The sequence below is a fragment of the Rhizobium sp. N122 genome (assembly GCF_002211295.1).
Taxonomy (GTDB): domain Bacteria; phylum Pseudomonadota; class Alphaproteobacteria; order Rhizobiales; family Rhizobiaceae; genus Rhizobium.
This window is the reverse complement of record NZ_LOKU01000005.1, coordinates 55943-111586: the sequence shown is the minus strand read 5'-3', so window position 1 is coordinate 111586 and position 55644 is coordinate 55943. Positions and strand designations below refer to the sequence as shown.

The 55644-nt window shown below is 61.3% G+C and carries 57 protein-coding genes (1 of these 57 running past the window's edge); 25 read left to right on the top strand and 32 right to left on the bottom strand.

Features of this window, described 5'->3' with window-relative positions:
* Nucleotides 1–454: 454 nt before the first annotated feature.
* Nucleotides 455–1522 (top strand): porin, encoded by a 1068-nt coding sequence (locus ATY75_RS05405; RefSeq protein ID WP_088936731.1) that lies wholly within the window; start codon nt 455–457, stop codon nt 1520–1522.
* A gap of 201 nt (nt 1523–1723) precedes the next feature.
* Here the strand turns inward: ATY75_RS05405 and ATY75_RS05400 are convergent, their stop codons facing one another.
* Nucleotides 1724–2620 carry an alpha/beta hydrolase gene (locus ATY75_RS05400; protein ID WP_088936730.1) on the bottom strand — a complete coding sequence of 299 codons (897 nt, stop codon included), beginning with the start codon at nt 2618–2620 and terminating at the stop codon, nt 1724–1726.
* Between the two features lie 64 nt (nt 2621–2684).
* Complete coding sequence (locus ATY75_RS05395; protein WP_088936729.1) at nt 2685–4760, bottom strand: lytic transglycosylase domain-containing protein; 2076 nt, start codon at nt 4758–4760, stop codon at nt 2685–2687.
* 212 nt (nt 4761–4972) lie between these two features.
* Here ATY75_RS05395 and dapA point away from each other — a divergent pair, with 212 nt between their 5' ends.
* Together dapA and smpB are read left to right on the top strand one after the other, a co-directional pair.
* Nucleotides 4973–5857 (top strand): 4-hydroxy-tetrahydrodipicolinate synthase, encoded by an 885-nt coding sequence (gene dapA / locus ATY75_RS05390; protein ID WP_088936728.1) that lies wholly within the window; start codon nt 4973–4975, stop codon nt 5855–5857.
* Nucleotides 5858–5953: 96 nt separating this feature from the next.
* On the top strand, nt 5954–6433 hold the full coding sequence (smpB, locus tag ATY75_RS05385; protein ID WP_012557117.1) for an SsrA-binding protein SmpB: 480 nt from the start codon (nt 5954–5956) through the stop codon (nt 6431–6433).
* A 34-nt stretch (nt 6434–6467) separates the two neighbouring features.
* Here the strand turns inward: smpB and ATY75_RS05380 are convergent, their stop codons facing one another.
* Nucleotides 6468–7052, bottom strand: coding sequence for an NYN domain-containing protein (locus ATY75_RS05380; protein WP_049733874.1), 585 nt, complete (start codon nt 7050–7052; stop codon nt 6468–6470).
* 296 nt (nt 7053–7348) lie between these two features.
* Here ATY75_RS05380 and rpoZ point away from each other — a divergent pair, with 296 nt between their 5' ends.
* From rpoZ to ATY75_RS05310, 12 genes are all read left to right on the top strand, one after another.
* The gene (gene rpoZ / locus ATY75_RS05375; RefSeq protein ID WP_003574261.1) at nt 7349–7753 is read left to right on the top strand and encodes a DNA-directed RNA polymerase subunit omega; all 405 of its coding nucleotides are present in this window, start codon (nt 7349–7351) and stop codon (nt 7751–7753) included.
* A 186-nt stretch (nt 7754–7939) separates the two neighbouring features.
* Nucleotides 7940–10174, top strand: a complete 2235-nt coding sequence (locus tag ATY75_RS05370; protein ID WP_064837871.1) for a bifunctional (p)ppGpp synthetase/guanosine-3',5'-bis(diphosphate) 3'-pyrophosphohydrolase — start codon at nt 7940–7942, stop codon at nt 10172–10174.
* A 194-nt stretch (nt 10175–10368) separates the two neighbouring features.
* Nucleotides 10369–10518 carry a DUF3563 family protein gene (locus tag ATY75_RS05365; protein ID WP_064837873.1) on the top strand — a complete coding sequence of 50 codons (150 nt, stop codon included), beginning with the start codon at nt 10369–10371 and terminating at the stop codon, nt 10516–10518.
* 156 nt (nt 10519–10674) lie between these two features.
* Complete coding sequence (locus ATY75_RS05360; RefSeq protein WP_088936727.1) at nt 10675–11265, top strand: DUF2062 domain-containing protein; 591 nt, start codon at nt 10675–10677, stop codon at nt 11263–11265.
* Nucleotides 11266–11303: 38 nt separating this feature from the next.
* Entirely contained in the window at nt 11304–11708 is a 405-nt protein-coding gene (acpS, locus tag ATY75_RS05355; RefSeq protein WP_064837877.1) for a holo-ACP synthase, read from the top strand.
* 134 nt (nt 11709–11842) lie between these two features.
* Nucleotides 11843–12586 carry a signal peptidase I gene (gene lepB, locus ATY75_RS05350; RefSeq protein WP_049733878.1) on the top strand — a complete coding sequence of 248 codons (744 nt, stop codon included), beginning with the start codon at nt 11843–11845 and terminating at the stop codon, nt 12584–12586.
* On the top strand, nt 12583–13302 hold the full coding sequence (rnc, locus tag ATY75_RS05345; protein WP_064837880.1) for a ribonuclease III: 720 nt from the start codon (nt 12583–12585) through the stop codon (nt 13300–13302). Before lepB ends, rnc begins: the two co-directional genes overlap by 4 nt.
* A 7-nt stretch (nt 13303–13309) precedes the next feature.
* Complete coding sequence (era, locus tag ATY75_RS05340; protein WP_049733880.1) at nt 13310–14251, top strand: GTPase Era; 942 nt, start codon at nt 13310–13312, stop codon at nt 14249–14251.
* Nucleotides 14252–14403: 152 nt separating this feature from the next.
* Nucleotides 14404–15156 (top strand): Crp/Fnr family transcriptional regulator, encoded by a 753-nt coding sequence (locus tag ATY75_RS05335; RefSeq protein WP_088936726.1) that lies wholly within the window; start codon nt 14404–14406, stop codon nt 15154–15156.
* A gap of 99 nt (nt 15157–15255) precedes the next feature.
* Nucleotides 15256–15741 (top strand): response regulator, encoded by a 486-nt coding sequence (locus ATY75_RS05330; RefSeq protein ID WP_088936725.1) that lies wholly within the window; start codon nt 15256–15258, stop codon nt 15739–15741.
* A 437-nt stretch (nt 15742–16178) separates the two neighbouring features.
* Nucleotides 16179–16949 carry a DNA repair protein RecO gene (gene recO / locus ATY75_RS05315; RefSeq protein ID WP_064837886.1) on the top strand — a complete coding sequence of 257 codons (771 nt, stop codon included), beginning with the start codon at nt 16179–16181 and terminating at the stop codon, nt 16947–16949.
* Between the two features lie 100 nt (nt 16950–17049).
* Complete coding sequence (locus ATY75_RS05310) at nt 17050–18045, top strand: aldo/keto reductase (RefSeq protein ID WP_088936724.1); 996 nt, start codon at nt 17050–17052, stop codon at nt 18043–18045.
* A 225-nt stretch (nt 18046–18270) separates the two neighbouring features.
* On the opposite strand, the gene ATY75_RS05305 is transcribed toward ATY75_RS05310, so the two are convergent.
* From ATY75_RS05305 to ATY75_RS05295, 3 genes are all read right to left on the bottom strand, one after another.
* Nucleotides 18271–19128 (bottom strand): MOSC domain-containing protein, encoded by an 858-nt coding sequence (locus ATY75_RS05305; protein ID WP_088936723.1) that lies wholly within the window; start codon nt 19126–19128, stop codon nt 18271–18273.
* A 58-nt stretch (nt 19129–19186) separates the two neighbouring features.
* Nucleotides 19187–19831: an HD domain-containing protein gene (locus ATY75_RS05300; protein ID WP_064837892.1), complete on the bottom strand. Its 645-nt coding sequence runs from the start codon at nt 19829–19831 to the stop codon at nt 19187–19189.
* Nucleotides 19832–19984: 153 nt separating this feature from the next.
* Nucleotides 19985–21880 carry an EAL domain-containing protein gene (locus tag ATY75_RS05295; RefSeq protein WP_088936722.1) on the bottom strand — a complete coding sequence of 632 codons (1896 nt, stop codon included), beginning with the start codon at nt 21878–21880 and terminating at the stop codon, nt 19985–19987.
* 428 nt (nt 21881–22308) lie between these two features.
* Here ATY75_RS05295 and ATY75_RS05290 point away from each other — a divergent pair, with 428 nt between their 5' ends.
* The gene (locus ATY75_RS05290) at nt 22309–22650 is read left to right on the top strand and encodes a hypothetical protein (protein ID WP_088936721.1); all 342 of its coding nucleotides are present in this window, start codon (nt 22309–22311) and stop codon (nt 22648–22650) included.
* A 194-nt stretch (nt 22651–22844) separates the two neighbouring features.
* Nucleotides 22845–23360, top strand: coding sequence for a superoxide dismutase family protein (locus ATY75_RS05285; protein WP_088936720.1), 516 nt, complete (start codon nt 22845–22847; stop codon nt 23358–23360).
* A 29-nt stretch (nt 23361–23389) separates the two neighbouring features.
* Here ATY75_RS05285 and ATY75_RS05280 read toward each other — a convergent pair whose 3' ends face one another.
* The 8 genes from ATY75_RS05280 to ATY75_RS05245 all read right to left on the bottom strand — a co-directional run bounded on the left by ATY75_RS05280 (nt 23390) and on the right by ATY75_RS05245 (nt 28559).
* Entirely contained in the window at nt 23390–24268 is an 879-nt protein-coding gene (locus ATY75_RS05280; RefSeq protein ID WP_088936719.1) for a mechanosensitive ion channel domain-containing protein, read from the bottom strand.
* Between the two features lie 59 nt (nt 24269–24327).
* On the bottom strand, nt 24328–24858 hold the full coding sequence (locus ATY75_RS05275; protein WP_088936718.1) for a tyrosine phosphatase family protein: 531 nt from the start codon (nt 24856–24858) through the stop codon (nt 24328–24330).
* Nucleotides 24855–25463, bottom strand: coding sequence for an HD family hydrolase (locus tag ATY75_RS05270; RefSeq protein ID WP_064837901.1), 609 nt, complete (start codon nt 25461–25463; stop codon nt 24855–24857). Before ATY75_RS05270 ends, ATY75_RS05275 begins: the two co-directional genes overlap by 4 nt.
* Complete coding sequence (locus tag ATY75_RS05265; protein ID WP_088936717.1) at nt 25460–26314, bottom strand: folate-binding protein YgfZ; 855 nt, start codon at nt 26312–26314, stop codon at nt 25460–25462. The genes ATY75_RS05270 and ATY75_RS05265 overlap by 4 nt, the downstream gene beginning before the upstream one ends.
* A gap of 105 nt (nt 26315–26419) precedes the next feature.
* The gene (locus tag ATY75_RS05260; protein WP_064837905.1) at nt 26420–27175 is read right to left on the bottom strand and encodes a hypothetical protein; all 756 of its coding nucleotides are present in this window, start codon (nt 27173–27175) and stop codon (nt 26420–26422) included.
* A gap of 18 nt (nt 27176–27193) precedes the next feature.
* A complete protein-coding gene (locus ATY75_RS05255; RefSeq protein WP_003578293.1) occupies nt 27194–27451 on the bottom strand; it encodes a hypothetical protein in 258 nt (85 codons plus the stop codon).
* Nucleotides 27452–27554: 103 nt separating this feature from the next.
* Nucleotides 27555–28001, bottom strand: a complete 447-nt coding sequence (locus ATY75_RS05250) for a TIGR02301 family protein (protein WP_190241317.1) — start codon at nt 27999–28001, stop codon at nt 27555–27557.
* Nucleotides 28002–28124: 123 nt separating this feature from the next.
* Nucleotides 28125–28559 (bottom strand): NUDIX domain-containing protein, encoded by a 435-nt coding sequence (locus tag ATY75_RS05245; RefSeq protein ID WP_088936716.1) that lies wholly within the window; start codon nt 28557–28559, stop codon nt 28125–28127.
* Nucleotides 28560–28833: 274 nt separating this feature from the next.
* Here ATY75_RS05245 and ATY75_RS05240 point away from each other — a divergent pair, with 274 nt between their 5' ends.
* A complete protein-coding gene (locus tag ATY75_RS05240) occupies nt 28834–29598 on the top strand; it encodes an SOS response-associated peptidase (RefSeq protein ID WP_088936715.1) in 765 nt (254 codons plus the stop codon).
* 37 nt (nt 29599–29635) lie between these two features.
* Here ATY75_RS05240 and ATY75_RS34495 read toward each other — a convergent pair whose 3' ends face one another.
* From ATY75_RS34495 to ATY75_RS05215, 5 genes are all read right to left on the bottom strand, one after another.
* Entirely contained in the window at nt 29636–29782 is a 147-nt protein-coding gene (locus ATY75_RS34495; protein WP_172601156.1) for a hypothetical protein, read from the bottom strand.
* A 276-nt stretch (nt 29783–30058) separates the two neighbouring features.
* Complete coding sequence (pssA, locus tag ATY75_RS05235; protein ID WP_064837914.1) at nt 30059–30904, bottom strand: CDP-diacylglycerol--serine O-phosphatidyltransferase; 846 nt, start codon at nt 30902–30904, stop codon at nt 30059–30061.
* An 85-nt stretch (nt 30905–30989) separates the two neighbouring features.
* A complete protein-coding gene (locus ATY75_RS05230) occupies nt 30990–31793 on the bottom strand; it encodes a phosphatidylserine decarboxylase (RefSeq protein WP_280950579.1) in 804 nt (267 codons plus the stop codon).
* A gap of 28 nt (nt 31794–31821) precedes the next feature.
* Nucleotides 31822–33699 (bottom strand): ABC transporter ATP-binding protein/permease, encoded by a 1878-nt coding sequence (locus tag ATY75_RS05225; RefSeq protein WP_064837916.1) that lies wholly within the window; start codon nt 33697–33699, stop codon nt 31822–31824.
* Between the two features lie 198 nt (nt 33700–33897).
* Nucleotides 33898–35913, bottom strand: a complete 2016-nt coding sequence (locus ATY75_RS05215; RefSeq protein ID WP_088936712.1) for an Ig-like domain-containing protein — start codon at nt 35911–35913, stop codon at nt 33898–33900.
* A gap of 154 nt (nt 35914–36067) precedes the next feature.
* Between ATY75_RS05215 and ATY75_RS05210 the strand changes: the two genes are divergently transcribed.
* On the top strand, nt 36068–36691 hold the full coding sequence (locus ATY75_RS05210; protein ID WP_088936783.1) for a TIGR00730 family Rossman fold protein: 624 nt from the start codon (nt 36068–36070) through the stop codon (nt 36689–36691).
* Nucleotides 36692–36736: 45 nt separating this feature from the next.
* On the opposite strand, the gene ATY75_RS05205 is transcribed toward ATY75_RS05210, so the two are convergent.
* A complete protein-coding gene (locus tag ATY75_RS05205) occupies nt 36737–37672 on the bottom strand; it encodes a LysR family transcriptional regulator (protein ID WP_088936711.1) in 936 nt (311 codons plus the stop codon).
* 87 nt (nt 37673–37759) lie between these two features.
* Between ATY75_RS05205 and ATY75_RS05200 the strand changes: the two genes are divergently transcribed.
* From ATY75_RS05200 to ATY75_RS05190, 3 genes are all read left to right on the top strand, one after another.
* On the top strand, nt 37760–38653 hold the full coding sequence (locus ATY75_RS05200; protein ID WP_088936710.1) for an MBL fold metallo-hydrolase: 894 nt from the start codon (nt 37760–37762) through the stop codon (nt 38651–38653).
* Entirely contained in the window at nt 38646–39653 is a 1008-nt protein-coding gene (locus tag ATY75_RS05195; protein WP_088936709.1) for an alpha/beta hydrolase, read from the top strand. Before ATY75_RS05200 ends, ATY75_RS05195 begins: the two co-directional genes overlap by 8 nt.
* Nucleotides 39654–39761: 108 nt before the next feature.
* Nucleotides 39762–40694 carry a hypothetical protein gene (locus tag ATY75_RS05190; protein WP_088936708.1) on the top strand — a complete coding sequence of 311 codons (933 nt, stop codon included), beginning with the start codon at nt 39762–39764 and terminating at the stop codon, nt 40692–40694.
* A gap of 69 nt (nt 40695–40763) precedes the next feature.
* Here the strand turns inward: ATY75_RS05190 and rarD are convergent, their stop codons facing one another.
* The gene (gene rarD, locus ATY75_RS05185) at nt 40764–41678 is read right to left on the bottom strand and encodes an EamA family transporter RarD (RefSeq protein ID WP_088936707.1); all 915 of its coding nucleotides are present in this window, start codon (nt 41676–41678) and stop codon (nt 40764–40766) included.
* 310 nt (nt 41679–41988) lie between these two features.
* Here rarD and ATY75_RS05180 point away from each other — a divergent pair, with 310 nt between their 5' ends.
* Nucleotides 41989–42468 carry a GNAT family N-acetyltransferase gene (locus ATY75_RS05180; protein ID WP_049733904.1) on the top strand — a complete coding sequence of 160 codons (480 nt, stop codon included), beginning with the start codon at nt 41989–41991 and terminating at the stop codon, nt 42466–42468.
* A 19-nt stretch (nt 42469–42487) separates the two neighbouring features.
* Here the strand turns inward: ATY75_RS05180 and cimA are convergent, their stop codons facing one another.
* The 6 genes from cimA to cysS all read right to left on the bottom strand — a co-directional run bounded on the left by cimA (nt 42488) and on the right by cysS (nt 48271).
* Complete coding sequence (gene cimA / locus ATY75_RS05175) at nt 42488–44101, bottom strand: citramalate synthase (protein WP_088936706.1); 1614 nt, start codon at nt 44099–44101, stop codon at nt 42488–42490.
* A gap of 176 nt (nt 44102–44277) precedes the next feature.
* The gene (pip, locus tag ATY75_RS05170) at nt 44278–45240 is read right to left on the bottom strand and encodes a prolyl aminopeptidase (protein WP_088936705.1); all 963 of its coding nucleotides are present in this window, start codon (nt 45238–45240) and stop codon (nt 44278–44280) included.
* Entirely contained in the window at nt 45237–45713 is a 477-nt protein-coding gene (locus ATY75_RS05165; RefSeq protein WP_088936704.1) for a GFA family protein, read from the bottom strand. The genes pip and ATY75_RS05165 overlap by 4 nt, the downstream gene beginning before the upstream one ends.
* A complete protein-coding gene (locus ATY75_RS05160) occupies nt 45710–46198 on the bottom strand; it encodes a GFA family protein (protein ID WP_088936703.1) in 489 nt (162 codons plus the stop codon). Before ATY75_RS05160 ends, ATY75_RS05165 begins: the two co-directional genes overlap by 4 nt.
* Entirely contained in the window at nt 46195–46671 is a 477-nt protein-coding gene (locus ATY75_RS05155) for a GFA family protein (protein ID WP_088936702.1), read from the bottom strand. Before ATY75_RS05155 ends, ATY75_RS05160 begins: the two co-directional genes overlap by 4 nt.
* Nucleotides 46672–46879: 208 nt before the next feature.
* On the bottom strand, nt 46880–48271 hold the full coding sequence (cysS, locus tag ATY75_RS05145; protein WP_088936700.1) for a cysteine--tRNA ligase: 1392 nt from the start codon (nt 48269–48271) through the stop codon (nt 46880–46882).
* Between the two features lie 306 nt (nt 48272–48577).
* Here cysS and ATY75_RS05140 point away from each other — a divergent pair, with 306 nt between their 5' ends.
* Nucleotides 48578–49306, top strand: coding sequence for a GH25 family lysozyme (locus ATY75_RS05140; protein ID WP_088936699.1), 729 nt, complete (start codon nt 48578–48580; stop codon nt 49304–49306).
* Nucleotides 49307–49314: 8 nt separating this feature from the next.
* On the opposite strand, the gene ATY75_RS05135 is transcribed toward ATY75_RS05140, so the two are convergent.
* The 4 genes from ATY75_RS05135 to radA form a co-directional block, all read right to left on the bottom strand.
* A complete protein-coding gene (locus ATY75_RS05135) occupies nt 49315–50055 on the bottom strand; it encodes an SDR family NAD(P)-dependent oxidoreductase (protein ID WP_088936698.1) in 741 nt (246 codons plus the stop codon).
* A gap of 79 nt (nt 50056–50134) precedes the next feature.
* Nucleotides 50135–51625: an amidophosphoribosyltransferase gene (purF, locus tag ATY75_RS05130; protein ID WP_088936697.1), complete on the bottom strand. Its 1491-nt coding sequence runs from the start codon at nt 51623–51625 to the stop codon at nt 50135–50137.
* A gap of 150 nt (nt 51626–51775) precedes the next feature.
* Nucleotides 51776–52396, bottom strand: a complete 621-nt coding sequence (locus ATY75_RS05125) for a CvpA family protein (protein WP_064837934.1) — start codon at nt 52394–52396, stop codon at nt 51776–51778.
* Between the two features lie 90 nt (nt 52397–52486).
* Nucleotides 52487–53887 (bottom strand): DNA repair protein RadA, encoded by a 1401-nt coding sequence (gene radA, locus ATY75_RS05120; RefSeq protein WP_049733915.1) that lies wholly within the window; start codon nt 53885–53887, stop codon nt 52487–52489.
* A gap of 163 nt (nt 53888–54050) precedes the next feature.
* Here radA and ATY75_RS05115 point away from each other — a divergent pair, with 163 nt between their 5' ends.
* Nucleotides 54051–54686 carry a LysE family translocator gene (locus ATY75_RS05115; RefSeq protein WP_088936696.1) on the top strand — a complete coding sequence of 212 codons (636 nt, stop codon included), beginning with the start codon at nt 54051–54053 and terminating at the stop codon, nt 54684–54686.
* An 8-nt stretch (nt 54687–54694) separates the two neighbouring features.
* Here the strand turns inward: ATY75_RS05115 and alr are convergent, their stop codons facing one another.
* A protein-coding gene (gene alr, locus ATY75_RS05110) for an alanine racemase (protein ID WP_088936695.1) crosses the window boundary here: on the bottom strand, nt 54695–55644 show its 3' portion. The gene runs 217 nt beyond the window's last position; only the last 950 of its 1167 coding nucleotides appear in the window; the start codon falls outside the window, past its right edge; its stop codon occupies nt 54695–54697.

The window sequence follows — 55644 nt, the reverse complement described above, 5'->3', positions numbered from 1 at the left end:
GAATCGCCAGCGGGGAATCATCGCCCGCTCGCATCCCCGACACGCAACGAAACCGAATCCGTGCATGTCTGGTTACGCTTGCCGCAGTGGCGATATCTCGTCCGGCATCAGGATTTCGTCAAAAAAGCGTTCCAAATATGTTGCGCAGCTCATGTCCAGATCACTGCTGGTCCGACCTAAGCTGCCGCAAAACCAAGGTTTTCTTAACAAAGCATAAAGGAAATCAGGGCCGGCTGCCCGACTTGTGTCCTTTGAGCAACAGGAAGTCGGGAAGGCTCCCTGAAACCCCCCATCCGAGTAAGTTGGTGATTGCGTGACGGCTTCCGTCTTGTATTTTCAGCGTCGGAAGCAAGGGCGACTGATCGTCCACTTCTTGCAACACGGGAATGGGGCAGGGAACGCTGCTCAGCGAAAGATCCCAAACCCGAACGAAACTTTGAATTGGAGGTCATTTATGAACATCAAGAGCCTTCTTCTCGGCTCCGCTGCTGCTCTCGCAGTAGTTTCCGGTGCTCAGGCTGCTGACGCTATCGTTGCTGCCGAGCCGGAACCGGTTGAATACGTTCGCGTCTGCGACGCCTACGGCACCGGCTACTTCTACATCCCGGGCACCGAAACCTGCCTCAAGATCAACGGCTACATCCGTTTCCAGGTTAACGTCGGCGAAGACGTCGGCGGCGATTCGGACTGGGATGCCGTTACCCGCGGTCAGGTTCAGTTCACGGCCAAGAGCGACACCGAGTATGGTCCGCTGACCGGCGTCATCGTCATGCAGTTCAATGCTGACAATGCTACCGACCAGACCTCCAAGCTCGACTCCGCTTACCTCGACATCGCCGGCTTCCGCGCTGGTCTGTTCTACAGCTGGTGGGACGATGGCCTCTCCGGCGAAACCGACGACATCGGTTCGGTCGTAACGCTGCATAACTCCATCCGTTATCAGTACGAAACCGACTCCTTCTACGCTGGCCTCAGCGTCGACGAACTGGAAGACGGCGTTTACCAGGGTACCTTTACTCCCGGCGCCGTTCCCGGCACCACCGTCTTCACTGCGGATGATGGTCCGAACAATGTCGGCGTAGCCTTCGGCATCGGCGGCAAGGCTGGCGCCTTCAGCTACCAGGTCACCGGTGGCTGGGACGTCGACAACGAAGATGGCGCAATCCGCGCAATGGGTACGGTTGACATCGGCCCCGGCACGCTCGGCCTCGCTGGCGTATACTCCTCCGGCCCGAACTCCTACTACTCTTCGGCTGAGTGGGCTGTTGCTGCTGAATACGCTATCAAGGCAACCGACAAGCTGAAGATCACCCCGGCCGTTCAGTACTACGGCAACTACTTCGGCGGTGGCAAGAACGTTCCGGAAGACTTCGACGGTCTCGGCGACGCCTGGAAGGTCGGTCTGACGGTTGATTACCAGATCGTCGACAACTTCTACGCCAAGGCTTCGGTTCAGTACCTCGATCCGGATGATGGCGACGACTCCACGACGGGCTACTTCCGTCTGCAGCGTTCGTTCTAATCTGATCTGACTTCGGTCAATCAGGAAAGCCCGGCTCTTGAGCCGGGCTTTTTGCATTGAGGGATCGCAGCGTCTGCCAGCTCGCCGGCTTCCATGAGGTCGATGCATGTCGCCCGGAGGTGCGTCGCGGTTCCGGGGCAACGACATGTGTTACCGCAACGCGCGAGCGCATCGCGTGTATCAATTTTAAAGCGGCGGCTCCTATCGGCAGGAGGTGAGAAAAGCTCGAATCGCTGCAGGGATATCGCCGTGATGCAAAAGGGGGGCGTGCCCCTGTCCTTCGGCGGTATGCAGGATCAGATTCGGATGCCGGCAGGCCATTTCATCGGCCGTCTCCTTTGAGAGCAGAGACGTATTTTCGCCACGGATCAGCATCAGCGGAAATCGGCACAGGTTTTCGAACTGCGCCCAGAGATCGGGCAACGGCTGGCTGAGATCGACTGATTTCACCGCCTCAGCGATCGCCGGATCGAAATCGGCGACCGGTCTTCCGCCGACGTCGCGATAAAGGGCCAGCGCCATCTCGCGCCAATCTTCCCCTCCAAGCGCGGTAAACGACGCGCCGTGATTTTCCTTCACGATATCGACCGCCTCGCTCCAATCCGCCGGCCTTCTGCCGCTGTTGAGATAATCGCGGATCAGCGCCAGCCCCTTGGCCTCGATGACAGGCCCGATATCGTTGAGGATGACGGCCTCAAGAAGATCCGGCCGTGTCGCCGCGATCAGATGCAGCATCAGCCCGCCCCGGGACGTGCCGATGAAGATCGCCCGCTCGACGCCCAGCGCCGCGCAGGCGGTGACGACGTCGCCGGCCTCGATGGCGAGATTGTAGTTCGCCTTGTTCTCATCCCATGCCGAGGCTCCCCGCCCGCGCGAATCGAGCGCGATGACATGGCGCGGTGCTGTCATGTCCTTGCAAAGAAGCAGCGCAAGCGGATGGAAGTCCCGCGTATTGCGGGTCAGGCCGGGCAGGCAGATGATCGGAAGCCGTCCTGCGGTCGCCGTCTCGCCCGGCCGGTAGTCCCGGGCATAAAGTTTCAGCCCGTCGGAAGACGTGTAAAATCGCTCCTGGAACCCGCTTGTATCCGTCTCCGCCATCGCATCCCTCGAGGGTTGTTGATCCCGAAGATGTAGCCTGGTTTTTAAACCGCGCCAAACGGCTTCAGGAGGCGCTGCGTCCGCCGATCAGGTCGCGCTCGATATCGGTGGGCTGGCCGAGGCGGGCCTTGTAAACCTCGTAGTTCTCCATCACTCGCTGCACGTAGTTGCGCGTTTCGGGGAAGGGGATGCGCTCGATCCAGTCGACGATGTCGTCGATCGATCTGCCGCGCGGATCGCCGTAGCGGCCGATCCATTCAGGCACCCGCTTCGGCCCGGCATTATAGGCGATGAAGGTGAGGATATAGGAGCCGCCGAAGGCCTCGATCTGTTCGCCGAGATAGTGCGCACCAAGTGTCGCATTATAGCCGGCATCGGCGGTCAGCTTGTCCTTCGAATAGGCGATGTTGTGGCGCTTGGCCACCGCCTGGGCGGTCCCCGGCAGAAGCTGCAGCAAGCCGCGTGCGTTCGCCGCTGAAACGGCTGCCGGGTTGAATGCGCTTTCCTGCCGGGCGATGGCATAGGCAAGCGCCTTGCCGGATCCAGAAATATTGGCATTCGCCGGGATGACGCCGACCGGAAAGGCGAGTGCTGCGACATCGATGCCGCGTCCATAGGCGATCTTGCCGATCTGCAGCGACAGATGATGATCGCCGGATTGCTCGGCCTGTGCCGCAAGCACAGCCAGTTCACCGGGGCTCTGCAGCTGATCGGCGAGCGCGAGATAGAGAGTATCGGCCCGCCATCCATGGCCGGCGGCCTCCAGCCGGGCGATTGCTTGCACGGCTTCGCGGGCCTGGAAGCGTTGCCGGTCGGCCGCGCTCGGCGCGGGATAGGTAACGTTCAGCGTCTTTCGCCCCAGCCGTTCCGCTGCGAGCTGGCCATAGAAGGTGCCGGGAAAAGTCGCAGCCTTCGCATAGAATTCGCTGGATTTGCCAGGGCCGCCGGCCTCAGCCGCTCGTCCGAGCCAATACCAGGCGCGTGACACCGAGATCGGTCCGTTCGATGTCTGCAGAATCTTGCGGAAGTGTTTTTCCGCCGCAGTCGGGTCCTGCAGGCCGCGCAGCGCATACCATCCGGCATGGAATTCAGCCTCGACGATATCGGTCGGGCTCGTTGCGGCGTAGTTGGCGACGATGCGATAGGCAGGCTTGAATTGTCCCTGGTCGACGAGACCACGGCTGACGATGCGCTGCTCGTTCCACCACTCGCCGGAATTGACGAGCTCGCTGCGCTCGGGCGGCATCTGCTCCAGCAGTGCTGCCGCCTCGGCATATTTGTCCTGCTTGCGCAAATATTCGATCCGCGCAAACAGCAGGCCGGCATCGCTGCGCCATCTGGTATCGACGGCGTCGAGCAGGGCGCCGGCATTGCCGGCTTTGGCGTCGACGGCAGCCCAGGCCTTGTAGAGCGACTGCGCCTGGCCCATGTCGCCGAAGCGCTTGGCCTGCGCCACCCGGCCGCGATACATCAGATAGTCCATCCGCGCCTTGTGGTCGGCCGGCGTCAACAGCGCTGAGAATTCGATGAGGATCTTGTCCTCGGTCGCCTTGTCGAGAGCCTCTCCGCGCCAGACTTTGCGGATATATTTCGCCGCCTGCGCCTGCTTGCCGGTTGCAACCAACGCCCGGCCGAGGATGACGGCGCCCTGCATTGTCTCAGGCGCGGTATCGCCGAAGGCGGCAAGCACGGCTGAGGGAGCGGGGTTTTCGTCATAGAGCGCGCGTTCGGAATAGGCGCGCAGCCGCGAAAGGCCCGGCCAGCTCTTAAGCTCCTGCGCAGCGCTGGCGATTTCGTAGGAAGGAACGCCCTTCAAGCCGGAAACGGCGATCGCCCAGGTGAGGATATGGCGATCGAGCGTACCGTCGGGCATATTGTCGCGGATCGACAGCGCCAGCCGTGGGTCCTTGTCGGAAAGCGCATCGAGGCCGGCTTTCAGGTCGCTGTTAACAGGTGCGATTGCCGGATTGCGCGGAATGGCGCCTGTTGTGATCGATTCGGGTATGGCGGTCTCGGGAATGAAGCCGAGCGGCTTGACGCCGGGCACCGACGTGCTCTCACCGGGAAGCGGCGACGCTACACTGCTCCACGCGGCGGCAACGAAGCCGAAGGCGGACAGAATCAGGACAGCTTTCTTCATCCGGGATCTCGCAACGAAAACACGCCCTGCCATTTGGCTAGAGGCATCTTAACGAAACCTTACCGTACCAGGTAAAATTCATTCACATCTGCTATCGGAATTTGCCCTAAACCGAACTCTACGCGCTTGTCGCGATGATTTCGGCGCTCTATGGTGCGCAAAATATTCATGGAATGCGGCCGAAGCAAGGATTTGGTCGTGAGGAGCTTTGCATGTTCAATGGGTCCATCCCCGCCCTCGTCACTCCTTTCACGGATGCCGGACTGATCGACGAAGACAGCTTCGCCGCCCATGTCGATTGGCAGATCAAGGAAGGCAGCAGCGGCCTTGTTCCTGTCGGCACGACGGGCGAATCCCCGACGCTGTCGCATGCAGAGCACAAGCGGGTCGTGGAATTGTGCATCGAGGTGGCTGCAAAACGGGTTCCCGTCATGGCCGGCGCCGGTTCGAACAATACGGGTGAGGCGATCGAGCTTGCCCAGCATGCCGAAAAGGTCGGCGCCGACGCTGTTCTGGTCGTCACGCCTTATTACAACAAGCCGACGCAAAAGGGTTTGATCGCGCATTTTTCGGCGATTGCCGAGGCCGTCGATCTGCCGATCTATATCTACAATATCCCCGGCCGCTCGGTGGTCGACATGACGCCGGAAACGATGGGCGCGCTTGCCAAGGCGCATGGCAATATCGTCGGCGTCAAGGATGCGACGGGCAAGATCGAGCGCGTCTCTGAACAGCGCATCACCTGCGGCAAGGATTTCCGGCAATTGTCCGGCGAGGACGCGACGGCGCTCGGCTTCAACGCCCATGGCGGCGTCGGCTGTATTTCGGTCACGGCCAATGTCGCCCCGCGCCTTTGCGCCGATTTCCAGGCAGCGACGCTGAAAGGCGACTATGCCAGCGCGCTGGAATATCAGGACCGGCTGATGCCGCTGCACAAGGCGATCTTCCTGGAGCCGGGTCTTTGCGGCGCCAAATACGGTCTCTCCCGGCTTGGCCGCATGAGCCGCAACGTCCGCTCGCCGCTGCTGTCGACGCTGGAGCAGGCAACGGAAGCGGCAATCGACGCGGCGCTGCGCCATGCCGGGCTGCTGAACTGAGGAGACCGGACGTCTTCACAAGGCCGGGTCGTTCCCTTACATAGAGGGCAAGCAATGAGGGCGCGGTTTTTCGCGCGCCTCGAAGGGAATATTGTCATGGCCCCCAAAGGCAGCCAGCGTGTGGTGAACAAGGTCGTGGCCGAAAACCGCAAGGCCCGCTTCAACTACGAAATCATCGATACCTACGAGGCCGGTCTCGTGCTGATGGGCACGGAGGTCAAATCGCTGCGTGAGGGCAAGGCCAATATCGCCGAATCCTATGCGTCGGATGAGGGCGGCGAGATCTGGCTGATCAACTCCTACCTGCCGGAATATCTGCAGGCGAACCGCTTCAATCACGAACCGCGCCGGCGCCGCAAGCTGCTTTTGTCGGGCCGTGAAATCCATCGCCTGCGCTCTGCCGTCAACCGCGAAGGCATGACGCTGATCCCGCTGAAGATCTATTTCAACGACCGCGGTCGGGCGAAGATGGAGCTGGCGCTCGCCAAGGGCAAGAAACTGCATGACAAGCGCGAGTCCGAGAAGGAGCGCGATTGGAACCGGCAGAAGAGCCGCCTGCTGAAGGATAACGGCTGACCACGCCGCTTGGGCGATGATTGCCGTCCCCGGATCATTCTTGGAAATCGCTGGCCGGGGCGACGACTTCGACTTGGCGCGGCGCCCGCTCTGCGGGATCGCGACCGATTTCGGCTTTCAAAGACAAGAGATCGATGAAGTGGTCGGCCTGGCGTCGCAGGTCGTCGGCGATCATCGGCGGCTGCGTCGCCATCGTCGAGATTACCGAGACCTTGCGGCCTCTGCGCTGTAGTGCCTCGACCAGGTTGGTGAAGTCGCCGTCGCCCGAGAAGATGACGAGATGATCGACCGTTTCGGATTGTTCCATGGCGTCGATCGCAAGCTCGATGTCCATGTTGCCCTTGATCTTTCGGCGTCCCATGGAATCTGTGAATTCCTTGGCGGGCTTGGTGACGACCTTGTAGCCATTATAGTCAAGCCAGTCGATCAGCGGCCGGATCGAGGAATATTCCTGATCCTCGATCAGCGCGGTGTAATAGTACGCGCGCAGCAGATATCCGCGTTTCTGGAATGCTTTCAAGAGCTTGCGGTAATCTATGTCGAAACCGAGGCTCTTGGACGCAGCGTAGAGGTTGGCGCCGTCAATGAAGAGTGCAATTTTTTCGCGTGGGTCAAACATCGCTTACCAATCCAATGAGAGCAATCGAAATCCGCAGGACCAAAATTCAATAAAATCAATAATTTGTGTGTTGATTTTGCTCTGATCCATACTTTAACAATTATTCATATATGAAAGATTTAGGGCACGATTCGGCATATTCCAAGCAACCATAGGTGGAATTGCGACATTCTCCATGGAAATTTAGTTCGGCCCCTTATAAAGACGAGGGGAGCCGGAACGAAAAACTTGTATTTGCCCGGTTTTAATTGTATCGGGCGTGCTAATCCCGAAATGACGACCGTAAAGGACAGGCAATGGCCCGTGTCACAGTTGAAGATTGCATCGACAAGGTGGAGAACCGCTTTGAGCTGGTTCTGCTCGCCAGCCATCGCGCCCGGCTGATTTCCCAGGGCGCCTCGATCACCATCGATCGCGACAACGACAAGAACCCGGTCGTCGCCCTGCGCGAAATCGCCGACGAGACGCTTTCGCCCGACGACCTCAAGGAAGATCTGATCCATTCGCTGCAGAAGCATGTCGAAGTCGACGAGCCCGAGCCCGATCCGGCCAGCATGATTGCCGCCGGCGGTGTCGCCGCAGCCGACAGCGAAGAGCAGGATGATCTGCCTGAGACGATCACTTTCGACCAGATGTCGGAAGAAGAGCTGCTTGCCGGTATCGAAGGCCTGGTGCCGCCGGAAAAGAGCGACGACTACTAAGCGCGCAGGCCGATCCTGGTCGTGTGTGATCCCGGTCGCATGCGAACAGGAAAAGTTTCATGCGATGCGAAAGAGCGATGATTACCAATCGTCAATCTTGCGCCTTTATTGCTTAGGCATATTATTGCCCATGTGTGCGCCAATCGTTGATTGGCGCGCTTTTATTTTTACCGGAGTGGCTTTGGAATGATGCGGCAGTACGAGCTCGTGGAGCGGGTTCAGCAATACAAGCCCGATGCCAATGAAGCACTGCTGAACAAAGCCTATGTCTACGCCATGCAGAAGCATGGCCAGCAAAAGCGGGCGAGCGGCGATCCCTATATTTCGCATCCGCTGGAAGTCGCCGCCATCCTCACCGACATGCACCTCGATGAATCGACGATCGCGGTGGCACTTCTGCACGATACGATCGAGGATACGACGGCGACGCGCGCCGAGATCGACGAACTTTTCGGCGAGGATATCGGCCGTCTGGTCGAGGGTCTGACCAAGATCAAGAAACTCGATCTCGTCACCAAGAAGGCCAAGCAGGCGGAAAACCTGCGCAAGCTGCTGCTGGCCATCTCCGACGATGTGCGCGTGCTGCTCGTCAAGCTTGCCGACCGCCTGCACAATATGCGCACCCTCGACCATATGTCGGCCGACAAGCGGGCCCGCATCTCCGAGGAGACGATGGAAATCTATGCGCCGCTCGCCGGCCGCATGGGCATGCAGGATATGCGCGAGGAGCTCGAAGAGCTCTCCTTCATGCATATGAACCCGGAAGCCTACGACACCGTCACCAAAAGGCTGGAAGAGCTTTCCAAGCGCAATGAGGGCATCGTCAAGAAGATCGAGGCCGAGCTGCGCGACCTGCTGGTCGCAAGCGGCCTGACCAGCGCCTATGTCAAGGGCCGGCAGAAGAAACCCTATTCGGTCTTCCGCAAGATGCAGTCGAAGTCGCTGTCCTTCGAGCAGCTTTCCGATGTCTACGGCTTCCGGTTGATCGTCGAGGACATCCCGTCCTGTTATCGGGCGCTCGGCATCGTCCACACCCGCTGGCGCGTCGTGCCCGGCCGCTTCAAGGATTACATCTCGACGCCGAAGCAGAACGATTACCGCTCGCTGCACACCACCATCGTCGGTCCGTCAAGCCAGCGCATCGAACTGCAGATCCGCACCAAGCGCATGCACGAAATCGCCGAATTCGGCATTGCCGCTCATACCCTTTACAAGGACGGCGCCACCAACGCCGACGGCGACATCCTCTCGCGCGAATCCAATGCCTATTCCTGGCTGCGCCATACGATTGAGGCGCTGGCCGAAGGCGACAGCCCGGAAGAGTTCCTCGAGCACACCAAGCTCGAGCTGTTCCAGGACCAGGTCTTCTGTTTCACGCCGAAGGGCAAGCTGATTGCCCTGCCGCGCGGCGCCACCCCGATCGATTTCGCCTATGCGGTGCACACCAATATCGGCGATACCACGGTGGGCGCCAAGATCAACGGCCGCATCATGCCGCTGGTGACACGGCTTGCCAATGGCGACGAGGTCGAGATCATCCGGTCCGGCGTGCAGGTTCCGCCCGCCGCCTGGGAGGAGATCGTCGTCACCGGCAAGGCGCGCGCCGCCATCCGCCGCGCCACCCGCATGGCGATCCGCAAGCAATATGCAGGCCTCGGCCATCGCATCCTTGAGCGCACCTTCGACAGGGCCGGCAAGATTTTCTCCCGCGAAGCGATGAAGCCGGCGCTGCACCGCCTCGGCCAGAAGGAGGTCGAGGATGCGATCGCCGCCGTCGGCCGCGGCGAGATGTCTTCGCTCGACGTCCTGCGCGCCGTCTATCCCGATCATCAGGATGAGCGCGTCACCGTGAGGCCCTCCGGCGACGACGGCTGGTTCAACGTCCGCAGTGCCGCCGGCATGATCTTCAAGATCCCCGGCAAGACCAAGGCCGGGGTCGATGGCGGTCCTTCGGAAATCGACACCGACGCCGATATCGGGCCGATCCGCGGCCTCTCCGGCAATGTCGACGTCAAGTTCGCCTCTACCGGCGCCGTGCCGGGCGATCGCATCGTCGGCATCATGGACCAGGGCAAGGGCATCACCATCTATCCGATCCAGTCGCCGAGCCTGCAGCGCTTCGACGATCAGCCCGACCGTTGGATCGACGTCCGCTGGGATCTCGACGAAGCCAACAAGTCGCGCTTCATGGCGCGCATCATGGTGAACGGGTTGAATGAGCCCGGCACGCTCGCCAAGGTCGCCCAGACGGTCGCCGGCCTCGATGTCAATATCCGTTTGCTGAACACGGTGCGGGTCGCGGCGGATTTCACCGAAATGATGCTCGAGGTGGAGGTCTGGGACTTGCGCCAGCTCAACCAGCTGCTCGCCCAGATGAAGGAACTGGATTGCATCGCCACGGTCCGGCGCCTCTACGAGTAAGCTTTTGTTAAGCCCTCAGACGGTTTGAGTGCAAGATTGCACATTTTATGATCGCTTTATGATCAAAATAGTTCGCTAAAAAGGCATGCCATGCGTTGAGCGCATGGCTGTTTCCATGTTGCGGCTGTAGTAATTAACCCGCCCCGGGCCTATCTTCTGGTCATCGAAACACAAACAGAAGATGAGACAAGACAATGTTTGACCCAATCAGGAAAATCGCTCGCGCCCTCCGCGCTCCGACCGCGCAGGAACGTGAAATGGCATATCTCAACGGCTCGTTCGATCGTATCGATCTCGAGTTTCGTCAGCGCCAGGTCGACCGCGGTCTGTTCCGCACGCGCTGATACTGAATTTATACTTGAGACGAGTGAGGGACGTTATGCATGACGAACGCCCCTCGGCATGAAGAAGCTCCTCTCTGCTGAGGGGATGAGCGGTTTTTTCGGCGGTATCATTTGCCGCTCTTGTCATGGTCATGTGCGCTGCACTAAATACCGGCCATGTTGTTTCGCCGTCGCAAGCCCGCGGGATTCAAGGAAAAGATGCGAGAGCTTCTATGGCCCCGCAAAGGTTTCCTTCGCCCGATCCGTTATCTGACAATGCGCATCCTGCGCCTGAGCGCCTCGCCGCACGCGGTTGCGGCCGGCGTCGCCGCGGGTGTCTTCGTGTCGTGGACGCCGTTCATCGGCGTGCATTTCGTCATGGCCTTCGTCATCACCTATTTCCTTTCCGGCAGTATGGTGGCTGCCGCCCTCGGTTGCGCAGCCTTCGGCAATCCGCTGACCTATCCCTTTATCTGGGGCATCACCTGGGAGATCGGGCATCTGCTGTTGAGCCGTGAGGATCAACTGGCCGGTCAGACTGTTGATCTCGCCGCCCTCTTTCACAAGCTCAACTTCACGGAATTATGGAGGCCGGTGCTGGAACCGATGCTCGTCGGCGCCATTCCGCCGGCGATCGTCACCTCCGTTGCGCTTTACGCCCTGACATTCTACACCGTGAAGGGTTTTCAGACGCGCCGCCACACACGGCTGCTGGAGCGGGCACGTCTGCGCCTGGCCGGTCCGGCCGGCGACATGCCGAGCGTATGAACCTGGTCAAGAATGCTTAAGCCACGGAAGGTTCCGGCATGATCATCGGCATTGGCAGCGATCTGATCGACATTCGCCGCGTCGAGAAATCCATCGAGCGCTTCGGCGAGCGCTTCACCCATCGCTGCTTCACCGAGATCGAGCGTGCGCGTTCAGACCGCCGGGCAAATCGCGGCGCCTCCTATGCCAAGCGTTTTGCCGCCAAGGAGGCCTGTTCCAAGGCGCTCGGGACCGGCATAGCCCAGGGCGTCTTCTGGAAGGACATGGGCGTCGTCAACCTGCCGAGTGGCAAGCCGACCATGGTTTTGTCGGGCGCTGCCGCCGTGATCCTCGAATCGATGCTGCCCGCCGGTCACAGGCCCGCCATTCATTTGACAATAACGGATGATTATCCCTTGGCGCAGGCCTTCGTGATTATCGAGGCGTTGCCCGAGCACCTTTGATCGCGAGCACGGGAGCGTTGATCGCGACCTCTCGTCGCTTTTGACGTTGTCGCCATTGCCGCAACCGGCCGAAGCCGCTAGAGAATACGACAGAAGAATTGCGCCGTCGCGGCGTCTTGAAGGAATAAGACTGCGTGTCCGAAAAAGTCGAAGCCAAGCCGAACGCCCTCTGGGAAAATATCAAAGTCATCATCCAGGCGCTGATTTTGGCGATGGTGATCCGAACGGTGCTGTTTCAGCCCTTTACCATTCCGTCCGGTTCGATGATGCCGACGCTGCTCGTCGGCGACTACATCTTCGTCAATAAGTTCGCCTATGGCTATTCGAAATATTCGCTGCCCCTCTCGCCTGATATTTTTAGCGGCCGCATTTTCGGCTCCGCTCCGAAGCGCGGCGATATCGTCGTTTTCCGCTTCCCGCCGAACCCCGACATCGATTACATCAAGCGCTGCATCGGCTTGCCGGGCGACCGCATTCAGATGAAGGAGGGCGTTCTCTACGTCAACGGCAAGCCGGTACCGAAGGTGCCGGACGGCGCCTTCACCTCGGATTACAAGCTCGATCCGGGCGCGGATGTGCCGGTGTTCCGCGAGACGCTCGATAACGGCAAGACCTACGACACACTCGATTCGTCTCCGGCATCGCGCGGCGATAACACCCGCGAGTTCATCGTGCCGGAAGACCACTATTTCATGGTAGGCGACAACCGCGACAACTCGGCCGACAGCCGCTTCGACGTCGGCTTCGTGCCGGCCGAAAATCTTGTCGGCCGCGCCAGCGTCATCTTCTTCTCGCTCGGCAACGACACCTCCTTCCGTGAAATCTGGAAGTGGCCGACGAACATGCGCTGGGATCGCCTCTTCAAGGTTGTTGAATGAGCAAGGCGCCGACGCTTTCTGCGGCCGACCGCGCAAAGCTTGAAGGCCTGATCGGCCATGACTTCGCCGAAAAGGAACGCCTGGATCGGGCGCTGACCCATGCCAGCGCCCGCACCGAGAAGGGCGGCAATTACGAACGGCTGGAATTCCTCGGCGATAGGGTCCTCGGGCTCTGCATCGCCGAGCTTCTGTTCCGCACCTTCGGCACGGCGGGGGAGGGCGAGCTCTCGGTTCGCCTCAACCAGCTGGTCAGCGCCGAAACCTGCGCTGCGGTCGCCGACGAACTCAATCTTCACCTCTATATCCGCACCGGCGCCGACGTGAAAAAGTTGACCGGCAAGCGCATGATGAACGTGCGCGCCGACGTCGTCGAAAGCCTGATCGCCGCGATCTATCTCGACGGCGGCCTCGAAGTGGCCCGCCGCTTCATCCTGCGCTACTGGCAGGGCAGGGCGGTCCGGGCCGATGGCGCCAAGCGCGACGCCAAGACCGAGCTGCAGGAATGGTCGCACGCGAAATTCGGCGTCACGCCCAACTACCGGGTTGATGAACGCAGCGGACCGGATCATGATCCGCGCTTCAAGGTGACGGTGGAAGTTGCTGGCATTAAGCCGGAAACCGGCGTAGAGCGGTCGAAGCGTGCCGCCGAACAGGTTGCGGCGACAAAGATGCTTGAGCGCGAAGGCATTTGGCAGCAATCGCCTGCCGGAAACTGATGGGACAATGACACAAGAAGAAGATATCGCGGCCGAAGCTGCTGCCGAAACCCATGGTCCGACGCATTCGGGCTTCGTCGCGCTGATCGGCCCGACCAACGCCGGTAAATCGACGCTGGTGAACCGCCTTGTCGGCGCCAAGGTCTCGATCGTCAGCCATAAGGTGCAGACGACGCGCGCCATCGTCCGCGGCATCGCGATCCACGACAACGCCCAGATCGTCTTCATGGATACACCCGGTATCTTCAAGCCGCGTCGCCGGCTCGACCGCGCCATGGTGACCTCGGCCTGGGGCGGCGCCAAGGATGCCGATCTGATCGTGCTGCTGATCGACAGCGAGCGCGGCCTGCGTGGCGATGCCGAAGCCATCCTCGAAGGCCTCAAGGAGGTTCGGCAACCGAAGATCCTGCTGCTCAACAAGATCGACCGCGTCAACCGCGAGGATCTGCTGGCACTCGCGGCCGCCGCCAACGAGAAGATCGCCTTCGAACGCACCTTCATGATATCGGCCGAAAACGGCTCAGGCTGCGACGATGTCATGGATTATCTGGCCGCCACACTTCCCGAGGGGCCGTGGTACTATCCGGAAGACCAGATCTCCGATCTGCCGATGCGCCAGCTCGCTGCCGAGATAACCCGCGAGAAGCTGTTCCTGCGGCTGCACCAGGAGCTTCCCTACGCCTCGCATGTCGAAACGGAAAAGTGGGAAGAGCGCAAGGACGGCTCGGTGCGGATCGAGCAGGTGATCTATCTCGAGCGCGACAGCCAGAAGAAAATCGCGCTCGGCAAGGGCGGTGAAACCATCAAGGCGATATCGACGGCTTCCCGCAAGGAATTGTCGGAGATCCTCGAGCAGCCGGTCCATCTCTTCCTGTTCGTCAAGGTTCGCGAGAATTGGGGTGACGATCCCGAGCGGTTCCGCGAAATGGGTCTCGATTTCCCGAAATAACGGACGGCAAGGATTTCATCGGGTAAGCGCCAGCCCTTTGTTTCTTTGGAAAAAACTAGCTTCGTTGCGGAACGAATCCATGCCTGTGCGCATTTCTTGCTCGACGGTGCGTCGATGAGGGGCCGCCGGTTTGCATGACCGCGAGGGCAGGTATGGCAACGTCGAAACGCATCCACTCTTTCAAGACCCCTTGTGAGCAATGTCCTTTGCGGCCGTTGCCGCATTTCCGGGAATTCAGCCGCGACGAGCTGGAGTTCGTTTCCCGTTTCAAGAGGGGTGAACTCGCCGTCGATGCCGGCTCCACCATCCTCGTCGAAGGCGCACATAGCGCGCATCTCTTCACGGTGCTTTCCGGCTGGGGCTTTCGCTACAAGATGCTGGAGGATGGGCGCCGCCAGATTCTGAATTATATCATGCCGGGCGATCTGGTCGGCCTGCAGGGAACGATCGCCGGCGAAATGCAGCATTCCGTCGAAGCGCTGTCACCGGTTTCCCTCTGCGTCTTCGAGCGCGACAGACTGATGACGCTTTATAACAAGCACCCCTCGCTCGCCTTCGATATCACCTGGATCGCCGCGCGCGAGGAGCGCATTCTGGATGAGCATCTCTTGAGCATCGGCCGCCGCACGGCACTGGAGAGAGCAGCCTACCTGCTGGCTTTCCTCTTCGAGCGCGGCCGGAAGCTCAATCTCTTCAATGGCCGCAAATTCATCCCCATCACCCAGCAGCACATTGCCGATACGCTCGGCCTTTCCATCGTTCACACCAACAAGACCTTGAAAAAGCTCGGTGAACGCGGATTGATCCGCTGGCAGGAGCGCGGCTGCGAGGTTCTGAATGGCGAGGAATTGATGGCGATTGCCGGCTGGGAAGGGCTGGGAGAGGGCAGACGTCCCTTCATCTAATCCCGCCTTATGTCTTTTTTAAATGCGCATTAGCATCAGGGAAAATAAGCTCGGCCATCGTCTTTCGTCCAATGTGATTCTTATCGACCGGGCAGAAAAATGGTTCATTCAGAATTGGTGGCGGAATTCACCGATAGCGTGCCATGCGGGGCACCGGAGGGCAATGATGTTGGCGAAACGGCCTGGGCGCTGCGACAGGCACCCGACGGAGGGCATGGAATCATGAGCGCAATCCGTGTTCTGGTTCTTGAAGACAGTCTGATCATCGCGATGGAGGCGGAGGATATGCTGCGCCTGGCCAGCGTCGAGAATATCGATATCGTCGGCAGCGTGGAGCAAGCGAGGGCTGCCATCGTTGCGGAGACATATGATTTTGCTCTTCTCGACGTCAATCTCGGTGAGGGCATGAGCTTCGGATTTGCCCGTCATCTTCTCGATCTCGGCATTCCTTTCGGCTTCGTCAGCGGCTATTCCGATACCGGCGATTTTCCGCCGGACTTGCAGCACATTCCGCTTCTGGTGAAGCCTTTCGACGAGACGGCGATGCGTGAATTCCTGCTGAGGCTTTTCCCGGCTGTCGCCTGACGCGGTCCGTGACGGCAGTCAGGCCTTTCCCATTTTCGGCATCATGCTCTAGAACCTTTCCTGGTTAGATTGAAGCATTCTGTTGGCTCAAACGGTGTCGGATGGTCGACCGGCTGGCGCGGGGCGTAGCCCAGCGCTACGGCCAAGCCGGCCGGTCGATCAGCCGGCCCGTTTCAGTTAACCCTCGCGCAGATTTGCCAGGCAAATCTGCAAGACTTGGGAATCGCCGGAGGCACTGATCGCTTCGCCGTGGCGAAGCGGTGCGGCCGGTGGGCCGGGCATCTCTAGCCAGGATCAGAGGCGATCGGCTCGGACTTACCAAGGGGTATGCCCGTCGCCAATCGCCTCTGCCCTGGCGAAACCTGCTCCGGCAGAATGCTTTAATCTAACCAGGAAAGGCTCTAGGATGGATTCGTCAGCCGCAAGGACTTCTTTCGATGCAGTGGCAGGATCATGCGATCATCCTGGGCGTGAAGCGTCACGGCGAGACGAGTGTCATCGCCGAGGTGATGACGCGCGATCGCGGCCGCCATCTCGGCCTGGTGCGCTCCGGCCGGTCGCGCGCCATGCAGCCGGTGCTGCAGGCCGGCAACGCCGTGGAGGTTATCTGGCGCGCCAGGTTGGACGAACATCTCGGCGAATTCCGCGTCGAGCCGGTAACATTGCGCGCCGCCCGCCTGATGGAAACGGCGACCGCCGTCTACGGTGTTCAGGCGATGGGAGCGCTGCTGCGGCTGCTGCCCGAGCGTGACCCGCATCCGCACCTCTTCGATGCGCTGGAAGTCATCCTCGATCACCTGCACAACCCGGCCGATGCCGGCGAGCTCTTCGTGCGTTTCGAGCTTGCGGTGCTGAACGATCTCGGCTTCGGCCTCGATCTGGCCGAATGCGCCGCGACCGGCGCCCGTTCCGATCTCGTCTACGTCTCGCCGAAATCCGGCCGCGCCGTCAGCCGCAGCGCCGGTGCCCCCTGGGCGGACAAAATGCTGCTCCTGCCGCCTTTTCTCGGTACCGAAGGCAACCATGCGGCCGACTTCGACAGTCTCGCGGCCGCATTCCGTCTGACGGGGTTCTTTTTGCATCGCCACGTCTATGAACCACGCGGCATCGAAGCCGCGGCAGCCCGCGACGGCTTCGTTCAGGCGGCGCTCAAGGCGCTCAATCCAGCCTTGCGGACGCTTTCCGGCCCAAATGATATTTCCGCCTGATCCCGGTTTTTTACCGGTGCAAAACATCCTCCGAATTTGGCGGTTTACCCGCATGAGAGCCCTTCCTATGTCTGGAGGACTGCCAGCCAAGGAGGATCCCATGCTGACCAAGACCGCATCCCCGACGACGATTACGCTCTGGAACGGCCGCAAAATTCCGCGTCTCGGCATGGGGTGTTGGGCGATCGGCGGCCCCTTCTTTGCCGGCGACACGCCGCTCGGCTGGGGCGAGGTCGACGACAGTGAATCCGTCGAAGCGATCGGCCGCGCCATCGAACTCGGCATCCGCTTCTTCGATACCGCCTCGAATTACGGCGCCGGCCATTCCGAAGAAGTGCTCGGCCGGGCGATCGGCAATCGCGACGATATTATCGTCGCCACCAAGTTCGGCTTCGCCACCGACCCGCAAACCAAGCAGGCAACCGGCGCCTTCGCCGATGAGGCCTTTATCCGCCGTTCGGTCGAGACCTCGCTGCGCAGCCTCAGGCGCGACCGCCTCGATCTCCTGCAATTCCACATCAATGATTTTCCGCTGGAACAATCGGATGCCGTCTTCGATACGCTGGAGGCGCTGCGCGTCGAAGGCAAGATCGATGCCTTCGGCTGGAGCACCGATTTTCCCGATCGCGCCGCCCGCCATGCCACCCGCCCCGGCTTTGTCTCGATCCAGCATACGATGAACGTCTTCGAGCCGGTGCCGGAGATGATCGGGGTGATCGAGGGGAAAGGCCTGATATCGATCAATCGCGGTCCACTCGCCATGGGGCTTTTGACCGGCAAGTTCACCGCCGACAAGGCGGTGGGCGCCAAGGATGTACGCGGCGCGGCGCTCGACTGGATGGTCTATTTCAAGGACGGCCGTATGGCCCCGGAATTTGCCGCAAGGCTCGACGCCGTCCGCGATCTCCTGACCTCAGGCGGCCGCACGCTGACGCAAGGCGCGCTCGCCTGGCTCTGGGCAAAGTCGCCGCGCACCCTACCCATTCCGGGCTTCCGCACGGTCGCCCAGGTGGAGGAAAATGTCGGGGCGCTGGAGAAAGGGCCGTTATCGGCCGGAGTTATGGCGGAGATCGACGCCGCACTTGGGCGCGGATGAGCGACGGACACCTGAGAGGCGTGGCTTTCTCCACGCCCCTCATTCCGGTGCTCGTCACAGGAATCCAGCCATCGCGCGTCTGCGCGGTGAATGACTCTTAACAAGCAAGGAGTCTCCCGCGCCCAAGGACTTGGGCGCACTGGATTCCTCTGACAAGCACAGGAATGAGGGAGAATGTTGCGACGTATACAGGATAAAGCGCGGTCAGATCTTCCCCAATTTGACCTAACTCCGCGCACGTACCTTCAACGCCCAGCCCTCCGGTCGTGCCTCGATGATCTTCACCTCGTCACCGATCGTGATCCTGCCGTTGCCGCGTGGGGTGACGTTCCAGCCGAAGAGCGGGCCGGGGACGCGCCGGTCGGCCGACATGCGGATGCGGCCCATGGATGGCATCGGGTTCGGCCCCTCGCGGGAACCGGTCAGTTGGTCCTGCGTCGTCATGATGCAGCGCGAGCAGGGTTTCACGAGATCGAAGCGGATGCCGGCGATCTCGATCGCCGCCCAGCCGTCCTCCGGCCAGGCCTCGTCGATGTCGATGACGATGTTCGGCCGGAAGCGTTCCATGCCGACGCTGCCTTCGCCATGGGCGGCGAGGTCGGCGTTCAACGCTTTCAGCGAACCGGTCGTCGTTACCAGGATCTGATAGCCGTCGGTAAAGGTGACGGGCGTGCGTTCGCCGGCCCATTCGGCATTCGCCGTGCGCCGTGCCTGGCCGTCGAAGAAGACCAGCCGCACCTCGCGGCCGAGCCATTCGGAAAGCAACCGGTTGCTTTCGGGATCGGCGACGGCGGCGCTGACGGTCGATTTCCACACGCTCACATCCATGCGGTTTTCAGGCCGAGGCGGCGCCACCGATATGTCCTGCCTTCCTTGCATAAGCAGCCGAAAAGCGCCGGGCTCCGGCCGGACCTCAATGCGCGCGAGGTCCGGCAATTCGCGCTGGGTGATGAAGTGTCCGTTGGGATCAGTGATCATCGCCCGCCGGTCGCCGGGAAGCCCATAGGCGTCGATGTCGGCCGAAGGCAGGGCAATGCCGCGGGCACTTTTGAGGGGGTAGATGAAGAGGTCGCTGATACGCATGCCGTTCTCCCAAAACAGGATGATTTAGGCCGAGTCGGACTGAGATCTGAATCCTTTTCTAGATCTCGTCCATGAAGGCCTGGAGGAAGTCGCGCAGGCTTTTATCGCGATCGGCCGCCAGCCTGCGGCCGGTCTCGGTCTGGAACCCGTCAGCCAGTTTGAACAGCTTCGTCCGAAAATGGTCAATGGCATAACGCTTGTCGTCGAGCGGGCGATCCGCCGCCGCCGGGTCGAACGGATCGTAGAGCCCGGATCCCAGTCGCCCGGCAATATAAAAGCAGCGTGCGGCGCCGACCATGCCGATCGCATCCAGCCGATCGGCATCCTGCAGGATCTTTGCCTCCAGCGTCTGCGGCGCCACCCCGGCCGAGAAACTGTGCGCGGTGATGGCGTGAGCCGCAGCGTCGATATCCGCCTGGTTCCAGCCGAGTTCTGCCAAGATCGCCGATGCCTTCTGCGCCGCCAAAGCCGATGCCTGTGCCCGCAGCGGCGAATTCTTCTCTACGGCGACGCAGTCGTGTAGCAGCACGGAGGCGGCAAGAATTCGCCCGTCGCCGCCTTCGTCAGCATGGATGCGCATGGCGTTCCGGAAGACGCGCAGGATATGGGCAAGATCGTGCGAGCCGTCGTCGCCATCGGCCGCATGGGCGATCAGCGCCGCGGCGAGCGTTTCATGAGGAGAGAAGGCTTCGGCCTCGGACATTGCGCCACCTGTTTATGAGGAGGATTGTTCCGTCGATAGAGCATCGGTGCGGAAGCGGATGCGGGATCTCGGTCGAAGCACGCGACAACGAAGGCTCGGGGACCGTTGCCGATTATGTAGCCGCTTGCCGTGCGAGTCGCAATTGAAGCGGGCTCAGTGACTCGGCAGATGCGTCGCGCCGCCGTTTTTCGGCAGGGAAAGAAGATGGGGCACATCAAGGGCGGGTCTCGGCGGGCTAATGTGATAGCCCTGGATCTCGTCGCATTCCTCGCATTCGAGCAGCGCCAGCTGCGCGGCGGTTTCGACGCCTTCGACGGTGACGCGCATGCCGAGCGCATCGCCGAGCAGGATGATCGCGTGCATGATCGCATGCGCCTCCTTGTTGTCGGCGATGTCGTTGACGAAGGATTTGTCGATCTTGATCTTGTCGAAGGGGAAGCTCGAGAGATAGCTCAGCGAGGAATAACCGGTGCCGAAATCATCCATCGAAATGCGGATGTCGCGCTCCTTCAGCGCATGCAGAATCGGCAGCACCTCGCTGAGATTTTCCATGAGCACGCTCTCGGTAATTTCGAGCTCAAGCCGCGACGGCGACAAGGAGGCGGCCGCCAGAGCCTCGCCGACATCCCTGGTCAGGTCGCTGCTGCTGAACTGCGTCGCCGAAACGTTGACGGCGACTTTGATGTCTTCAGGCCATTCCGCCGCATCGCTGCAGGCCCGGCGCAAAACCCAGCGGCCGATATCGACGATGAGGCCGACCTCTTCGGCGAGCGGAATGAAATCCATCGGCGCAACACGGCCGCGGATCGGATGGTTCCAGCGGATCAGCGCCTCGAAGCCGCAGATGCGTCGCTGCGAAAGGTCATAGAGCGGCTGGTAGTGCAGCTCAAACTCTTCCTTCTCGACGGCAGCTCTGAGGTCTGCCTCCAGCGCGTGGCGGAGCTGCATCTGCGCTTCCATCTCGCCGGCGAAAAAACGCTCGCGCTTGCGCCCGTCCGCCTTGGCGTGCGACAGCGCCACGCCGGCATGTTTCAACAGGATATCGGTTTCTTCGCCATCTCCCGGGGCGACTGCGATCCCCATCGAGACGCTGAGCTCCACCTGTTTTTCGCCGTGCCGGAAGAGATCGGAAAGCTCGCGGCGGATCTGCTCGGCCAGCGCCGTCACATTCCACGGCTGCTGCCTGCCCGTCTGCAGGATGGCGAATTCGTCCGAGCCCAGGCGCGCCAGGGTGTTTTCCGAACCGGCCGAGGCCCGGATGCGCTCGGCGACCTGCTGCAGGATCTTGTCGCCGGCGGATACGCCCATCATGTTGTTGATCGATTTGAACCGGTCGAGGTTGAGATGAACGAGAGCGATCTGCTCATCCGGTTTGCGCGCTGCGAGCGCCGCATCGACCTGCTGGCGGAAATGGATGCGGTTCGGAAGACCGGTCAGCGGGTCGTGGTGGGCGAGATAGGTGATGCGCTCGGCCGCCTCTCGATCCTCGGTAATATCGGCATGAATGGCGATGCTGCTGCCGTCGGCAAGGATGGTCACCATGCTCTGGATGATACGGCCGTCGTCCATCAGCCATTCGCGCCGGCGGATACTGCTGCTGTTTGCGGCTGCGGAGGCGTGTCGGCCGGCCCGCCGGCCGGGCCTGGCGCTGGTGCCCTCGGCACCGCGCATCTTGTCGATGAGATCGTCGATTGTCGCGCCGGGAGTGACATCGTCCTGCGTCAGGCCGAAGAGCTGACCGAAGCGAATGTTGGAAAGCGTCAGCCGCTGCTCTGCGTCGAAGACGCTGAGGCCGAGCGGCAGGTTGTTGAGGATGATTTCGAAGAGCCTCTGCTGTCCGTCGAATGCCTGACTGAGGGCCGACATATTGCCTCTCAGCGCATGGTTCTCCCGCAGCAGCGTTTCCGCGCTTCTCTCGATCTCGCCATAGTCGCTTTCGTGGACCCGATAGGTCGCGATCACAAGCTCCATCAGACGCCGCGCATCGACCGATCCATCGGCCGTGACTGCCTGGCTGCATTGCTGCCAGAAGAGCGCTTCAGCTTTCATGTGGGGGCTCTTGCAGGGCGGCGGCGGTCGCCGTCAGTTGATGGACGTACCTCATCACATTGAAAACTCATCCAAAAGTGACCGTTAAATTGATTTTTCATAAACTAAACGTCCAGGTGGTATCTCGTGACGTTCATTCTGGACGGGCGGGATTAATATTCGGTTGCAGTGCAGCAGTGGAGTCGCGTCGTTAGACATTTGTTTTTTATGTGAAAAATCGCTGAAATACGGCAAAGCCTTTTCGCTTAGTGCAGGCGGATGTTCAGCCTGGGGCTGTTCCGTTAACTGTTGTCAATCATCGTTAATGAGAAGTTAACAACTTATTGACGCACCGCGCAAATCAGTTTAACCAGCGAGTCAATCAGTGATTTTCCACGTTCGTATTGCGTACAAACACCACCGGCAAAAGGCGGTGAATGGAGGTTTGTATGACCAGCACCACATCCGTTTCCGACACTTCATATGCATATTTGGCGACGCTGTCGCGGCTTGATGCCAATGGTGATGGTGTGCTCAGCCGCGGCGAACGCGCCGCCGATGAGAAGCCCGGCATCATCAAGGAGCTTCTGGAAGAGGACAATACCAGCGAGACGCAGCCGAAATTTTCCGGCAGCCTGATTGCGCTGATGATGGACTCGCGTGACAGCGGCATGGCGTCCAGCATCGCCGTTCCCTATCCGTTGCAGCAGACCGCGCCGACCTCAGGCGAGCAACCGGACGATCTCTACCGCAACACTTATGGCCAGTTCGACTTCAACACCGCCGCCTGAGGCGCTTCCCAATCTGGTGATTCTGCAAGCCGGCCCTTTGGCCGGCTTTTCCAGTCCTGAGCTCCCTGCGCTATGCGCCTCTTCCAGGTGATAGAGCGCCCTCGGCGCCTCCTGTCGGACGCGCGGCGCTCTAAATCAGGAACACCTTCCGGGTTGATACGTTCAGAAGGACAACCGGACGGAAGGAGATCCCCATGAAAGCCATGTGCACCATCGCCGCCCTGAGCCTGCTTGCCGTTGCATTGCCGGCGGGGGCTCAGGACAAGCAGACGGCGGTCGCCAATTTCGTCGGCAAGGACGGCAAGGAGGACGGACGCGCGCAACTGACGGCGGCTGCCAGCGGTGGTGTCCTGATTGAGGTCGAGATATCGGGACTGCCGGCGAACAAATGGGTGGCCTTCCATGTTCATGAGACCGGCCGATGCGACGCCGCGACCCATCACGAGTCGGCCGGCGGCCACTTCAATCCCGAGAAGGCCGAGCACGGCATTCTTGCCGCCAAGGGTCCGCACGCCGGCGATCTGCCCAATCAATATGTCGGGCAGGACGGTGTGCTGAGGGCCCAGGTCTTCGACAGCATGGTCACCCTCGACGGCAAGACCGATGGCATTCGCGGCCGCGCCTTGATGGTGCATGCCAATTCGGATGATTATCGCAGCCAGCCCTCAGGGGATGCCGGGGAAAGACTGTCCTGCGGCGTCATTCAATAGTCTGCCGCATACGTTCCGGGATCAATGTCTCATTGCCGGCTCAGTGCCGGCTTTTCGGCCGCGGCCCTGCCGTTGGACGTCTTTGCCGGCGCTGCGTTCGATGCCGGCACCTCGGTCGGATTGTTTTCGTCGAAGGCGAACTTGACGCGTTTTGTCATGTCGCGGCTGACCGCCCACCAGTCACCGGTCTTTGCCCAGTAGCGCAGTGTCACGAAGATCGGACCGTCACCGAGGCTGTCGATGAAGACGCTTGGTTCCGGTGACGTCAGCACCCGGGAATCGGCTTTGGCAAGGCCCATCAATGTCTCCATCGCCTGATCGATGTCACTCTCTACCTTGATCTTCAGTTCGTTGCGCCGCGTCGCCTCGCGGCTGAAATTGGTGATCGGCGTGTTCCAGAGCGTGGAATTCGGCGCCAGCCGGTAGAGCCCGTCTGCGGTCCTGAGTTCGGTCGCAAACAATCCGATTTCGCGTACTGTGCCGGCCACGCTGCTGGTCTCGATATATTCCCCGACCCGAAACGGCCTGAGGATCAGCAGCATGATGCCGGCGGCGATATTCTGCAGCGTTCCTTGCAGCGCCAGCCCGATCGCGAGACCGGCTGCGCCGAGGGCTGCGATGATCGAGGCGGTCTGGACGCCGAACTGGCCGAGCACGGTGATGAACACCAGGATGAGCAGCGCGTAGCGCAGCACATTGGTGAAGAAACGCGCCAATGTCTCGTCGATACCACGGACCCGCGACAGGCCTTCATAGGCCCAGCGGCTGGCAAAACCGGCAAGCGCCCAGCCGAGAACGAGCAGGATTACCGCCCCGAGGACGGAGAAGGAATATTGCACCGCCAGCGCGCTTGCCTGGCTGAGCGCCGTTTGCGTGGCGAGGAGGACATCAGCTGCCTGTTGTTCCATGATCTGGCCCTGTGGTTTTTACGTGGTCGGGGGGCTAGATGGAGCGGTTGGCGGCAGCGTCAACCGCAGACGGCTTCCCGGATCGCAAGCACGAAGGGCGCATTGCCGTCGGCATCGGCACCGCGTCCGATCGCCCGCACTGCCGCGACCAGCCGGCCGCCGCGGTTCAGCAGCGCGTCGCCGATCTCAATCAGCCGGGCATTCGGCGTCGCGAAAGGCGAGGCTGCCCGCAGCCGGTCGGCAAGCTGTTCGTCGCTCTGATCCGGCGCAAGCGACAGCGCGGCGATCAGGGCGGCTGCCGGCGATCGCGACACGCCCATCCAGCAATGGATGAGCAGCGGCGTCTCCCGCCGCCACGATGCGGCAAAGTCGATAATCCCCTGCACATGCGTCTCGTCGGGCGCGACCAGGCCGCCGGTGCCTTTGAAGGCGATGTCGTTCATCGCAAGCGTCAGATGACGGTTGGCCGCGATCCCGCCCGGCCGATGAAAGGCCTGCTCCTTGGCGATCAGGCTAATCATGTCGCGCGCCTTGTGGCGCACCGCCATCTCCGCGATGCGCGACAGCGGCGAGACGACGATGAAGCTCACGACACCATCTCCCGCTCGGCCTCGATCGCCGCGAAGCGCTCGCAGAATAGCCGTTGTGCTTCGATTGCCGGCAGCGGCTCGATCATCAGCATCTCCCTGCTGATGCCGCGCGGCTGGCCGAAGAATTTCTGCGCCTCGGCGGGTGTGAAGCCGGCCAGTACCGTCGCCTCGAAATAGGCGGCGATCGTATCGGCCTTCTTGATTCGGTCCTTGAGGTCGCGCGAGGGATGCGGCGGCAGGCCGAAGCGCAAGTGCACGGCGGCCTCCAGCCGCTTTTCCACCGTCTTGTAGCCGCCGCCGACCACTGATTTGAACGGCGAGATCATATCGCCGATCACATATTCGGGCGCATCATGCAGCAGCGCCATCAGACACTCCCGCGGGGACGCATCGTTGAAGCGGCGGAAAATGTCTTCGACGAGGAGACTGTGCTGCGCCACCGAAAAAGCATGATCGCCCGATGTTTGGCCGTTCCAGCGGGCGACGCGCGCCAGCCCCTGGGCGATGTCGATCAGTTCGACATCGAGCGGCGAGGGGTCGAGCAGGTCGAGTCTGCGCCCGGACAGCATGCGTTGCCAGGCACGCGGAGCTTTCGCCGTCGTCACGCGCTGGCCTCGTCGGCGCTCGTGGGAAAGACAAGGCCGGACCATTCCGGCAGGACGAGGGAAACCGGTGTTTGCCCGGCAAGCAGCGGTGTGCCGGCTGCCATTGCCGCGCCGGCGCGGTCGATGCGCACGATCGCCAGTCCATGGTCGCCTTCGACCGAACCGAGTGTTCCCACCGGCTTGCCGGCGGCGGTGATCTCCGTCCCGGTCTCCGGCAGAGTCGTTGCGGCGGACACCATGACGACGCGCCGGCGCGCCGTGCCGCGGTGATGCATGCGCGAAACGACCTCCTGGCCGACATAGCAGCCCTTCCTGAAGGAGAGGCCGCCATTGAAATCCATCAGCACGTCGTGCGGAAAGGCATCCTGCAGGGCGAAGTCCGATCCTGATGTGACGATGCCATGGCTGATACGCAGCGCGTCGTAGAGCGCTTCAGCGCCATCGCCGTGTTTGCCGGGCCGACGGATCAACGTAACGCCGGCCTTGGCAAAGCGGCTGTCCCGGACGCCTTGGCTGTCCCGGACGCCCTCGGCATCTTCGCCCCAAGACACGGTGACACCCTCTTCGCCGCGCGGCGTCAGCGTGACGGCGGCGCGCAGCTTGTACATCGCCAGCCGCTTCAGCAGGCCATCGCGCTGGCCTGTTTCCGTTTCGATCGTATAGCCGTCGCCGTCCGGCCAGATCATGAAATCGAACAGGATCTTGCCCTGCGGCGTCAGCAGGGCCCCGGGCCGCGCCTCGTCTGGCGCAAGCGAGATGATATCGGTGGTGATCAGGTTCTGCAGGAAGGATTGGGCTTCCGCGCCGCTGATCGAGAGCAGTGCGCGGTCTTTCAGGAATACGGCTGGCATGGCGGAACCTGTCGCGTTGGTTATCGCTCAGAGGTATGTCTTCACGAGGTGGATCGCAAGCGCCCCATGCGCAACGCGAGACGCGAAAGGCGAAGTGAGGTGGGGTCAGTCGCCCGCCGTGAAGAATTTCCATTTGCCCTGAGGCGTAATGCCGAGGCGGTAGAAATTATATCCGCCGAACTCCTGCATGTCGGAAAGATCGCCGGCCGTGACGATGCGCAGCAGTTCGACGCGCTCCGGCGGTGTCAGCGACTTCAGGTCTTTTTCGGCAAAATAGGGCCAGACATACATCTCGTCTGCCGTACCCTGGCCGACATGCACGAAGCCGGTCGAGACGATGTCGAGCATGATGGCGAGGATCTCGTCTCCATCGGGATCGCCCGAAAGATCCTTCAGCGTGCCGATCGGATCGTCCGTGGGCTCGCCGACAGTCACCTGTGTCTGCTCGGTGCCGGTGCCCATCAGCGGCCTCAGCCGTTCGAGATCGCCGGAGGCGGCTGCCTCGACGATCTGCTCGCGCATCTTGCGAACCGGCTCGGGCACCTTGCCGATGTCGTAGATCACTTCGGCGGGCTTGGAAGCATCCTGAGCGCTCGGCGTCTTGTCGACTCCCTGATTGTTCTGGCTGTTGACCAGCGGATCGGCCATGGGAACGCTAGGAGCGCTGCCGCCCTGCGGCTGGCTCTGTCCCTGAGCGCTTCCGGGCGCAGCCGGCGCATCGTTGGCCGCCTGGCCGGGGATCTTGTGCAGTTCGGAAAGCGCGTAGGCTGCCGGCGCGAGGAAAACATTACCGGCGAGGCTGAACGCAAGCAGCACCGGCGCGAGCGGAATCCGCGAAACTTTCTCTTTACCGGCGCGCATGAAACTCTCTGATAATAACTATTGCAGGGTGCGGTTCGCGGAGAATTCGCCGGCAAGCATGCGTTCACGCAGCGAATCCAGCAAGGCTTCGGCGCTGCTTTCCCCGTGCAATCTGATCGTCTCGCGCAGTGCATGCGCAATAGCGGCATCAGCGATGATTTCAGGCTCGATTCCGTCGGCCATGCCGTCGGCCCAAGCCTCGTTCTGGTACTCCAGAGCCGCCTGCATCTTTTCATGGACGATCATGTCGTCGATCTCGTTGAGGCTTGCTTCCATTGTCTTTTCCTCAGAACTTCTCATGTCTTACTGCACCGTTAACAACACTAACAGCCTTTTCCCAAAACGACACGTCCACATGCGAAAACAGGTTAATTAAACGTCAATTTCCAAAACGCGAGGTAATTTCTGTGGCGAGTGTTGCACCTTCGTTACGGTAGCGCTCTTCTGCCACGATGGCCGCCGCGGTGCAATCCGTATAGACCGAGGCGAAGGCGCGGTAGCCGCGATTGAAGGCGGCGGTCAGCTTTTCCTTGCGCTGCGGCTCGATGCCGGTCTCCGAATCGAGCAGCTGCTGCATGCCGTTTCGCCACTCGTCACCGTCAGCCGCCTTGCAGAGCGTTCTCAAATAATGCACCGATCCGAGCACCTCGGCGAGCCGCGCCAGCTTGTCGTCATAGGGCACGATTACGGCAGGCGGCGGCGCAACCTCCTCCTCATGCGGAGGCGGCGTGTTCTTGCCCTGCGCCATGGTGGGGCCGGCGAGCACGAGCAGGGACAGAAAAACGCGTCGAACGGGAATCATGCTCCCAGTTGATACGCTGAGCATGACGGCAACAAGGCGCTCACCCAAATTTCCACTTCTATTCGGCGCAAGCCGGAGCATAATGCCGAAAAGTGTCAGCGGTTTTCGGATGACATCATGCTTTAACTTTAGCTCAGAACAGGATGATTATCGGCCGGTTGGCCGACAATCATCCTGTGCCAACCGCTCCGCGCATTCGAGCACGCTCTGCGGCACCGGCAATCGCCGGATTTCTTCCACCGTGTACCAGCCGACGGCGGCCGCATCGTCGGCGGCCTCAGCCACCACATCTCCATCCGCATCGACGCGAAAGACCGACAGGAAGAAATGGCTGCGGAGGCTTCCATCGGCTGCATGGGTCTTCAGGTCGTAGGTCGAAAACAGCTGTGGATTACGCACCGAAATGCCGGTTTCCTCACGGAACTCCCGCAGCGCGGTTTGCTCCGGCGTTTCATCAGGCTCGGCCCGGCCGCCCGGAAAGGCGTACATGTCGGCGGAAGGCGGGTTGCGTCGCAACACCAGAAGGAATCGTCCGTCCCGTTCGAGAATGGCGGAGGAGGCGGCTTTGGCAGTGGAGATCATGAGACGGCTCCTGCTGTGATGGCCCATCCTACCTGATGAATACCACCGAAGAAATGCAAAGGATCGAAAGGCGCTTCCGTGGCCTACATCATCTATGCATTTGCCGCCGTCTTCGAGATCGCCGGCTGCTTCGCGTGGCTGGTCGAAGCCGCGTGCCCGATCGCTACGATATCGGCGGGGCGCTGATCTGCCTTGCCGGAACGAGCGTTATCCTCTTTGGGCCGAGAGGCTGACGCGCCTTGACCGGACTCAAGCCGGGTGCAAAGACAAGCCGATGTGTGGACGTTTCGCCCTGACAAGCTCCAGCGCCGACCTGCGCGAATTTTTCTCCGGTCTCGATCTCGACGATTTTCCGGCGCGCTACAACATTGCGCCGACGCAGCCGATCCTCGTCGTCATATCCGGCGAGGGGAGGGAGCAGGGCAGCAACCTGGCAGATCGGCGCGCCGTGCTCGTGCGCTGGGGTCTGACGCCGGCCTGGGTCAAGGACCCGAGGGACTTCCCGCTGCTGATCAACGCCCGCTCTGAGACTGCGATCGGCAAGGCCTCTTTCCGAGCGGCCATGCGTCATCGCCGCGTGCTCATTCCGGCCTCCGGCTTCTATGAATGGCATCGCCCGTCCAAAGAAAGCGGCGAGCGGCCGCAGGCCTATTGGATCAGGCCACGTCAGGGCGGGGTCGTCGCCTTTGCCGGGTTGATGGAAACATGGTCGTCGGCGGATGGTTCCGAGGTCGATACCGGCGCGATCCTGACGACCTCGGCCAACTCGGGCATATCGGCGATCCACGATCGCATGCCCGTCATTATCAAGCCTGAAGATTTTTCGCGCTGGCTGGATTGCAAGACACAGGAGCCACGCGAGGTGGTCGACCTGATGCAGGCGGTTCAGGAGGATTTTTTCGACGCCGTCCCGGTGTCCGACAAGGTCAACAAGGTCGCCAATATGGGGCCCGACCTGCAGCAGCCGGTCGTCGTCGAAAAGCCGCTAAAGGCCCCCGCGAAGCAGAGGCCCGATGAGGGCCAGCTCAGTTTCTTCTGAATGCTATCCGCCGTTTTTCCGTGGTCATGCCGACGTTTTAAGCGGATTTCTTTACGCTGGTCGGCTTATGCTTCGCCATCAGCGATGCCGCGGCAACGGCCTTGAGGCCGACGGGGCGATAGTTGGCGGCGAGGTCGGGCTTGGCCGTCTGCTGTTCGCCGCTGTTACTCTTCTTCGAAGTCACGATACTCTCCTACGTGGTTCTTCCCAGGGTATTTTGTAGTTTGATCTTTGGTCACAAATAGCGACAAAAGGGGGACGCATCCTATCAGGATTTGTAAACGCGCACCATAATTCGCGAGGCTTAACTGAAGCCTACGTTGGTTAATACTTACTGAAGAGAGCAGTTCCAATAAAGCTGCGCCGCCGTTTTCATGGGGCAAAGGCGCGCATCAGTTTTCCCGGTAATGCGGGAGAGAAGCATTTCCATCACACGAAGAGATCAGGAAATGCGCCCGCGTCAGATGTGCCGGCCGATATCGTCGTCGCCGACGCCGGGTTCCTCGATTGTCAGCGTCCCGTATTTCCGCCGCCATTTCCGCGCGCCGAAGGGAAGCGAGACGAGGTAGGCGGCAACGGTAAACACCATCACCTCCCAGGTGTAGCTCATCAGCAGAGCCACATAGAGCACGACGCCGAGCATCATCGGCAGCACGAGGTCGCGCCGCAGCCGGTTGCCTTCCGATTTGCCCGACCAGACCGGCAGCCGGCTGATCAGCAGGAAAGCGATGACGACGGTGTAGATCGACGAGAGATAGGCGAAGGTGCGGTCCGTCGCCAGGCCGAGGAAGCCGAGATAGACCGGCAGCAGCACCAGCATGGCGCCGGCCGGCGCCGGCACGCCGACGAAATATTCCGATTGCCAGCTCGCCTTGTTCTCGCGTTCGGCCATGACGTTGAAGCGGGCAAGCCGAAGCCCGGCGGCGATCGCATAGATCAGGGCGGCGATCCAGCCAAGCGAGCGCGCCTGGTCGAGCGCGAAGACATAGACGACGAGGGCAGGGGCGACGCCGAAGTTGACGATATCGGCAAGCGAATCCATTTGCGCGCCGAACTTCGAGGTCGCCTTCATCAGCCGGGCCACGCGCCCGTCGATGCCGTCGAGGAAGGCGGCGACCAGCACCATGGAGACGGCGAGCTCGTAACGATTCTCGAAAGCCAGCCGGATGCCGGTCAGCCCGGCGCAGATCGCCAGAATGGTGATGAGGTTCGGAAAGACGAGACGGAGCGGGATTTCGCGCAAACGCGGACCGCGGGCGGAATCATCCGGACCATTGGGCTCGAAAGGCGGAAAGGGCGTTTCCATATCGCGTTCCAATCTAGACCTAATGCATGTCGCCCGGAAGTGTGCGGCGGTTCCGGGACAACGACATGCATAAAAACAAAGGGCTTTAGCTGCGGCGGCTGATGACGGGACCCTTGGCGGAGGTGAATTCGGCGATGACAGTTTCTCCCGCGATCGCCACTTGGCCGAGCGAAACGCGTGGCGCCGCACCGGCGGGCAGGAAGACGTCGAGCCGCGAGCCGAAGCGGATCAGCCCGAAGCGCTCACCGGCATCCACCGGCTCGTTCGGGTTTGCCCAGCAGAGGATACGCCGCGCCACGAGGCCGGCGATCTGCACGACGCCGATCTGGCCGTGGCGGGTTTCGATCACCAGCCCGTTGCGTTCATTGTCCTCGCTCGCCTTGTCGAGCTCGGCATTGACGAAGCTGCCGGAGCGGTAATTGATGCTGACGATGCGCCCGCGCATCGGCGCCCGGTTCACATGGCAATTGAAGACGTTCATGAACACCGAGATGCGCAGCATCGGCTCGGAGCCGAGATTGAGTTCGGCCGGCGGGGTCACCATCTGGATCGCCGAGACCTTACCGTCGGCCGGAGAGATTACCAGATCGTCGTCCTGCGGGGTCACTCGCTCGGGATCACGGAAGAAATAGGCGCACCACAGCGTGAAGATCATGCCGATCCAGAAGAGCGGCTTGAAGATCCAGCCGAGGATCAGCGAGGCGACGAAGAAGGCGGCAACGAAGGGATAGCCCTCCTTATGCACGGGGACGATCGTGTTGCGAACCGTGTTGAACAGGCTCATGCTGCCGGTCTCCTTGCGTTGTCGTTTTTTGCTGGTTAGCGAAAAACCGTCTCCGGGGCAATGCTGTGGCCCCGGCCCTGGTTCCGACGCCGCGGTTCTGAACAACAAAAGCTTGGCCGTTGTCGCTCCCGACTCAGCTTGCCGGGGCAAGCCGCGTGATCACGCCCAGGTCGTCGCTTTCGCGCACCTGCTTCAGATGTTCTTCCGCCTGTGTCGCCTCGCGCTGACGGTTCCACATCGAGGCGTAAAGACCGTTCTTTTCGAGCAGGGCGGCATGGGTCCCGCGCTCGGCAATCTCGCCGCTTTTTAAGACGATGATTTCATCGGCGCCGATCACGGTCGACAGCCGGTGGGCGATGACCAGCGTCGTGCGGTTCTTCGACACCATGTCGAGTGCCGTCTGGATTTCCCGTTCCGTCGTCGTATCGAGCGCCGACGTCGCCTCGTCGAGGATCAGGATCGGCGGTGCCTTGAGGATGGTGCGGGCGATCGCCACCCGCTGCTTCTCGCCGCCCGAAAGCTTGAGCCCGCGCTCGCCGACCTTGGTTTCGAACCCCTCGGGCAGCATTTCGATGAAATGGGCGATCTGCGCCACCTCGGCTGCCGCGAAGACCTCGCCGTCGCTGGCCGACGTGCGGCCGTAACGGATGTTGTAGGCGACCGTGTCGTTGAAGAGCACGGTATCCTGCGGCACCATGCCGATCACAGAGCGCAGGCTCTTCTGCGTCACCGTGCGGATATCCTGGCCATCGACTGTGATGGCGCCGCCCTGGATATCGTAGAACCGGTAGAGCAGCCGCGACAGCGTCGATTTGCCGGCCCCCGACGGGCCGACGACGGCGACCGTCTTGCCGGCCGGCACCTCGAAGGAAATGCCCTTCAGGATCGGACGGGCCGGGTCATAGGCAAAATGCACGTCCTTGAAGGCGATCGCACCCTGACCGATCCCGAGCTCTGCCGCGTCGGCCGCGTCCTTGACCTCGGCCTTGACTTCCAGCAGATCGAACATCTGCTCGATATCGGTCAAGCCTTGACGGATTTCGCGGTAGACGAAGCCGATGAAGTTGAGCGGCGCGGAAAGCTGCAGCAGCATCGAATTGACGAACACGAAATCACCGACCGTCTGCTCGCCGCGCTGGACGGCCAGCGCCGACAGCACCAGCATGATCGTCGTGCCGATGCCGAAGATGACGCCCTGGCCAAAGTTCAGCCAGCCGAGCGAGGTCCAGACATCGGTCGCTGCCTTCTCGTAGCGCTCCATCGATTTGTCGAAGCGCTTCGCCTCCATCTCTTCGTTGCCGAAGTATTTGACGGTCTCGAAATTGAGGAGGGAATCGATCGCCTTGGTGTTGGCGTCGGTATCGCTGTCGTTCATCGATCGGCGGATGGCGATGCGCCAGTCGGATGCGCGGATGGTGAACCAAATATAGGCCCAGACGGTGAAGGCGGTGACGGCGAGATAGGAGAAGCCGTAGCCCCACCAGAAGATCGCCGCCGTCAGCAGGAATTCGATGACGGTCGGGACCGAATTGAGGATCGTGAAGCGCACGATCGTCTCGATGCCCTTGGTGCCGCGCTCGATGATGCGCGACAGGCCGCCCGTCTTGCGCTCCAGATGGAAGCGCAGCGACAGTTCATGCATATGCACGAAGGTTCTGTAGGCGAGCTGGCGCACCGCATGCTGGCCGACGCTGGCAAACAGCGCGTCGCGCAGTTGGTTGAGGCCGAGCTGGATCAGGCGGGTGATGTTGTAGGCGATCACCAGGGCGATGGCGCCAGCAAGCAGCGGCGGCACCGAGCCGGCCAGATCCATTCTGCCGTTCAGCGCATCGGTCGACCACTTGAAGAAATAGGGGACGAGCAGCAGCACGAATTTGGAAATCAGCAGGAAGACCGAAGCCCAGACGACGCGCATCTTGAGGTCGGGCCGGCCGGCCGGCCACATATAGGGCCAGAGGTTGAGAAGGGTACGCAGCAGGTTGGATTCCGAGACTGTCTTGCCGTTTGCCATGCTTGTCTCCGGCCCGGACGGGCTTGCCGCGCTTGCCGCGCTTGGATGCCGGCAAGAGCGCGAAACCGGCTTGTGCCCGAAGCGCTTCCCCCGCTACCGCCAGATAGGATGCTGGGCGGGCGAATACAACAAATGCCGGGTTCTGGAAAAGACAGGCCGGGCGGTTATGCCGCCCGGCCTCGTCATGTTGTCTGGCGCTTAGAGGTGCCGATTCGATAGGCGCTTGCGGTGCAGTTCCTCGGCATTCGGCAGCGCATCCTTCGGCAGGCCGAAGATCTGGCCCGGGCGGATGCGGTCGGGATCGATGATCTTATCCTCGTTGGCGATGTAGATCGTCGTGTAACGGACGCCGAGGCCATAGGTGCGGCGCGAAATCTGCCACAGCGTGTCGCCGCGGCGAATGATAATAGCGGCGTTGTTTGCCGTCAGCGGCGCCTGTTCGATCGTCTTCGGCTGGTTGCCTGCCGCGTCGTTTGCCGCAGGCGCTGCCGGCGCGGGGGACGCGGAGAGTTCGGCGATGATCGCTCCCAGACCGTCGAGGCCTGCGCCGACGGATTTTGCATCCTTCGGCAGGCCCTGCAGCATTTTCAATGCGCTGGTCGCGGTCTGCGAGGCGGTGCCCGAGGCTTGCTTGAAGGTGTCGGGCGCATCGGACCCCGGACGGAACTCTGCGACCGAGCGCAAGGCGAATTCGGTTGCCGAGCGCGCTGCCGCAAGCTGTTCGGCGCCGGGCAGCTTGCCGTCGGCAAACAGGCCCTTCAGCAGGCCGAAGGCCTTGCCGGCCTCGGCCTTGCGCTTGCCGAGTTCGCCTTCGTCGAGCGGCACCATCGAGGAGGCGCCGTTGGCGTCGGCGGGGACCGATTGCGCGGCGACCCGCACCTGGTCGCCGGCCGGGCGGTTGAAATTCACCGCCGCACGCACGATCACCTTGCCGGCGGGATCGACGACATCGACGCGGATCTTGTGGTCGCCGACCGAGAGCGCCACCACGCCGTCGATGACGAAATGGCCATCGGAGCCGGCAGTGTCCTGGCCGACAAGGCTGTCGTCGGCATAACCGAGAACCTTGGCGTTGGCGCGCGCCGTGCCGGCAATGAAAATCTTGTTGCCCTCGATCTCGACGGCATTGACCATCACATCGGGCGCATTCGCCTTGTCGGGTGCGACGGTGCCTGGAATGGCCGGCGCAGTCGCCGCGCCGGGGTCGGTGACATCAGGCGTCTGCAGCGCCAGCTCGCCGGTAGCGGCAGGCGCAGCCGAACCTTCGCCCGGCTTGTCGGCAGACGGCACCATCGGGTTGGAGGCGTCGGCGACTTCGGTGCCGGCCTTCGGCGCGGTGATGATGCGGCTTGCTGTGCCCGGTTTGGAGACCATGGCGAGCAGATTAGCGCCGTTGCCGTCCTTCGGCACGGAGATGGTCGCGACTTCTTCGGAAACCGTGGTCTTGCCGTCCTTGCCGGTAAACTTGAGCACGAGCTGGTGGTCACCGGCGGCAAGCGGATCGTCGAGAACGGCGGCGAAATCGCCGCTGGCATCGACATTGGCTGTCGTCACGACCTTTTCGCCGTCAAGCACTTCGAGCTTGCCGTTCGGTTCGGCGGAGCCGGCAATTACCGTCGAGCCATCGGGCTCGACGCGCAGGACGTCGAAGGCAGGCAGCTTCGGGCCGGCATTCGCCGCTGCGGTGCTCGCCGCAGGCTCAGGCGCACCGGTCAGTGCTGCCTCGGCCTTGGCGATCGCGGCAAGCGCATCGGCGATATTCTCCGGCAGCGACTGGATAATGGCGAGCGCCTTGGCGCCGCCGTCCTTGGCTTTGTCGGCAAGTGTCTGGGTCGCCGGATCGAGGCCCTCGGGAATGGCGAAACCGGCAAGTGCGGTCAGCGCATTGACGGCCTTGGTCTTGGCGGCGGTGAAGACATCGTCGGCAGGCCCCTTGCCGTCGGCAAACAGCGCCTTAAGTTCGTTGAGCGACACGCCTGCCTCGGCCGAAAGACGGCCCACCTTGTCGGCGACCCCGGCCGCGTCCGCCACAGCGGAGCGCGATGTCTTTGCCGACTCGTTAACCGTGTCCTTGAGCTCCGTGCTCGCTTGGTTGATGGCGTCGCCGACCTTGGCTGCATCGCCGCCGATGCGCGGCATGACGACAAACACCATGAGTAGGATTGCGATTACGAGCACTGCAAGGGCCAGCAAGCCGGCACGGTTCTTCATCATTATGTCTCCCCAGGCGGCAATTTGCCGTAGTAACCGAAATTGCTAGCGATTCCCGTTGCTTTTCACAAGCATTCAAAGCAATTCGGCAAGCTCGCGACGCTGCTTTTCAGTCAATTTTCTTGACTGCATTGAAATGGAATAGTTGTTTGCCTCCATGACCGACCAATCTGTATCGATTCGATCCATCTGCGTTTACTGCGGCTCGAGACCGGGACGCGATCCCTCCCACATGGCGGCCGGGCGTGCTCTCGGACGAGAGATCGCCGAATACGGCCTGCGCCTCGTCTATGGCGGGGGTACCAAAGGCATCATGGGCGCGGTTGCCAGCGGCGTGCTTTCAGGCGGCGGTCAGGTGACGGGCATCATTCCCGAATTCCTGATCGATATGGAAGCGACTCGCCACTCGCTCGGTCAGCTCAACGAACTCATTGTAACGCCTGACATGCACGCGCGCAAACATACGATGTTCGAGCGCTCCGACGCCTTCGTAGCACTCCCCGGCGGCATCGGCACGCTGGAAGAGATCGTCGAGATCATGACCTGGGCGCAGCTCGGCCGCCATGAAAAGCCGATGGTCTTTGCCAATATCAACGGTTTCTGGGATCCGATGATGGAGCTGATGCGCCACATGACCGAAGAGGGCTTCCTGCACACCGCCCACCGGGTGCAGCCGCTCGTCGTCGACGAGATCTCCGGCATCATTCCGGCAATCATGGCTCAGGCAGCCCAACTCGCCGCCGATCGTGACGGCGAGGACGAGGTGATTTCGAAGATGTAGGCGGGCAGGCGCCCCTGGCGCGGTCAAGCTATTTTGCAGGCGAATTCAGCTATAAGCCGAAACAAGCTGCGTCACCTGAGATCGCATCCATCGGTTGGCGGGGTCATTGTCGCTTGCCGACGACCAGACCATCGATATCGGGCTGACCGTTAAATCGAGGGGAACGTCGGCGACTGCCAAGCCAAACAGGCCGGCATACCGCTTCACGATTCTGGTCGGCAGGGTCGCGATCAAGGGCGCTTCCAGGACAGCGGTAAGCACGGTCAAAAATTCCGGAGCCGCCACCGACACGTCGAGATGCACGTTAATGCGCTTGAGGGCGGTATCAATGCAGCCTTCGATGGCATCCTTTTGTGAAACCAGTGCATGCTTCAGCCCGAGATAGCTGTCGCGGTCCAATGTTTGGGGAAGATCGAGAAGCTTCGGATTGTAGCAGCACGTCAGCGATTGCTCGAACAGCAGGCTCCGCCGATGCCTGTTGTTGCCGTCATCAAAACAGCCGACGCCAAGATCGATGACGGTGTCGTCAAGAAGCTTGTGAACCAGTTCCGGATCGACCGAACGTGCAAGCACTTTGATACCCGGGGCTGTCTCGTTCAGCATGGCCCCCAGACGCGGCACGAGCAACACCTCCAACTCACTCGAAAAACCGATGCGGAATATCTGCTCCGCCCGACCAGGTTCGAAGGTCGTCGAAGTTACAATTGCTTGCTGTGTGCGGCTCAGTATCTGCTCTACGGCTTCCGCGAACTGTAGCGCTCGATGGGTTGGCTGCATTACCTGGCCGACACGCACGAAGAGCTCGTCCTGGAGCAATGTCCGAAGAGTTCCGAGATTGTGGCTCATGGCAGGCTGCTGGATTTTCAGGCGAACAGCAGCCTTCGTCACGCTCCGCTCCTTCATGAGCGCATCGAACGCAACAAGCAGGTTCAGGTCGAAGGACCATAAATTGAAATGATCGATGGAGACAATTTCATTCATCGATTTGATCGTTGCACGAAACCTTCTTATTGTCCATTGCCATCAGACAGCGCTGTCCCGGTTCAGTTCAATTTGAAAGGAAGTTCCATGAGCGATCTTGGAAAGGAATATCATATTGCCGGCGTTACGGTGAGGAAAGTGCAGGAACAGTACCTGCACGATGTACCGCTCTCGTTTCTTTACCCGAGCGCCAAATCTGAAGAGATCAAAGCGATCGAGTCCAGGCTCGCCAGGATCGATATGGACGAGGACCGCGATACCCTTGTCGTCAGCATACACACCTGGCTGGTAAAGACGCCCGATCACGTCATTCTGATTGATACGGGTTCGGGTAACGACAAGGAAAGGCCTCGCAACCCCGGTTTTCATCATCAGACCATTCCATTTCTCGACAGACTGCGTCGTGCAGGTGTTACGCCGGAAGATGTTGACTTCGTCATAAATACCCATCTCCACGTCGATCATTCCGGCTGGAATACCGTGCTGCAGGATGGGAAATGGGTCCCCACTTTCAAGAATGCGCGTTATATCTTTCCGCGCGTCGAGCAGGAATACTACTCGTCAACGGCCAGCCACAACGACGTCAATATTCCCAGTTCCGGCGTCTATGAAGACAGCGTATGGCCCGTAATCGACGCGGGGATTGCTGATTTCATCGACAGCGAAGGTGGCTCATTCTTGGATCGCTTCACCTTCTTGCCGACGCCCGGGCACAGCATCGGCCACATGTCCGTTCTGCTGGAAGCGGATAATGAATCGGCAATATTCGCAGGCGATGTCATGCATCACCCAATCCAGGTGGAACGTCCGGACTTCAACACGGTCTTCTGCGAGTTTTTGGATCTAGCGGCCCAGTCCAGACGGCACGTACTTGAACTCACAGCCGACAATAACGCGATGTACTTCTCCACGCATTTCCCCGGCTCGTCTGCCGGATATGTCACCCGCGATGGCGAAAAATTCAGGTGGTCCTATGTCTAAGAACAAGCTCACATCTTCAGGTTTTCACGCCGGCGAGATTGCATTCGAAGAGCACTACGTCGATAGCGGAACCGATGGCATCAAGCTCTATGTCCGCAACAAGAGAAGGAAAGACCATAGGGCCTTTCTCGCGGAGAGAACCATCGTGATGGTGCACGGGGCGACCTTCTCATCCGGAAGTCTTTACGATGTTCCTTTCAACGGGATCTCCTTCATTGACTTCCTCGCATATCAAGGCTTCGACGTCTTTGCGGTTGATGTCCGGGGCTACGGAAAATCCGGCCGGCCGCCGGAAATGCTAGCGGAGCCCGATCTGAACCCGCCACTTGTTGCCACCGACACTGGTGTTGCGGACTTCGCTACGGCGGTCGATTTCGTCCTCCGACTTCGCCGTCTCAAGGCCGTCAACGTCTTCGCAATGTCGTGGGGTGGTACCGTGGCGGGCGCATATGCCGCGCGCAACGGGTGCAAGGTTGTCAAGCTCGCGCTGCTCGCGCCGCAATGGCTCAGCGACATCCCCATCCCGATTGACCAGGGCGGCCCCCTGGGTTCCTATCGGCTCGTTCCGGTTCACGCCGCCTTGGCTCGTTGGTTGAGCACGGCACCCGAATACGCGCGTGAACGTCTTGTTCCCGAGGGCTGGTTCGATCTTTGGGCAAAATTCACGCTTTCAGAAGAGACCTCGGAAGCTGACAGGGAGCAAGGAAAACTCCGAGCCACCAACGGTCCCATCCAGGACATCCGCACCTATTGGAGAGCGGGAAATCCTTACTATCAGCCGAGCGAGATCCGCTCTCCGGTGCTGCTGTTGCATGGCGAGTGGGACATCGACGTTCCGCTTGATCTGGCGCAGGTCTATTTCAAGCAACTTACCGGCACCCCTTACCGGCGATGGGTCGAAATCGGAGAGACGACACACCTCGCCCTCATGGAAAGCAACCGCATGCAGGTTTATTCCGAAGTTGCGGATTTCTTCGATGAGACTTTCAAACCGGAATAGGAATTGAACGACAAGGCCCCCCCGGGGATCCGACATCCCCGGGGGCCGCGCTTCTCCTATCAGGCCAGCCGTGAATTTCAGCCTGGCCGTCAAATCCCCTCGTGTTCTATGACGATTCTGATCAATGCTATCCTGGATGCAGGGCGCAGTGCCGTCGATATTGCGCTATTTACGTTTCTGCCGCTGATGATCGTGACATTCTCGCTGATGCGTTACCTCGAAGGAATGAGCGCATTGCGATGGGTCGCCGGCCGAGCCAATCCGCTCTTGAGGTCTTTCGGCTTGGATGGTTTGGGAGCCTTGGCGGTCTTACAGCTCAGCCTCGTAAGTTCGGCTGCCCCGATTGCGGCCCTGTCGCTCATGGCGCACAGAAAAACATCGGACAGATTTATGGCCGCCGCCCTTGCCGCAGTGCTTGCGGCGGCGCCGGCAAATGCCAGCTTTCCGCTCGCCGGTCTCGGTGTTGATCCCGCATTGATCATATTGAACGGCATTTGCGGAGCGCTTGTCGCGTCCAGCCTTGCATATTGGATGCTTGGGCGCCGTCCTGTGTCTGGAAAGATTTGTTCCGATAACAAAGTGGATTACCACGTCGCCGCAAGGCTTGACCTGCTCGCGGCGATAAATCGCGGTGGCGCAGATGCCATTCGGGTCATTTCCGCGGTCCTGCCGGTGCTCGTGATCTCTCTTGCGCTAGTAAGACTAATCCAAAGTACAGGAGCACTCTCAGCATTCATGTCCGTTACGCAGCCCCTGCTTCAGTTGCTCGGCGTTTCGCAACAGGATGTCCTGTTCTTCCTGACGAAGTGCCTGGCAGGATCGAGCGCAGCCGTCACACTGTTATTCGACATTCACAAGGAGCTAAGCCTCCCAACCGAGAAAATCATTCATAGTTCCGCATTTCTGCTGAACCCTCTCGACCTTCCCGGTATCTCCATTCTTACCGCTTCAGTACCTGCGCTCCGACCCGTTGCAGGCGTCGCCGTCTTGTGTGCGCTGGCCGGAATCATTATTCGCGTGGCGCTGGTATCATGGCTTTGAGCCTATGCGCTCCGCCATGATGCCTCCGCTCCCAAGGAATAATGCCCATAAAATGGCGGGACCGAGCAGCTAGCGCCCGCGGCTTCCCTTCAGCATCGACCAGCTATAGAGGAACAGCCCCGCCCAGATCAGCGGGAAGGCGATCATGCGCGCCGTGCCGAGCGGCTCGTGAAAGATAAAGACCGCGATCAGAAAGATCATCGTCGGCGCGATATACTGCATGATGCCGATCGTCGAGAGCTTCAGCAGCTTGGCGCCATTGGCATAGATCATCAGCGGCACGGCGGTGATGACGCCGCAGCCGAGCAGCAGTGCCGTGTCGGCAAGGCCGGTGCGATAGAGATGGCCCTGGCCGCTGCCGAATTCGAGATAGAGGATATAGAGAAGGGCAGGCCCGCTGAGGATCAGCACTTCGAGGAAGAAGCCCTGGTTCGGCCCGAGCGGCAGCGTCTTGCGCAGCAAGGCATAAAACCCCCAGCTGATCGCCAGCGTCAGCGCCACCCACGGAATGCCGCCGCTGTCGAATGCGAGAATGGCGACGGCAAGCGCGGCCAGCGCAATCGCCGCGATCTGCAGCGGCTGCAGCTTCTCCTTGAGGAGCACCGCGCCGAGGAAGATGCTGAACAGCGGGTTGATGAAATAGCCGAGTGCTGCGTCGAGCGAATGGCCGGCGCCGATCGCCCAGACATAGGTGCCCCAGTTGACGGTGATCAGCGACGCCGTCAGCGCCGCCATCGCCAGCATGCGCGGCGAGCGCAGCGCCGTCGCGATATCCGCAGTGCGTCCGAGCACGATCAGCACCATGCCGGCCAGCGGCAGCGACCAGACGATGCGGTGGGCGATGACCTCGGCCGGCGAGATATGCGCCACCGCCTTCATGTAGATCGGCAGGAAGCCCCAGAGCAGATAGGCCGTCAGCGCGAAGGCGAAACCGCGCGGACTGTCTTCGTTCTTGGCCAAGGGAACGGTTGCATCGGTCGACATCGGGGTGTTTCCATCTTTGTTCTTCTTCTGATCCGGCCTAGCTTAAGCGCCGTGAATAGGCCAATTCATTTCGTTGAATAAAGGCTAAGAGGATTTGAAGCGGATGGGGAAGAATGAACGCATGATAGCGGCAAAGGCTGGTATCGGCCTCCAAAAATCCGAATCCTGTTCCAGACTGCCGCGGGCAGGCGACAGGCGGACCAATCGAGGGAACAAACTCGCAAACCCGCTGATGATCTGCGCCTTCAGTTGACAGGCCCGGCAGGTTCTTTCATCTGGAACGCCAAGCGCCAGATCAGGAGCCGCTCACATGACCCTTACCGTACGCCCGGCAACGCCTTCAGACGCGGCAACGATCCTGCGATTTGTCCGCGAATTGGCCGATTATGAAAAGGCGATCCACGAGGTCGAGGCGACCGAGGAGAGCACGCGTGCGGCAATCTTCGGCGACGGTTCAGTCACGCATGCGTTGATCTGCGAACGCGAGGGTCAAGCCATCGGCATGGCGGTTTATTTCTTCAGCTATTCGACCTGGCAGGCGAAGAACGGCCTTTATCTGGAAGATCTCTACGTAACACCGGACGCGCGCGGTTCGGGCGCCGGCAAGGCGCTTTTGCGGCGCCTGGCGCAGATCGCGCTGGAGAAGGGTTGCGGCCGCTTCGAATGGAGCGTGCTCGACTGGAACGAACCCTCGATCCGTGTCTACGAGGCGATTGGCGCGGAGCCGCAGAAAGAATGGATCCGCTATCGGATGACGGGCGAGACGCTGGCGGCGTTTGCCCGCGGTTAGCCCTAGCGACGGAATAGACTTACTCCGCCGCGATCTTGCCGGCGAGCTGCCGGTTCTTCATCAGCTTGTAGATGACGGAATCCATCAGCGCCTGGAACGAGGCGTCGATGATGTTCTCCGAAACGCCGACCGTCCACCAGCGCACGCCGTCGCTGTCGGTGGATTCGATCAGCACCCGGGTGATCGCCGCCGTGCCGCCGTTGAGGATGCGCACCTTGAAATCGGCGAGCACCAGATCGTCGATCTCGTGCTGGTATTTGCCGAAATCCTTGCGCAGCGCCAGGTCGAGCGCGTTGACCGGGCCTTCGGCATCGGCAACCGACATCAGCGTCTGGCCGTCGATGGTGATCTTGACCACCGCTTCCGAGACGATCTTCACGCGGCCAAGACTGTCGAAGCGGCGCTCGATCATCACCCGGAAGCCTTCGATGGTGAAGAATTCCGGGATCGTGCCGAGCGTGCGGTGCGCGAGCAGCTCGAAGCTCGCATCCGCGCCCTCATAGGCATAGCCGATGGATTCACGCTCCTTGACGATCGAGATCAGCAGATCGAGCTTCGGATCCTCCTTGGCGACGGTAATGCCGCGCCGCTTCAGCGCATTGATGAAATTCGCCTTGCCGCCCTGGTCCGAGACCATGACCTTGCGGAAATTGCCGACGCTCTCGGGCGGCACATGTTCATAGGTCCGGGGATCCTTGAGCAGCGCCGATGCATGGATGCCGGCCTTGGTAGCGAAGGCGGAAGCGCCGACATAAGGCATCTGATGATCGGGCGAGCGGTTGAGCAACTCGTCGAAGGCATGCGAGAGCCGGGTGAGATTGAGCAGCCGCTCCTCGTCGATCGCCGTTTCGAAGCGTGTGTTATAGGCGCTCTTCAGTGCCAAGGTCGGGATCAGCGTCACCAGATTGGCGTTGCCGCAGCGCTCGCCGATGCCGTTCAGCGTGCCCTGGATCTGCCGGACGCCGGCTTCGACCGCAGCCAGCGAATTGGCGACCGCCTGGCCGGTGTCGTTATGGGCGTGGATGCCGAGACAGCTTCCGGGAACACCTGAGGCGATCACCGCCTCGACGATGGCGCGCACCTCCGGCGGCTGCGTGCCGCCATTGGTGTCGCAGAGCACCACCCAGCGGGCGCCGCTCTCATAGGCGGTCTTGGCGCAGGCAAGCGCATAGGCCGGATTGGCCTTGAAGCCGTCGAAGAAATGCTCGCAATCGACGATCGCTTCCTTGCCGGCGCCGACCGCCGCCTTGACGCTTTCGGCGATGCTTTCCAGGTTTTCCTCGTTGGTGCAGCCGAGCGCCACCGCGACATGATAGTCCCAGCTCTTGGCGACGAAACAGATGGCGTCGGATTTCGCCTGCAGCAGCCCGGCAACGCCGGGATCGTTGGAAACCGAAACGCCCGCCCGCTTCGTCATGCCGAAGGCGACGAAGCTCGCCTGGCCGGTGCGCTTCTCGCTGAAGAAGGCCGTGTCGGTCGGATTGGCGCCGGGATAGCCGCCCTCGACGTAATCGATGCCGAATTCGTCCAGCATCGCGGCGATCGCAATCTTGTCCTCTACCGAGAAATCGATGCCGGGCGTCTGCTGCCCGTCCCGGAGCGTCGTATCGAAGAGGTAGATGCGTTCTTTCATGTCGTTTCCTCCCGGCGGGCGGGTGTTGTTGGAATGCGGATGCTGCCCCTCATCCGGCTGCCGCCACCTTCTCCCCGTTCTGACGGGGAGAAGGGAGATGCCGCGCGGTATCGCAGAGCTCGTCCCCTCTCCCCGCGCGCGGGGAGAGGGCTAGGGTGAGGGGCCGCCTCAAACAATCAGTTTGTCTTCCCGGCAAACCGATCCGTCGCCCGGATCAGCCGATCGAGAATCCCAGGCTCCGAATAGGCATGCCCCGCACCCTCGATCAGGTGGAATTCCGCCTTCGGCCAGGCCTTGTGCAGCAGCCAGGCATATTTGGCCGGGCAGGGCATGTCGTAGCGGCCATGCACGATGACGCCGGGAATATCCTTGAGCTTGCCGGCGTCGCGGATCAGCTGTCCCTCATCCATCCAGCCGGCATTGACGAAGAAATGGTTCTCGATGCGGGCGAATGCATAGGCGAATTCCGGTTCCTCGAACTTGCCGCTCGTCGAAGGCTCGGGCAGCAGCGTGATCGTTTCGCCTTCCCAGATGCTCCAGGCCTGCGCGGCTGCAAGGCGCACGCTCCTGTCCTCATGCGTCAGGCGGCGATGATAGGCATGCATCATCTCATGCCGTTCCTCGGGCGGAATCGGCGCGATGAAGCGCTCCCACTTGTCCGGGAACATTTCCGAGACGCCGAACTGATAGTACCAGTCGAGCTCGGCCTTGGTCAGCGTATAGATGCCGCGCACGATAAGCTCGGAGACACGCGCCGGATGCGCCTCGGCATAGGCGAGCGCCAGCGTCGAACCCCAGGAGCCGCCGAACACCTGCCAGGTCTCGACACCGGCCATCTCGCGCAGACGTTCGATATCGGCGACGAGGTGCCAGGTCGTATTGGCATTGAGTTCGGCATGCGGCGTCGACCTGCCGCAGCCGCGCTGGTCGAACAGCATGACGTCGTAGAGGGCCGGATCGAAAAGCCGCCGATGGGCGGGCGAGAAACCACCGCCGGGGCCGCCATGCAGGAAGACGGCCGGCTTGGCGCCTGATGTGCCCGAGCGTTCCCAATAGATCACATGGCCGTCGCCGACATCGAGATGGCCGGAGGCATAGGGTTCGATTTCGGGATAGAGCGTGCGCAGGATTTCGGTCATATTTTCACGCCTTTCTCGGGCCAGACTGAAGTATCGTGATCGGGATGCTGGAAGGAGATGATCGCTTCCTGCCGTGCATAGAAATCCTGATCCTTCAGCACCGGCGCCTCGAAGATTTCCTCGACCCAGGGCAGGCGGGCCTCGTAATTCACCTGGATCAGCGGCGCCAGATCGCTGCGGTCGTCGAACGTGCCGATGGCAAGCTCCAGCCCGCCCGGGTGGCGATAAGTCATCGGCGTGCCGCAATTGCTGCAGAAGCCGCGGTCGATGTTGACCGAGGACTGGAAGTAGCTCGGCGCGCCGCGCGTCCATTCCATCCCGTCTTCAGGTGCGGTGACCAGCGCGGAAAAGAATCCCCCGAACTGCTTCTGGCACATGCGGCAATGGCAGATCGAGGGGCGCCCCAACTTGCCTGAGATGCGAAAGCGCACGGCGCCGCATTGGCAGCCGCCTGTCTTGATCGTGTCCGTCATAGGGTTTCTCCAAGGGGCCAGCTTTTCGTGTCGTGGTCGGGATGCTGATGGTTGCTTGCCGCGATCGCGTCCTCGCGCTCGGGCGTTTCGGGCTCCGGCTCCACCGGCAGGCTGGGGAGCGCGTGAAACCAGGACATCCTGCGGCCGGTGTTCGATTGCATCACCGGCTTGACCGCATCAGGATCGTCAAGTGAGCCGAGCGTGATGTTGATGAAATCCGTCCCCGGAATGTCATAGAACAGCGGTGTGCCGCAATCGCCGCAAAAACCCCGCCGCACCAGATCCGAGGACTGGAACCATTTCGGCGCGCCTCGCGTCAGCGTGAAATTGCTGTGCATCACGCCGCCGAGCGGCATGAAATAATTGCCGGCCGCCTTCTGGCACATGCGGCAATGGCAAAGATGGGGATAACCGAGTTCGCCTTCGGCGTGGTAACGCACGGCCCCGCACTGGCACCCGCCGCTTGAGTTCGTCTGCGCTGTCATTTGGGCTCCTTGGGCGGCCATACTTGCGTCTCGTGATCGGGATGCTGGAAGGAGACCAGTTCGAGCACGAAGGGAGCGGATTGCGCATCCTCCTCCGTCCGGTGCCCCGGCAACTCGTGCAGATGATCGACGAAGCGGATCTTGCCCTCGGTGCCGAATTGCACCACTGGCGGAAGCGCCGAAGGATCGTCGAAGGCGCCCGCGGCAATCGCAACCCCGTCAGGCGCCTCGTAGGAAAGCGGCGTGCCGCAATCGCTGCAAAAGCCGCGTTCGACGAAATTGGAAGAGCGGAATTTTTTCCGCTCTCCGCGTGTCCACGCGAAATCGGCGCCGCGCACCGAGACCAGCGGCGCGTAATAGGCCCCGAACGCCTTCTGGCACATGCGGCAATGACAGATCGACGAATCCTTGAGTTCGCCGCTGACGAGAAAGCGCACCGCACCACACTGACATCCGCCGGTATAGGTTGTCATGGACAAGCCCTCCGCAACAATGTGGATGGGAAAAAGAAAACCCCTCCCAACCCTCCCCACAAGGGGGAGGGCTTTCTCGTGGCACCACCTTTATTTCCGCCCCGAAGGCTTACAATTGCCGTGACGTCGTTTCGGAGCAGCGCGGCACCGTAGTCCCTCCCCCTTGTGGGGAGGGGTTGGGGAGGGGCCTTATCCCAAGACACGGCTCTCACCGCTTGACCTCCCACGTCGTTACCCGCTCGCCGGTCGCTGCATCCTTGCCGTCCTTCAGCTGAATACCCTTTGCGGTCAGCTCGTCGCGGATATTGTCGGCCTCGGCAAAGTTCTTAGCCTTCAGCATTTCAAGACGCATGGCGACCAGCGCATCGACCGCGGCTGCGACGGCTTCGTCGATTTCGGCCTTCTTCGGCAACAGGCCGAGGAGGGCAGCCGTTGCGGCAAAACGGGCGCCGGCGGCGGGATCGCTATGGGCGGCCTGCGCCAAAGCGTGCAAGGCCTGCACCGCCGCCACCGTGTTGAGGTCGTCGGCGAGTGCATTCAGCACGGTCTCGTCAGGCTCGGCATCGCCGGGCTCCGTCGCCGGCCATTTGGCGAGCAGGCGTTCGGCTTCCTCGAGCCGCTTGATCGAGAAATCGATCGGCTCACGGTAATGCGTCATCAGCATGGCGAGGCGCAGCACTTCGCCCGGCCATTTGCGGCCGCCGAAAACCTGTGTGTGCAGCAGATCGTGGATGGTGACGAAATTGCCTTCGGATTTCGACATTTTGCGGCCTTCGACCTGCACGAAACCGTTATGCATCCAGACATTCGCCATCACCTCGGTGCCGTGGGCGCAGCGCGACTGGGCGATCTCGTTTTCATGATGCGGGAAGATCAGGTCCAGCCCGCCGCCATGAATGTCGAAGATATCGCCGAGATAACGCCGGCTCATCGCCGAGCATTCGATATGCCAGCCCGGCCGGCCGCGGCCCCAGGGACTCTCCCAGCCGGGCTCGTTGTGGCTCGACAGTTTCCAGAGCACGAAATCGCCCGGGTTTTTCTTGTGCGCATCGACGGCGACGCGGGCGCCGGCCTGCTGCTCGTCGAGCGGGCGCTTCGAAAGCTGGCCGTAGTCCGCCATGGATTTGGTGTCGAACAACACTTCGCCTGCAGCCACATAGGCATGGCCATTGGAGATCAGCCTCTCGATGATCTCGGTCATCTCAACGATATTGTCGGTGGCGCGCGGCTCGACGCTCGGCTCCAGGCAGCCGAGTTCGGCGACATCGGCGTGAAACTGCGTCTCGGTTTTTTCCGTGACCACGCGGATCGCCTCGTTCAGCGGCAGGCCGGGATGATCCCTCAGCGCCCGCGCGTTGATCTTGTCGTCGACGTCGGTGATGTTGCGGGCATAGGTGACGTGATCCTCGCCATAGACATGCCGCAGCAGCCGGAACAGCACGTCGAAGACGATGACCGGGCGGGCATTGCCGATATGGGCGAAATCATAGACGGTCGGACCGCAGACATACATGCGGACATTGTCGGAATCGATCGGCGCAAAGACCGATTTTTCCCGTGTCAGCGTGTTGTACAGCTTCAATTCCGGCATGCCGCCCATTCCACTCTCCCATAAGCACAACTAGAAAAACATCGCGACCGGCGGGCCGGGGCGTTTCGCATCTGACTATTTGGGAGACGAAAACGGCCGGACCAGCGCGTGCGCTAGCGAATAATCTTCCGGCAGATAATGCAGATAATCGTTTTCATGGCGGGATTTATGGCGCGGGAATGGCCTTTGGTCAAGAGGGGCGAGCAATGATCCGCGGCACGGCTCACCTGCCATTTTCGTGGCGCAAATCGCTTATAGGCAGTTGGGAAGTTGCTGAAAATAGGGGAGAAATACGTGAGGGGCTGGGGCCGGGGGATGATCGGAGCGATTGCAATTCTGGCAGTCGCATCGACCGCATATTTCGCATACGATTTCGGTATGCTTCGTTTCAACAATCCGTCTTTGTCAACCTATCCGATCCAGGGCATCGATGTCAGCCATCACCAGGGCGACATCGATTGGAAGACGGTGGCCGCGCAGCCGAATGTGCGTTTTGCGATCATGAAGGCGACCGAAGGCGGCGACCACAAGGATTCCAGGTTCGCCGATAACTGGCAGCGTGCCGGCGATGCCGGATTGATCAGAGGTGCCTATCATTTCTTCACCTTCTGCCGCCCGGGCAAGGATCAGGCGCAGAATGTCCTGGCAACCGTGCCGAAGGCGCCGGAGACCCTGCCCATCACCGTCGATCTGGAGTTTGTCGGCAATTGCAACAAGGTCCCGACGCTCGAGGAAATGGCCGCCGAAGTGAATGCCTTCTTCACCGAACTGAAGGGCACTTTTCCGGAAAAGCCGATTTTCTATGTCACCCAGGAATTTTATGATCAGTATCTGAAGGGCAATGAATCCCGCTTCCCTGAGCATTACCTCTGGCTGCGAAGCGTATTCAAGGAACCGGCGCAGGAAGATTGCAGTCGTTGGTCGATCTGGCAATTTGCCGATAACGGCACTGTCGGCGGCATTCAAGGAGCGGTGGACCTCAATGCACTGTGCCCGTCGGAAACGGGCTTCGCGCATCTGTTCCCAGCCGTCGCAGCCAAGTGAATCCCTGCTTATTCCGGCAGGCGGTAATTGACGAGCTTGTTTTCCCGCACGATGAACAGCTTGCCGGTCTCGGTCACGCCCGGACCGAGCAGCGGGAGGATCGCCTTCGCCACCTCGGAGGGATGCGGCAGCGTCTGCGGATCTTCGCCCGGCACCGCCTGCGCCCGCATCGCCGTGCGGGTCGCGCCCGGATCGACGCTGGTGATGCGCAGCGGCGTCGATTGGCTCTCGCCGGCCCAGGTCCGGGCCAGCGCCTCGACGGCGGCCTTGGACGCGGAATAGGCGCTCCAGAAGGGCCGGCACTTGTGGGCGGCAGCCGAAGACAGGATGACGGCGCGGCCGGCATCCGAGCGGGCGAGCAACGGGTCGACCGACCGGATCAGCCGCCATGTCGCGGTGACGTTGATGGTCATCACCTTTTCGAACACCTTCGCCTCGATATGACCGATCGGCGAAATGACGCCGAGCACGCCGGCATTGGCGACGAGGATATCGAGTTTGCCCCAGCGCTCGAAGATCGAGCCGCCGAGCGCGTCGATCGCGTTCATGTCGGCCAGATCGAAGGGCACCAGCGTCGCCGTGCCGCCGACCGCCTTGATCGCGTCGTCGAGATCCTCGAGCCCGCCGACCGTGCGGGCGCAGGCGATCACATGAGCGCCGGCTTTGGCGAGTTCCAGCGCCGTGAAATAGCCGATGCCGCGCGATGCGCCGGTAACGAGCGCGATCTTGCCCTCAAGATTGATGTTCATCTGCCCCGGTTCCGGATTTGCGTGCAAAGGCGAGGGGCGCAAATCGGCCCCTCGGAAGGGAAGTCAAAATGACGGTGGCTCAGCCGTTGCTGGCAAGCATCGAAAGCTTGTTGCCCATCGACTCGCCGTTCTTGTCGAGCAGGCGGGTCGGATAGTCACCGGTGAAGTAATGGTCGGTGAACTGCGGGCGGGCCGGATTGCGGTCCTCGCCGCCGACGGCGCGGTAAAGCCCGTTGATCGACAGGAAGGCAAGCGAATCCGCGCCGATATATTTGGCCATGGCTTGGACATCGGCATATTGGTTCGCCAAGAGCTTTTCGGCGTCGGGCGTATCGATGCCGTAGAAGTCCGGGAAGAAGATCATCGGGCTGGCGACGCGGAGATGAACTTCGCGCGCGCCGGCTTCGCGGATCATCTGCACGATCTTCAGAGAGGTCGTGCCGCGCACGATGGAATCATCGACCAGCACCACGCGCTTGCCTTCGATCATCGCCCGGTTGGCTGAATGCTTCAGCTTCACGCCGAAGGCGCGGATCTGCTGGGTCGGCTCGATGAAGGTGCGGCCGACATAATGGTTGCGGATGATGCCGTATTCGAAGGGAATACCGCTTTCCTGTGCGTAGCCGAGCGCAGCAGGCGTGCCGCCATCGGGCACCGGCACGACGACGTCGGCCTCGACGGGCGCTTCCTTGGCGAGGTTCATGCCCATGTTCTTGCGCGTCGTATAGACGTTACGGCCGCCGACGACCGAGTCCGGCCGGGCAAAATAGACATATTCGAACAGGCAGAGGCGCTCCGGCTGGGGCTTGCCGGGCTTGCGGGCATCGATGCTGATCGAGCCGTCGGGCTGGATTTCGCAGATGATGACTTCGCCGTTTTCGACATCGCGGATGAACTTGGCGCCGATGATGTCGAGCGCGCAGGTTTCCGAGCAGAAGATCGGCTTGCCGTCGAGTTCGCCCATCACCAGCGGGCGGATGCCTGTGGGGTCGCGCGCGGCAATCAGCTTGGTGCGCGTCATCGCGAGCATCGAATAGCCGCCCTCCATCTGGCGGATCGCATCGATGAAGCGGTCGGATGTGGAGGCATGGCGGGAGCGGGCGATGAGGTGGAGGACCACTTCGGTATCGGAGGTCGACTGACAGATGGCGCCGGTCGCGATGATCTGGCGGCGCAGCGTCAGGCCGTTGGTGAAGTTGCCGTTATGAGCAATGGCGATGCCGCCTTCCTCGAGTTCGGCAAAGAGCGGCTGTACGTTGCGCATCGCCACTTCGCCGGTCGTCGAGTAGCGCGTATGACCGATCGACATGCTGCCGGGCAGGCGGGCGAGCGTCATCGGGTTGGTATAGTGATCGCCGACGAGGCCCATATGGCGCTCCTGATAGAAGCGTTTGCCGTCGAAGGAGACGATGCCGGCTGCTTCCTGTCCGCGGTGCTGCAGGGCATGCAGACCGAGAGCCGTCAGTGTGGCGGCATCGGGATGTCCCAGAATTCCGAAAACCCCGCATTCTTCATGCAGCGTATCTCCGTCGAGCGGATCGTCGGTGGGCAAGGAATGGGACTGGTTCATTTCTGCGGGCCTCTGCTCTCACAAGAATGGATCGGCATTTCCAGAAATAGCTGAAGCCCGACAGAGCTGGAATGCCCGGCCGGACCCCTCATTTCAACTCCCGCTCAAATGGCAATTGCCGGAAGGCGGGTCAAGCTCTTGAACACTGTGTCAATTCGCCGGCTGCTGTGCAGGCGCTGTCGGTGCATCTTCCGCCGGCGCCTGGTCGCCCGTCGGCGGATTGGTGCCTTCAGCGCCGCCCTGTGCCGGCGGCTGAAGCTTATCACGGATGCTCGCCGGTATCATCTGGGCAAATTGCTCCGGCAGAGCCGATTTCAGCTTCACGACCATCGAATCCAGGAAGGGCTTCGACTTCGCTTCGTTGACCCAGGCCGGGCGGTGGTCGGCATCGACCAGCCAGTTCCAGAAAGCGACGGCGACGACCAGCAGCAGCACGCCGCGCGCAGCCCCGAACAGGAAGCCGAGCGTGCGGTCGAGCGCGCCGACGCGGCTGTCGATGATGAAATCGGCGATCTTCATGGTGATGAAGGAGATGACGATGAGCGCGATCAGGAAGACGACCGCTGCCGAACCGACGATCGCGATGCGGTCGTCATCGGTGTATTTCTTCGCGTAGGGCAGAAGGTAGGGATAGAGGTAATAGGCGGCTGCTGCCGAGCCGCCCCAGCTTGCGATCGAGAGGATCTCGCGCGAGAAGCCGCGGACCATCGCCAGCACGGCGGAGAAGAGCACGACGCCGATGACAATACCGTCGAAAATCGTAATGGGCATGTAAATTCAACTCCAGGACTGCCGCTTGGCGGCCGTGTCGTGCCTTATCGTGTGCCTCCTATATCATTACCAATCTCGGCAATGAAAGGATCAAACCTCGTCTTCCACACGCAACGCCCCCTTCGACCCGGCGATGCGCGCGACCAGATCCGGCAGGCTTTCGACCTCGCTCCAGCGTCCGCCGGAACCCTTCGGCAGTTCGGCGGAGGCGGAGGGAAGCAATGCTGCGGAAAAGCCCAGCTTCTCGGCTTCCTTGAGGCGCTGGGCGGTGTGCGCAACCGGCCGGATGGCGCCCGACAGGCTGACTTCGCCGAAATAGACGCAATCGGCGGGAAGGGCAATACCGGCAAGCGAGGAAACGAGGGCCGAGGCGACGGCGAGATCGGCCGCCGGTTCGGAGATGCGGTAACCGCCGGCGACGTTGAGATAGACGTCGTGCTGGCCGAGCCTGACGCCGCAATGGGCTTCCAGCACCGCCAGGATCATCGACAGCCGGGCCGAATCCCAGCCGACCACGGCGCGCCTCGGCGTGCCGAGCGAGGTCGGCGCCACCAGCGCCTGCACCTCGACCAGCACCGGACGCGTGCCCTCCATGCCGGCGAAGACGGCTGCACCCGGCGATTTCTCGTTGCGCTCGCCGAGGAAGAGTTCGGAGGGGTTGGCGACCTCGCGCAGTCCTCTGTCCGACATTTCGAAAACGCCGATCTCATCTGTCGGGCCGAAGCGATTCTTGACCGTGCGCAGGATGCGGTAGTGATGGCCGCGATCGCCCTCGAAATAGAGCACGGCATCGACCATGTGCTCGACGACGCGCGGGCCGGCGATCTGCCCGTCCTTGGTCACATGCCCGACGAGGACCATGGCAGCCCCCGTCTGTTTGGCGAAGCGGATCATCGCCTGCACGCCGGTGCGCACCTGCGTCACCGTTCCCGGCGCGGATTCGGCAAGTTCGCTCCACAGTGTCTGGATGGAATCGATGATGACGAGGTCCGGCCGCTTGCCCTCGGCAAGCGTCGCCAGAATATCCTCGACATTGGTTTCGGCCGCCAGCATCACGTCGGTATCGGCGGCTGCGAGACGTTGCGCCCGCAGCCGGACCTGAGCGACGGCTTCTTCGCCGGAGACGTAGATGATCTTGTGGCCGCGCCGCGCAAGGGCGGCGGCCGCCTGCATCAGCAGCGTCGACTTGCCGATACCGGGATCGCCGCCGATCAGCACCGCCGAACCGCGCACGAAGCCGCCGCCGAGCGCCCGGTCGAGCTCCGACATGGCGGTATGGATGCGCGGCGCCTCCTCGATCTCGCCGGAGAGCGCCGTCAGTGCCACCGGCCGGCCTTTCTTCGGTGTCTTGCCGGGGCCGGAGCCGATCCCGCCCATCGGGTCTTCTTCGACGATGGTATTCCACTCGCCGCAGTTCTCGCATTTGCCCGCCCAGCGGCTATGAACCGTGCCGCAGCTCTGGCAGATAAATTGTGTTCTGGCCTTCGCCATCGAATACTCTTTCAGTCCGGGTCCCAAGTGAAGCAGACGCCTGCTTCATCGAATCATTGTCGTGCTTGAGATAATGGCTATCGCGACGGATCAAAACTAATGATTTTCCCATCAGCGCCTCCTGTGCCTATCCTTTGCCTCTGCTCATCCTGAACGGTGGAAAATGTTCGATTATTCGTTCACACACTGGTTTGCATTTCTCTCGGCTGCGGTTCTGCTCAATCTCTCGCCCGGGCCCGACATCGCCTTCATCCTCGGTCACACGATGAGAGGCGGAAAACGCGCCGGTTTTTCCGCGCTGTTCGGCGTCTGGTCAGGCGCCTGCCTGCATGTTCTGATGGCAGCGCTCGGCCTTTCCGCCGTGCTCGCCGCTTCTTCGGTCGCCTTCTCCGCCGTCAAATGGATCGGCGCCGCCTATCTTGTCTGGCTAGGAATCCAGGCTTTGCGCGCCGGCGGCGGCAATGGCCTGATCAAGGCTGCCGGTGAAAAGTTGCCGGTCGCAAGGATCTACCGACAGGGAATCCTGGTGTCGCTCCTCAATCCGAAGGTGGCGATTTTCTTCCTGGCCTTCCTGCCGCAATTCGTCGTCGAAGGGGCAGGGCCGGCATGGGCCCAGCTCATGCTGCATGGCGGGCTCATCATCGTCGTCGCCGCCTTCATCGAGCCGCCGCTTGTCCTTCTCGGAGGGCGTCTTGCCGATGCGCTCAGGCACAATCAAAAAATCGGGCTATGGCGCGATCGTGGCCTCGGCGCGCTTTTCCTGGCGCTCGGCGTCCGCCTTGCGCTCAGCAGCCGCTGACGGGTAGGCTATTCCTCCTCGGCGACGTAGCGCCGTTCGTGGCGCAGCCCCATGCTGGTCAGCATCTCGTATCCGATCGTGCCTGCCGCGCGTGCCACGTCGTCGAGGGCCATGTTCTTTCCGAACAGCTCGACATAATCCCCGGCGCGTACGGCGTTGTCGGGCAGGTCGGTGATATCGAAGATGGTCAGGTCCATGGTGATCCGGCCGGCGACCGGGACCCTGTGTCCGGCGATGAAGCCTTGCCCTCCCTCCGGCACGGCCTGGCGCAGCGGCACGCCGCCGCTCGACAGGCCGCGCATATAGCCGTCGGCATAACCGGCCGAGGCGATCGCCAGCCGGCTCTTGCGGCCAAGCTGGAGCGCCCGCCCATAGCTGACGGTCTCGCCGGCCTCGACGTTGCGCACCTGGATGATGCGCGCTTCCGCGGTCGCCACCGGCCGCATCGGATTGGCGAGGCCGCAGACCGCTTCGCCGCCATAAAGCGCGATGCCGGGACGGGTCAGGTCGAAGTGATAATCCTCGCCGAGAAAGATGCCGGCCGAGGCGGCAAGGCTTGAATCGATGCCTTCATAAGCAGCGCCAACCCTGCGGAATGATTCGAGCTGCCGCCGGTTCATCGCATGGCTGGGCTCATCGCCGCAGGCGAGATGGCTCATGATCAGCACCGGTGCGAAGCTCGCCGGCCGCGACACGTCGTCGGCGAGTGCGATCGCATCGTCCATATGCAGTCCGAGCCGGTTGAAGCCGGTGTCGACATGCAGCGCGCAGGGATAGTCGCCGTAATCGGCAAGAACCGCCATCCAGAAAGCGAGCTGCTCATCGGAGGAAATTACCGGCACCAGATCGTTTTCGAAAAAGCGCCGCTCGGTGCCCGGCCATATGCCTGAGAGCACGAAGATGCGGGCCTCGGGCGCATAAAGCCGAAGCGTGACACCCTCGTCGACTGTGGCAACGA

Excerpts from the sequence above, each read along its gene's own strand:
- ATY75_RS05405 (WP_088936731.1), top strand. The coding sequence starts at position 455 with ATGAACATCAAGAGCCTTCTTCTCGGCTCCGCTGCTGCTCTCGCAGTA.
- ATY75_RS05400 (WP_088936730.1), bottom strand. The coding sequence starts at position 2,620 with ATGGCGGAGACGGATACAAGCGGGTTCCAGGAGCGATTTTACACGTCT.
- ATY75_RS05395 (WP_088936729.1), bottom strand. The coding sequence starts at position 4,760 with ATGAAGAAAGCTGTCCTGATTCTGTCCGCCTTCGGCTTCGTTGCCGCC.
- dapA (WP_088936728.1), top strand. The coding sequence starts at position 4,973 with ATGTTCAATGGGTCCATCCCCGCCCTCGTCACTCCTTTCACGGATGCC.
- smpB (WP_012557117.1), top strand. The coding sequence starts at position 5,954 with ATGGCCCCCAAAGGCAGCCAGCGTGTGGTGAACAAGGTCGTGGCCGAA.
- ATY75_RS05380 (WP_049733874.1), bottom strand. The coding sequence starts at position 7,052 with ATGTTTGACCCACGCGAAAAAATTGCACTCTTCATTGACGGCGCCAAC.
- rpoZ (WP_003574261.1), top strand. The coding sequence starts at position 7,349 with ATGGCCCGTGTCACAGTTGAAGATTGCATCGACAAGGTGGAGAACCGC.
- ATY75_RS05370 (WP_064837871.1), top strand. The coding sequence starts at position 7,940 with ATGATGCGGCAGTACGAGCTCGTGGAGCGGGTTCAGCAATACAAGCCC.
- ATY75_RS05365 (WP_064837873.1), top strand. The coding sequence starts at position 10,369 with ATGTTTGACCCAATCAGGAAAATCGCTCGCGCCCTCCGCGCTCCGACC.
- ATY75_RS05360 (WP_088936727.1), top strand. The coding sequence starts at position 10,675 with ATGTTGTTTCGCCGTCGCAAGCCCGCGGGATTCAAGGAAAAGATGCGA.
- acpS (WP_064837877.1), top strand. The coding sequence starts at position 11,304 with ATGATCATCGGCATTGGCAGCGATCTGATCGACATTCGCCGCGTCGAG.
- rnc (WP_064837880.1), top strand. The coding sequence starts at position 12,583 with ATGAGCAAGGCGCCGACGCTTTCTGCGGCCGACCGCGCAAAGCTTGAA.
- era (WP_049733880.1), top strand. The coding sequence starts at position 13,310 with ATGACACAAGAAGAAGATATCGCGGCCGAAGCTGCTGCCGAAACCCAT.
- ATY75_RS05335 (WP_088936726.1), top strand. The coding sequence starts at position 14,404 with ATGGCAACGTCGAAACGCATCCACTCTTTCAAGACCCCTTGTGAGCAA.
- ATY75_RS05330 (WP_088936725.1), top strand. The coding sequence starts at position 15,256 with ATGGTTCATTCAGAATTGGTGGCGGAATTCACCGATAGCGTGCCATGC.
- recO (WP_064837886.1), top strand. The coding sequence starts at position 16,179 with ATGCAGTGGCAGGATCATGCGATCATCCTGGGCGTGAAGCGTCACGGC.
- ATY75_RS05310 (WP_088936724.1), top strand. The coding sequence starts at position 17,050 with ATGCTGACCAAGACCGCATCCCCGACGACGATTACGCTCTGGAACGGC.
- ATY75_RS05305 (WP_088936723.1), bottom strand. The coding sequence starts at position 19,128 with ATGCGTATCAGCGACCTCTTCATCTACCCCCTCAAAAGTGCCCGCGGC.
- ATY75_RS05300 (WP_064837892.1), bottom strand. The coding sequence starts at position 19,831 with ATGTCCGAGGCCGAAGCCTTCTCTCCTCATGAAACGCTCGCCGCGGCG.
- ATY75_RS05295 (WP_088936722.1), bottom strand. The coding sequence starts at position 21,880 with ATGAAAGCTGAAGCGCTCTTCTGGCAGCAATGCAGCCAGGCAGTCACG.
- ATY75_RS05290 (WP_088936721.1), top strand. The coding sequence starts at position 22,309 with ATGACCAGCACCACATCCGTTTCCGACACTTCATATGCATATTTGGCG.
- ATY75_RS05285 (WP_088936720.1), top strand. The coding sequence starts at position 22,845 with ATGAAAGCCATGTGCACCATCGCCGCCCTGAGCCTGCTTGCCGTTGCA.
- ATY75_RS05280 (WP_088936719.1), bottom strand. The coding sequence starts at position 24,268 with ATGGAACAACAGGCAGCTGATGTCCTCCTCGCCACGCAAACGGCGCTC.
- ATY75_RS05265 (WP_088936717.1), bottom strand. The coding sequence starts at position 26,314 with ATGCCAGCCGTATTCCTGAAAGACCGCGCACTGCTCTCGATCAGCGGC.
- ATY75_RS05260 (WP_064837905.1), bottom strand. The coding sequence starts at position 27,175 with ATGCGCGCCGGTAAAGAGAAAGTTTCGCGGATTCCGCTCGCGCCGGTG.
- ATY75_RS05255 (WP_003578293.1), bottom strand. The coding sequence starts at position 27,451 with ATGGAAGCAAGCCTCAACGAGATCGACGACATGATCGTCCATGAAAAG.
- ATY75_RS05250 (WP_190241317.1), bottom strand. The coding sequence starts at position 28,001 with ATGCTCAGCGTATCAACTGGGAGCATGATTCCCGTTCGACGCGTTTTT.
- ATY75_RS05245 (WP_088936716.1), bottom strand. The coding sequence starts at position 28,559 with ATGATCTCCACTGCCAAAGCCGCCTCCTCCGCCATTCTCGAACGGGAC.
- ATY75_RS05240 (WP_088936715.1), top strand. The coding sequence starts at position 28,834 with ATGTGTGGACGTTTCGCCCTGACAAGCTCCAGCGCCGACCTGCGCGAA.
- pssA (WP_064837914.1), bottom strand. The coding sequence starts at position 30,904 with ATGGAAACGCCCTTTCCGCCTTTCGAGCCCAATGGTCCGGATGATTCC.
- ATY75_RS05225 (WP_064837916.1), bottom strand. The coding sequence starts at position 33,699 with ATGGCAAACGGCAAGACAGTCTCGGAATCCAACCTGCTGCGTACCCTT.
- ATY75_RS05215 (WP_088936712.1), bottom strand. The coding sequence starts at position 35,913 with ATGATGAAGAACCGTGCCGGCTTGCTGGCCCTTGCAGTGCTCGTAATC.
- ATY75_RS05210 (WP_088936783.1), top strand. The coding sequence starts at position 36,068 with ATGACCGACCAATCTGTATCGATTCGATCCATCTGCGTTTACTGCGGC.
- ATY75_RS05205 (WP_088936711.1), bottom strand. The coding sequence starts at position 37,672 with ATGAATGAAATTGTCTCCATCGATCATTTCAATTTATGGTCCTTCGAC.
- ATY75_RS05200 (WP_088936710.1), top strand. The coding sequence starts at position 37,760 with ATGAGCGATCTTGGAAAGGAATATCATATTGCCGGCGTTACGGTGAGG.
- ATY75_RS05195 (WP_088936709.1), top strand. The coding sequence starts at position 38,646 with ATGTCTAAGAACAAGCTCACATCTTCAGGTTTTCACGCCGGCGAGATT.
- ATY75_RS05190 (WP_088936708.1), top strand. The coding sequence starts at position 39,762 with ATGACGATTCTGATCAATGCTATCCTGGATGCAGGGCGCAGTGCCGTC.
- rarD (WP_088936707.1), bottom strand. The coding sequence starts at position 41,678 with ATGTCGACCGATGCAACCGTTCCCTTGGCCAAGAACGAAGACAGTCCG.
- ATY75_RS05180 (WP_049733904.1), top strand. The coding sequence starts at position 41,989 with ATGACCCTTACCGTACGCCCGGCAACGCCTTCAGACGCGGCAACGATC.
- cimA (WP_088936706.1), bottom strand. The coding sequence starts at position 44,101 with ATGAAAGAACGCATCTACCTCTTCGATACGACGCTCCGGGACGGGCAG.
- pip (WP_088936705.1), bottom strand. The coding sequence starts at position 45,240 with ATGACCGAAATCCTGCGCACGCTCTATCCCGAAATCGAACCCTATGCC.
- ATY75_RS05165 (WP_088936704.1), bottom strand. The coding sequence starts at position 45,713 with ATGACGGACACGATCAAGACAGGCGGCTGCCAATGCGGCGCCGTGCGC.
- ATY75_RS05160 (WP_088936703.1), bottom strand. The coding sequence starts at position 46,198 with ATGACAGCGCAGACGAACTCAAGCGGCGGGTGCCAGTGCGGGGCCGTG.
- ATY75_RS05155 (WP_088936702.1), bottom strand. The coding sequence starts at position 46,671 with ATGACAACCTATACCGGCGGATGTCAGTGTGGTGCGGTGCGCTTTCTC.
- cysS (WP_088936700.1), bottom strand. The coding sequence starts at position 48,271 with ATGGGCGGCATGCCGGAATTGAAGCTGTACAACACGCTGACACGGGAA.
- ATY75_RS05140 (WP_088936699.1), top strand. The coding sequence starts at position 48,578 with ATGATCGGAGCGATTGCAATTCTGGCAGTCGCATCGACCGCATATTTC.
- ATY75_RS05135 (WP_088936698.1), bottom strand. The coding sequence starts at position 50,055 with ATGAACATCAATCTTGAGGGCAAGATCGCGCTCGTTACCGGCGCATCG.
- purF (WP_088936697.1), bottom strand. The coding sequence starts at position 51,625 with ATGAACCAGTCCCATTCCTTGCCCACCGACGATCCGCTCGACGGAGAT.
- ATY75_RS05125 (WP_064837934.1), bottom strand. The coding sequence starts at position 52,396 with ATGCCCATTACGATTTTCGACGGTATTGTCATCGGCGTCGTGCTCTTC.
- radA (WP_049733915.1), bottom strand. The coding sequence starts at position 53,887 with ATGGCGAAGGCCAGAACACAATTTATCTGCCAGAGCTGCGGCACGGTT.
- ATY75_RS05115 (WP_088936696.1), top strand. The coding sequence starts at position 54,051 with ATGTTCGATTATTCGTTCACACACTGGTTTGCATTTCTCTCGGCTGCG.